Annotated in this window: 51 protein-coding genes and 4 pseudogenes (2 of these 55 only partly in view); 31 read left to right on the top strand and 24 right to left on the bottom strand. The window is 70.9% G+C overall.

Features of this window, described 5'->3' with window-relative positions; all coding sequences use genetic code 11:
* Together ABZ939_RS13340 and ABZ939_RS13335 are read left to right on the top strand one after the other, a co-directional pair.
* On the top strand, positions 1-329 hold the 3' end of the coding sequence (locus ABZ939_RS13340) for a DUF2264 domain-containing protein (RefSeq protein ID WP_361852905.1). The gene continues 1,600 nt to the left of window position 1, outside the view; only the last 329 of its 1,929 coding nucleotides appear in the window; its start codon lies beyond the left edge, outside the window; its stop codon occupies positions 327-329.
* A gap of 4 nt (positions 330-333) precedes the next feature.
* Complete coding sequence (locus ABZ939_RS13335) at positions 334-1,113, top strand: sugar phosphate isomerase/epimerase (RefSeq protein ID WP_361852902.1); 780 nt, start codon at positions 334-336, stop codon at positions 1,111-1,113.
* 29 nt (positions 1,114-1,142) lie between these two features.
* On the opposite strand, the gene ABZ939_RS13330 is transcribed toward ABZ939_RS13335, so the two are convergent.
* The 3 genes from ABZ939_RS13330 to ABZ939_RS13320 form a co-directional block, all read right to left on the bottom strand.
* Entirely contained in the window at positions 1,143-2,204 is a 1,062-nt protein-coding gene (locus ABZ939_RS13330; protein ID WP_361852899.1) for a substrate-binding domain-containing protein, read from the bottom strand.
* A 201-nt stretch (positions 2,205-2,405) separates the two neighbouring features.
* Positions 2,406-5,372: a polysaccharide lyase family 8 super-sandwich domain-containing protein gene (locus ABZ939_RS13325; protein ID WP_361852896.1), complete on the bottom strand. Its 2,967-nt coding sequence runs from the start codon at positions 5,370-5,372 to the stop codon at positions 2,406-2,408.
* A 220-nt stretch (positions 5,373-5,592) separates the two neighbouring features.
* Positions 5,593-5,772: a hypothetical protein gene (locus tag ABZ939_RS13320; RefSeq protein ID WP_361852893.1), complete on the bottom strand. Its 180-nt coding sequence runs from the start codon at positions 5,770-5,772 to the stop codon at positions 5,593-5,595.
* 506 nt (positions 5,773-6,278) lie between these two features.
* Between ABZ939_RS13320 and ABZ939_RS13315 the strand changes: the two genes are divergently transcribed.
* Complete coding sequence (locus ABZ939_RS13315) at positions 6,279-6,758, top strand: ATP-binding protein (RefSeq protein WP_361852890.1); 480 nt, start codon at positions 6,279-6,281, stop codon at positions 6,756-6,758.
* 77 nt (positions 6,759-6,835) lie between these two features.
* On the opposite strand, the gene ABZ939_RS13310 is transcribed toward ABZ939_RS13315, so the two are convergent.
* Complete coding sequence (locus tag ABZ939_RS13310) at positions 6,836-7,912, bottom strand: substrate-binding domain-containing protein (RefSeq protein WP_361852887.1); 1,077 nt, start codon at positions 7,910-7,912, stop codon at positions 6,836-6,838.
* 555 nt (positions 7,913-8,467) lie between these two features.
* On the opposite strand from ABZ939_RS13310, the gene ABZ939_RS13305 reads away from it, so the two are divergent.
* The gene (locus tag ABZ939_RS13305) at positions 8,468-10,363 is read left to right on the top strand and encodes a cellulase family glycosylhydrolase (RefSeq protein ID WP_361852884.1); all 1,896 of its coding nucleotides are present in this window, start codon (positions 8,468-8,470) and stop codon (positions 10,361-10,363) included.
* Between the two features lie 725 nt (positions 10,364-11,088).
* On the opposite strand, the gene ABZ939_RS13300 is transcribed toward ABZ939_RS13305, so the two are convergent.
* The 5 genes from ABZ939_RS13300 to ABZ939_RS13280 all read right to left on the bottom strand — a co-directional run bounded on the left by ABZ939_RS13300 (position 11,089) and on the right by ABZ939_RS13280 (position 15,975).
* A complete protein-coding gene (locus ABZ939_RS13300; protein ID WP_361852881.1) occupies positions 11,089-11,898 on the bottom strand; it encodes a strictosidine synthase in 810 nt (269 codons plus the stop codon).
* A 57-nt stretch (positions 11,899-11,955) separates the two neighbouring features.
* On the bottom strand, positions 11,956-12,822 hold the full coding sequence (locus tag ABZ939_RS13295) for an alpha/beta hydrolase (RefSeq protein ID WP_361852878.1): 867 nt from the start codon (positions 12,820-12,822) through the stop codon (positions 11,956-11,958).
* Positions 12,823-12,993: 171 nt separating this feature from the next.
* A complete protein-coding gene (locus tag ABZ939_RS13290) occupies positions 12,994-13,998 on the bottom strand; it encodes an NADP-dependent oxidoreductase (protein WP_361853224.1) in 1,005 nt (334 codons plus the stop codon).
* 172 nt (positions 13,999-14,170) lie between these two features.
* The gene (locus ABZ939_RS13285; protein WP_361852875.1) at positions 14,171-15,226 is read right to left on the bottom strand and encodes an aldo/keto reductase; all 1,056 of its coding nucleotides are present in this window, start codon (positions 15,224-15,226) and stop codon (positions 14,171-14,173) included.
* Between the two features lie 56 nt (positions 15,227-15,282).
* Entirely contained in the window at positions 15,283-15,975 is a 693-nt protein-coding gene (locus ABZ939_RS13280) for an SDR family oxidoreductase (protein WP_361852872.1), read from the bottom strand.
* Between the two features lie 117 nt (positions 15,976-16,092).
* On the opposite strand from ABZ939_RS13280, the gene ABZ939_RS13275 reads away from it, so the two are divergent.
* From ABZ939_RS13275 to ABZ939_RS13265, 3 genes and pseudogenes are all read left to right on the top strand, one after another.
* Positions 16,093-16,668, top strand: a complete 576-nt coding sequence (locus ABZ939_RS13275; protein ID WP_361853221.1) for a TetR/AcrR family transcriptional regulator — start codon at positions 16,093-16,095, stop codon at positions 16,666-16,668.
* A 179-nt stretch (positions 16,669-16,847) separates the two neighbouring features.
* Positions 16,848-17,024, top strand: a pseudogene (locus ABZ939_RS13270) (CBS domain-containing protein); the annotation flags it as partial.
* A gap of 441 nt (positions 17,025-17,465) precedes the next feature.
* Complete coding sequence (locus ABZ939_RS13265) at positions 17,466-18,818, top strand: PQQ-binding-like beta-propeller repeat protein (RefSeq protein WP_361852869.1); 1,353 nt, start codon at positions 17,466-17,468, stop codon at positions 18,816-18,818.
* Between the two features lie 913 nt (positions 18,819-19,731).
* Here ABZ939_RS13265 and ABZ939_RS13260 read toward each other — a convergent pair.
* A pseudogene (locus ABZ939_RS13260) lies at positions 19,732-20,025 on the bottom strand (hypothetical protein); the annotation flags it as partial.
* Between the two features lie 315 nt (positions 20,026-20,340).
* On the opposite strand from ABZ939_RS13260, the gene ABZ939_RS13255 reads away from it, so the two are divergent.
* A complete protein-coding gene (locus ABZ939_RS13255) occupies positions 20,341-21,189 on the top strand; it encodes a histone protein (RefSeq protein ID WP_361853218.1) in 849 nt (282 codons plus the stop codon).
* 236 nt (positions 21,190-21,425) lie between these two features.
* Here the strand turns inward: ABZ939_RS13255 and ABZ939_RS13250 are convergent.
* Positions 21,426-21,722 (bottom strand): annotated as a pseudogene (locus tag ABZ939_RS13250) (hypothetical protein); the annotation flags it as partial.
* 54 nt (positions 21,723-21,776) lie between these two features.
* Between ABZ939_RS13250 and ABZ939_RS13245 the strand changes: the two are divergent.
* The 3 genes and pseudogenes from ABZ939_RS13245 to amaP all read left to right on the top strand — a co-directional run bounded on the left by ABZ939_RS13245 (position 21,777) and on the right by amaP (position 23,234).
* Positions 21,777-21,977, top strand: a complete 201-nt coding sequence (locus tag ABZ939_RS13245) for a hypothetical protein (protein ID WP_361853254.1) — start codon at positions 21,777-21,779, stop codon at positions 21,975-21,977.
* Between the two features lie 151 nt (positions 21,978-22,128).
* A complete protein-coding gene (locus ABZ939_RS13240; RefSeq protein ID WP_361852866.1) occupies positions 22,129-22,638 on the top strand; it encodes a DUF6286 domain-containing protein in 510 nt (169 codons plus the stop codon).
* A 10-nt stretch (positions 22,639-22,648) separates the two neighbouring features.
* Positions 22,649-23,234 (top strand): annotated as a pseudogene (gene amaP / locus ABZ939_RS13235) (alkaline shock response membrane anchor protein AmaP).
* A gap of 237 nt (positions 23,235-23,471) precedes the next feature.
* Here amaP and ABZ939_RS13230 read toward each other — a convergent pair.
* The gene (locus ABZ939_RS13230) at positions 23,472-24,515 is read right to left on the bottom strand and encodes an acyl-CoA desaturase (protein WP_361852863.1); all 1,044 of its coding nucleotides are present in this window, start codon (positions 24,513-24,515) and stop codon (positions 23,472-23,474) included.
* An 845-nt stretch (positions 24,516-25,360) separates the two neighbouring features.
* Between ABZ939_RS13230 and panD the strand changes: the two genes are divergently transcribed.
* From panD to ABZ939_RS13215, 3 genes are all read left to right on the top strand, one after another.
* Entirely contained in the window at positions 25,361-25,786 is a 426-nt protein-coding gene (gene panD, locus ABZ939_RS13225) for an aspartate 1-decarboxylase (protein ID WP_361852861.1), read from the top strand.
* A 25-nt stretch (positions 25,787-25,811) separates the two neighbouring features.
* A complete protein-coding gene (locus ABZ939_RS13220; RefSeq protein ID WP_361852858.1) occupies positions 25,812-26,156 on the top strand; it encodes a GNAT family N-acetyltransferase in 345 nt (114 codons plus the stop codon).
* A 440-nt stretch (positions 26,157-26,596) separates the two neighbouring features.
* Positions 26,597-27,925 carry a transglycosylase family protein gene (locus ABZ939_RS13215; RefSeq protein ID WP_361852856.1) on the top strand — a complete coding sequence of 443 codons (1,329 nt, stop codon included), beginning with the start codon at positions 26,597-26,599 and terminating at the stop codon, positions 27,923-27,925.
* On the opposite strand, the gene ABZ939_RS13210 is transcribed toward ABZ939_RS13215, so the two are convergent.
* Positions 27,806-28,789, bottom strand: coding sequence for a DMT family transporter (locus ABZ939_RS13210; protein ID WP_361852854.1), 984 nt, complete (start codon positions 28,787-28,789; stop codon positions 27,806-27,808). The genes ABZ939_RS13215 and ABZ939_RS13210 overlap by 120 nt on opposite strands.
* A 117-nt stretch (positions 28,790-28,906) precedes the next feature.
* Positions 28,907-29,623 carry a carbonic anhydrase gene (locus ABZ939_RS13205; RefSeq protein WP_361852852.1) on the bottom strand — a complete coding sequence of 239 codons (717 nt, stop codon included), beginning with the start codon at positions 29,621-29,623 and terminating at the stop codon, positions 28,907-28,909.
* Positions 29,624-29,877: 254 nt separating this feature from the next.
* Here ABZ939_RS13205 and ABZ939_RS13200 point away from each other — a divergent pair, with 254 nt between their 5' ends.
* From ABZ939_RS13200 to ABZ939_RS13190, 3 genes are all read left to right on the top strand, one after another.
* Positions 29,878-30,591, top strand: coding sequence for a (2Fe-2S)-binding protein (locus ABZ939_RS13200; protein WP_361852849.1), 714 nt, complete (start codon positions 29,878-29,880; stop codon positions 30,589-30,591).
* Between the two features lie 62 nt (positions 30,592-30,653).
* Positions 30,654-32,129, top strand: coding sequence for an SDR family NAD(P)-dependent oxidoreductase (locus tag ABZ939_RS13195; RefSeq protein ID WP_361852846.1), 1,476 nt, complete (start codon positions 30,654-30,656; stop codon positions 32,127-32,129).
* A 257-nt stretch (positions 32,130-32,386) separates the two neighbouring features.
* A complete protein-coding gene (locus ABZ939_RS13190; protein ID WP_361852843.1) occupies positions 32,387-32,557 on the top strand; it encodes a hypothetical protein in 171 nt (56 codons plus the stop codon).
* A gap of 79 nt (positions 32,558-32,636) precedes the next feature.
* Here the strand turns inward: ABZ939_RS13190 and ABZ939_RS13185 are convergent, their stop codons facing one another.
* Genes ABZ939_RS13185 through ABZ939_RS13175 form a run of 3 tightly spaced genes read right to left on the bottom strand, consistent with a single transcriptional unit; the run spans position 32,637 to position 34,864 of the window.
* The gene (locus ABZ939_RS13185; protein ID WP_361852840.1) at positions 32,637-34,058 is read right to left on the bottom strand and encodes a lipase maturation factor family protein; all 1,422 of its coding nucleotides are present in this window, start codon (positions 34,056-34,058) and stop codon (positions 32,637-32,639) included.
* A 33-nt stretch (positions 34,059-34,091) separates the two neighbouring features.
* Complete coding sequence (locus ABZ939_RS13180) at positions 34,092-34,262, bottom strand: hypothetical protein (RefSeq protein ID WP_361852837.1); 171 nt, start codon at positions 34,260-34,262, stop codon at positions 34,092-34,094.
* 53 nt (positions 34,263-34,315) lie between these two features.
* Positions 34,316-34,864: a DUF1990 domain-containing protein gene (locus ABZ939_RS13175; RefSeq protein ID WP_361852835.1), complete on the bottom strand. Its 549-nt coding sequence runs from the start codon at positions 34,862-34,864 to the stop codon at positions 34,316-34,318.
* Positions 34,865-35,128: 264 nt separating this feature from the next.
* On the opposite strand from ABZ939_RS13175, the gene ABZ939_RS13170 reads away from it, so the two are divergent.
* From ABZ939_RS13170 to ABZ939_RS13135, 8 genes are all read left to right on the top strand, one after another.
* The gene (locus tag ABZ939_RS13170; protein ID WP_361852833.1) at positions 35,129-36,391 is read left to right on the top strand and encodes a DUF6777 domain-containing protein; all 1,263 of its coding nucleotides are present in this window, start codon (positions 35,129-35,131) and stop codon (positions 36,389-36,391) included.
* A 62-nt stretch (positions 36,392-36,453) separates the two neighbouring features.
* Complete coding sequence (locus ABZ939_RS13165) at positions 36,454-38,559, top strand: SpoIIE family protein phosphatase (protein WP_361852830.1); 2,106 nt, start codon at positions 36,454-36,456, stop codon at positions 38,557-38,559.
* Between the two features lie 62 nt (positions 38,560-38,621).
* The gene (locus ABZ939_RS13160) at positions 38,622-39,986 is read left to right on the top strand and encodes a wax ester/triacylglycerol synthase family O-acyltransferase (RefSeq protein WP_361852827.1); all 1,365 of its coding nucleotides are present in this window, start codon (positions 38,622-38,624) and stop codon (positions 39,984-39,986) included.
* Positions 39,987-40,023: 37 nt separating this feature from the next.
* Entirely contained in the window at positions 40,024-40,896 is an 873-nt protein-coding gene (locus tag ABZ939_RS13155; RefSeq protein WP_361852824.1) for a DNA-formamidopyrimidine glycosylase family protein, read from the top strand.
* Between the two features lie 22 nt (positions 40,897-40,918).
* Positions 40,919-41,674 (top strand): LytTR family DNA-binding domain-containing protein, encoded by a 756-nt coding sequence (locus ABZ939_RS13150; protein ID WP_361852821.1) that lies wholly within the window; start codon positions 40,919-40,921, stop codon positions 41,672-41,674.
* A gap of 103 nt (positions 41,675-41,777) precedes the next feature.
* Positions 41,778-42,197 carry a hypothetical protein gene (locus ABZ939_RS13145; RefSeq protein WP_361852818.1) on the top strand — a complete coding sequence of 140 codons (420 nt, stop codon included), beginning with the start codon at positions 41,778-41,780 and terminating at the stop codon, positions 42,195-42,197.
* 15 nt (positions 42,198-42,212) lie between these two features.
* Positions 42,213-43,952 (top strand): cation acetate symporter, encoded by a 1,740-nt coding sequence (locus tag ABZ939_RS13140; protein ID WP_361852816.1) that lies wholly within the window; start codon positions 42,213-42,215, stop codon positions 43,950-43,952.
* Complete coding sequence (locus tag ABZ939_RS13135) at positions 43,949-45,166, top strand: histidine kinase (RefSeq protein WP_361852813.1); 1,218 nt, start codon at positions 43,949-43,951, stop codon at positions 45,164-45,166. Before ABZ939_RS13140 ends, ABZ939_RS13135 begins: the two co-directional genes overlap by 4 nt.
* Here the strand turns inward: ABZ939_RS13135 and ABZ939_RS13130 are convergent.
* The 3 genes from ABZ939_RS13130 to ABZ939_RS13120 form a co-directional block, all read right to left on the bottom strand.
* A complete protein-coding gene (locus ABZ939_RS13130) occupies positions 45,148-45,654 on the bottom strand; it encodes a hypothetical protein (RefSeq protein WP_361852810.1) in 507 nt (168 codons plus the stop codon). The two genes, ABZ939_RS13135 and ABZ939_RS13130, sit on opposite strands and share 19 nt — an antisense overlap.
* Positions 45,655-45,860: 206 nt before the next feature.
* Positions 45,861-46,274 (bottom strand): PaaI family thioesterase, encoded by a 414-nt coding sequence (locus ABZ939_RS13125; protein ID WP_361852807.1) that lies wholly within the window; start codon positions 46,272-46,274, stop codon positions 45,861-45,863.
* 4 nt (positions 46,275-46,278) lie between these two features.
* Positions 46,279-46,848: a sigma-70 family RNA polymerase sigma factor gene (locus ABZ939_RS13120; RefSeq protein ID WP_361852805.1), complete on the bottom strand. Its 570-nt coding sequence runs from the start codon at positions 46,846-46,848 to the stop codon at positions 46,279-46,281.
* 261 nt (positions 46,849-47,109) lie between these two features.
* Between ABZ939_RS13120 and ABZ939_RS13115 the strand changes: the two genes are divergently transcribed.
* Positions 47,110-48,297, top strand: a complete 1,188-nt coding sequence (locus ABZ939_RS13115; protein ID WP_361852802.1) for a CapA family protein — start codon at positions 47,110-47,112, stop codon at positions 48,295-48,297.
* 85 nt (positions 48,298-48,382) lie between these two features.
* Positions 48,383-49,279 (top strand): polysaccharide deacetylase family protein, encoded by an 897-nt coding sequence (locus ABZ939_RS13110; protein ID WP_361852799.1) that lies wholly within the window; start codon positions 48,383-48,385, stop codon positions 49,277-49,279.
* Positions 49,280-49,339: 60 nt separating this feature from the next.
* Here the strand turns inward: ABZ939_RS13110 and ABZ939_RS13105 are convergent, their stop codons facing one another.
* The gene (locus ABZ939_RS13105) at positions 49,340-49,999 is read right to left on the bottom strand and encodes a class F sortase (protein WP_361852796.1); all 660 of its coding nucleotides are present in this window, start codon (positions 49,997-49,999) and stop codon (positions 49,340-49,342) included.
* 380 nt (positions 50,000-50,379) lie between these two features.
* On the opposite strand from ABZ939_RS13105, the gene ABZ939_RS13100 reads away from it, so the two are divergent.
* Positions 50,380-50,958 (top strand): hypothetical protein, encoded by a 579-nt coding sequence (locus ABZ939_RS13100; RefSeq protein WP_361852793.1) that lies wholly within the window; start codon positions 50,380-50,382, stop codon positions 50,956-50,958.
* Between the two features lie 131 nt (positions 50,959-51,089).
* Here the strand turns inward: ABZ939_RS13100 and ABZ939_RS13095 are convergent, their stop codons facing one another.
* From ABZ939_RS13095 to ABZ939_RS13085, 3 genes are all read right to left on the bottom strand, one after another.
* Complete coding sequence (locus ABZ939_RS13095; protein WP_361852791.1) at positions 51,090-51,647, bottom strand: hypothetical protein; 558 nt, start codon at positions 51,645-51,647, stop codon at positions 51,090-51,092.
* 196 nt (positions 51,648-51,843) lie between these two features.
* On the bottom strand, positions 51,844-52,608 hold the full coding sequence (locus tag ABZ939_RS13090; protein WP_361852788.1) for a hypothetical protein: 765 nt from the start codon (positions 52,606-52,608) through the stop codon (positions 51,844-51,846).
* A gap of 254 nt (positions 52,609-52,862) precedes the next feature.
* On the bottom strand, positions 52,863-53,039 hold the full coding sequence (locus ABZ939_RS13085) for a hypothetical protein (protein WP_361852785.1): 177 nt from the start codon (positions 53,037-53,039) through the stop codon (positions 52,863-52,865).
* A 363-nt stretch (positions 53,040-53,402) separates the two neighbouring features.
* Here ABZ939_RS13085 and ABZ939_RS13080 point away from each other — a divergent pair, with 363 nt between their 5' ends.
* The 3 genes from ABZ939_RS13080 to ABZ939_RS13070 form a co-directional block, all read left to right on the top strand.
* The gene (locus tag ABZ939_RS13080; RefSeq protein WP_361852783.1) at positions 53,403-54,392 is read left to right on the top strand and encodes an SCO0930 family lipoprotein; all 990 of its coding nucleotides are present in this window, start codon (positions 53,403-53,405) and stop codon (positions 54,390-54,392) included.
* 291 nt (positions 54,393-54,683) lie between these two features.
* Positions 54,684-55,496 (top strand): SAM-dependent methyltransferase, encoded by an 813-nt coding sequence (locus ABZ939_RS13075; RefSeq protein WP_361852780.1) that lies wholly within the window; start codon positions 54,684-54,686, stop codon positions 55,494-55,496.
* Positions 55,493-56,783 carry the 5' portion of an EAL domain-containing protein gene (locus tag ABZ939_RS13070; protein WP_361852777.1) on the top strand. The gene runs 875 nt beyond the window's last position, so the window shows 1,291 of its 2,166 coding nt (coding positions 1-1,291); its start codon is at positions 55,493-55,495; its stop codon lies off the right edge, out of view. The genes ABZ939_RS13075 and ABZ939_RS13070 overlap by 4 nt, the downstream gene beginning before the upstream one ends.

Raw genomic sequence — 56,783 nt, 5'->3', positions numbered from 1 at the left:
GCGCCGGCGCGACCGCCGATGCGGGTGGCGTGCGGCTGACTTCGGCCCTCCGGTGCGTCGAAGGCCTGACCGACACGGCGGCGATCCGCCGCCTCCCGTCCGGCACTGCCTTCGGCGCCGTGGGCGCGCTGCCCGTGCTGACCGGTCGTACCGGCAGCGGAACCTCACGGTTCATCGCCGACGTCCGCCTCAGCCGTTCGGCCTCCCGCCGCTTCGACGGCCCGCACGTGCGCACCGAGGGGTCGACGATCCACGTGCTCTGGCCGGACGGCAGCGAGCACGAGGCGCTGCTCGACCCCGACCGCCCGACCGCCCACCGGAAAGACTGACACTGTGCGACTCGCCTTCTCCACCCTCGGCCTGCCGGGCATGCCACTCACCGAGGTGATCCCCCTCGCAGCCGACCACGGCTGGTCCGGCCTGGAACTCCGCTGCGCGCCCGGCGAGCCGGTTCACACGGCCATGACGGCCACAGCACGGCGCCGCGCCCGGCGAGCGCTCGACACCGCCGGCCTCACGCCACTCGCCGTCGCGAGCTACGTCGGTGTCGCCGAGCCGGGTGAGGACGGCCCCCTGGTGGCCGCGCTGCTCGAGCACCTCCGGCTGGCCGCCGACCTGGGCGCCCCGCATGTGCGGGTGTTCCCCCGGGGCAACGAAGGCGCGACCGGCGAGGCCGACCGGCGCGCCGCCCGACGCCTGGCCGCGGTGGCCGACGAGGCTCAGGCCCTGGGCGTACGCGTCCTGCTGGAGACGCACGACTCACACCGTGCCGGGCGCGACGCGGCTCGGGTGCTCGACCTCGTCGGCCACCCGGCCATCGGTGCGCTGTGGGACCTGCTCCACACCCAGCTGGCCGGCGAGCCCCCGCCGACCAGCTGGGAAGCGCTGCGGCCCCACCTGGGCTATGTCCAGGTCAAGGACGTGAGCGGCCTGACCGACCTCACCCCCCTGGCACTCGGCGCGGGTGTGCTGCCCATCGGCGAGTGCGTGCGCCTGCTGCCGCCGGACTGCTGGGTGTCCTGGGAGTACGAGGCGCCCTGGTACCCGGACGCCGCCCCGCTGGCCCCCCTGCTCGGCCCCGGAGCGGACCACCTCGCCCGGCTGCGCGGCTGACCCCTCCCGGCCATCGCGCGCCGGTGCGATCACTGGCCCGCGCCACCGCAGGAGGTGCGGATCTTCAGGTCGGGCAGGAGTTCCACATGGCTGACCGGCAGGTCATGCCCGCTACCCAGGCGGCTCAGCAGCAACTCCAGCGCTGCCGCGCCCACCGCCCGCTTGGGCGGCGCAACGGCAGTCAACGCAGGGGCGGCCAACGCCGCGAAAACGTCGTCGTACGAGATCAGCGCCAGGTCGTCCGGGACCCGCAGACCACGGGCACGGAGCAGCGGAACCAGCTGGATGGCGGCCTGGTCGTTGTGGACCAGCACGGCCCGCACACCGCCTTCGACGGCCTCGGCGATCTGCGTGGCGACGTCTTCCATGTCGCCGCCCGGCCGGTCGATGTCGATGACGGGCTGCGGCTCGAGCCCCAGCAGCCGCGTGGCCTCCTCGTAACCGGACCGGACCTGATATGCCGTCCAGCTGTCGTCGCGGGCGGCGAGCAGCACGGAGCGGTGGCCGAACGAGGACAGCTGTCTCAAGGCCCTCAGCACACCGTGGTGGTGGTCGGAGCTGACCGAGTCCAGTTCGGCGAAGGGACTGTCGGGCGCCGCACGCCGCTCGACCAGGACGGCGGGCACCCGCAGGTCACCGATCCACATGCTGTTCTCGGGGCGGCCGCCCGGTTTCCAGTTGGGGGTGAGCAGCAGGCCGTCGACGCCCGATTCGAGCAGCTGGTCCGCCTGGTCACGATCGTGGGAGGACTCGTAGGCGGAGATGCCAAGTACGAGGCGGGCGCCGGCCGCGGTGGCGGCGGAACGGGCGCCGTCGATGATCTCGTCGAAGTACGAGCCGACCGTGGGGACGAGCATGCCGATCGCCCTGTGCTGATGGGTCAGCCCTGGAGCAACGTTCTCCGGGAGGGGGGATGACACCGCGCCGTGTGAGCGGTGAAGCAACCCGGCGTCGGCGAGAGCAGCGACGTCCCGGCGGACGGTGACGGCCGCGAGGCCGATGCGCTCCGCGAGCTCCACCACGCGAACGGTTCCGAGCTCGCGCACGACGTCCAGGATTCGAGCGCGGCGCTGCTCGGCCGTGATGGTCATGGAGACACTCCCGAGAGTCGTCGGCATTCGATGCTTGTCAGATCAATTTGTATCATTCGATCTACTCGAAGCTCAAAATGGGCTCTGAGCACGGTGCGACGGCGGATGTCTCCCATGGCACACCCGCTGCCCGGCCGGCAGCCCCGACCTGCGCGGTGCGGTCGGGGCTGCCGGACCGGCTTGCCTCGGGCATGCCGGGTATCAGCTGGTGATCACCTGCAGCTTCGGGGGGTTCACGGCGTTCAGCCGGGTGTTGAGGACGGTCGCCATGCCGGCCGCGCCCAGTGGCTCGAAGACGGCGAGGGAGACGATGCCATCGCCGCCGGCAGACGCCTGCGCCGCCGCGACCGCGCTGGTTACGTCGAGGCCGACCCAGTCGGAGCCCTTGGACACCATCCCGGTGCCGAGCGCGGTGGGCGTGGCGGGAGCGGAGTTCCAGGTGACGCCGGTCTCGGTCCAGTTGCCGGAGGAGGTCGTGAACGCCTGGAGGGTGGTGTGGTCGCCGGCGGAGTCCTGCACGCTGCCGTACACCCACAGTACGGCCCGGGAGACCCGGCCGGTAAGGCCGGAGACGTCGAACTTGAGCAGCGACCTGCGGTTGTAGCCGTCGTTCGCGGTGTTGGTGTTCTTCACCACCATGGTGGTGGCGTTGCCGTAGTTGGTATTGGCGTACGAGCCGTCCCGGACGTACGCGGTCGCGGTGGCATCCAGGTGCGAGGCGGTCGCGCTCGCCGGTGCCGTGCCGGAGGTGCTGAGGGTGACGGTCCGGCCCGCGCCGTGCCGGCCGCCCGTCTCGGCGAGCAGCACGACCGGCCCGGAGGTGGTGAGAACCTGGACGCCGGACGAGGCCGAGACGGACTTGTAGGTGCTGCGGGCGATCGTGACCCGGACGGTGATGGCTGCCCGGGTGGGGTCCGAGACCACGACGGTCATGTTGCCGCTCTGTTCCTTCATCAGCACCGAGCACGGGCGGTCGACGGTGATCGGCCCGGCACTGCCCGCGGCGAAGAAGTTGGCCATGGTGAGGCCGGGCGAGGGGCAGCTGATCGCCTGCACCCTGGTGGTGTTGGAGACGACCGTGACGTTCGGGGCGGCCGCGCGGGCGGCGGCGGCGGCCGCCGTGGCACCGGGCATGAGCTGGTAGCTGTAGTGCGCGTTGGCGGGATTGACGCCGTGGTCGAACCACATGGAGAGGTAGTTGCGGGTGATGGGAGCCGTGGAGGACGTGGTGTTGATGTCGGACCAGGCGCCGGTGCGGGCCACGCGCTTGGCCCTGACGGTCGCGCCGCCGGGGAAGACCCAGGCGCCCATGCCGCCCACAGCCATGTACCGACAGTCGGTGAAGGTCTGGCTCCAGCCGAGGGCGGAGGGCTGGACGGTGCCGTCGACGGTGAAGACCTGGCTGTTGTTGGCGCCGAGGTTGCGGTTGTCCACGGTGGTCTGGACGCCGGCCCCGTCGGTGCAGGTGATGCCGGCGCCCAGGCAGAAGATCGAGTCGTCCAGGCAGAACCAGGACTTCTTGCCGGTCAGGGTGGACTGCAGCCCCCGGACGTCCTGGCCGACGGCGGAGTAGGTGCCGTCGGTGGTGCCGCCGGCCCAGGTCGCGTTGGGGTGGGGGGCGCCCCAGGCGCCGCCTGCCGCGTCCGCGAGCGGGAGGGTGGAGACGGTTGTACCGGGGAGCATGTAGGGGTCGACCGTAGGCCAGAAGGCGTCCGAGTAGTGGCCGTTGCCGTAGGTGTCGCCGTACCAGGAGAGCATGCCGCTGTTGGTGTGCCAGCCGCGCAGGTTCTCACCGTTGCCGGTCTCGTAGAAACTGGTGCGGGCGGAGCACAGGCTGAGCTGGGCGGACCAGCCGCTGCGGCGGTGGACGGCCCGGTCCATGCCGAACACCCGGCTGCCGACGGGTTCGGCGGCGGCCGCGACGGTGGAGTCGTCGAGCAGCGCCCGGGCCCGGGCGAGTTCGGGGATCTCAACGCCCTTGCTGCTCAGCAGCGGCCCGTAGTAGTCCCGTTGCAGCCAGCCCTTGACCATCGACTTCCAGGCCGCGGACTGCGCGGGGGAGGCGAGTCCCGAGGTCGCGAGCCGCAGGATGTCGGAGACGACGCTGTGGCCGCGGGTGTGGTCGTCCTGCTGGATCTTCAACGGGTCGCTGTTCAGGATTCCGCGGCTGGTCCCTCGGCCACAGACGCCGTCCATGATGAGGCCGTTGTAGACGAAGGGCGCCCAGGCCGTGGTCACCGCCGTGAAGATGTTCTGCACCTTGGGGTCGGTGACGGCCCAAGTGGTGCCGGCGAGCAGGGTGAACATCTTGCTCAGGCCATTGAGCAGCACCTGGCCGTAGGTTCCGGCGTAGGGGATGTACGTGTGCTGGAGGTAGCTGCCGTCGGCGTAGATGCCGTCGCCGTACAGCACGTTCGGGAAGACCGGGGAGAGCGCCTGCTGGGCGGTGCTGATCGGGGAGGAGCTCTTGCCGACGACTCCGCGCAGAGCGAGCACCCGGCACAGGTCGACCCGGTTGGCACCCGTGCTGAGGCCGCTGTACGTGGCCACGACGGAGGCGGGGACGAAGTGGTCGATCGCTGCGCAGTACTTGGCGATCTGCGCCGGGGTGAGATGCGCGTACATCACCGCGCAGGTGTCCAGCATGCGCTGCGGAGCGCCGATCTGCCAGTCCCACCAGTTGTTGTAGGTGGTCGTGGCGGGCGTGTACGCGTTGGCGTGCATCCAGTCCAGGCCGGTGGCGATGGCGGAGGCGAGCGAGGAACTGCCGGTCAGCCCCGTGTTCGGCTGGACGTGGGCCAGCGCCATCGTCCTCAGCCGTAGGTAACTGCTCGTCACGTTGGCCGAGACGCTGCCGATCGGAAGGTCGGGCCACAGCGAGCCGGTGCGCGGGGCCATCGTGCTCTGGAACGAGCCGGCCTGGGACCCGAGCGATGACAGAGCGCCGGAGAACGGCACGGCGGTGGGGTCGAATCCCGTTCCCGTGAGCAGCTGCACCCACGTGGTCCGCATCGAGTCGTACGTGTCGGCGGCCTGGGCGACGGGCGGGCGGAGAAGGTGAGAGGCCGCTGCCGCGACAGCAGTGGCGCCTGCGACCTGGAGCAGTCGGCGCCTGCTCAGTGCGGTGGGGGTGTTCAGGGGATCAGGGGCATGCTGACTTGCGTTCACAGGGCGTCCTCCTAGACGTCCCCCGAGCAGCAATAGCCGGGGGTGAGCGCTTTCTCCAGTGGGGGGCACCGCACAGGACGGCGGTGCTCGGAGTGGATGTCGGGCCGGTCCGACAGGATCGGGTGTGCCATCGGCCGCTGCCGGTGTCCCACCCAGGCGGGGCCCGAACCCGCCCAAGGGCCTCACGAAGTGCGGACGGAACCGTTCGACGTGGGAGCCTTCATCGCCGTGGCCGGGCGCGATGCGCAGAAGGATGGCGTAAGGCGTCGTCGGGCAGGCTGCGCGGGAGGCTTCCGGAGAGGACGACGGCAGCGGCCTCGCCGAGCAGCGCGTCGAAGCGGTCGACCGACCGGCGCCGGCACAGCGGCTGGCTCGCGATCTCTTCGGCGGCGTGGCTCACCGAGGCCTCCAGTTGATCAAATGACCTGAGACGGTCTACGTATATCGCTTCAGATTAGATATGCGCAATATTGATCGCTACCTGTTGACCTAGGCGCCCTCGCCTACCTCGTTTCACCTCGTGAAACTGCACGGTTGGTCTTGCTGTCGACGCTCTCCACGGAGCTCGACTCGTATCATTTGACCAAATAATGCAAGCAGGGTCATTTGGGCTTGATTCGATCATTCGATCGCGTCTAGGTTGACTTCAGTCGCAGCCGGCACCGATTCTCGCCGGTGACGGCTAGGCCATCCAACAGAGGGCCTGTCGCATTCCGTGCGCCCCTGGCGCCCAGGTCGCGAGATCGCGATCCTCCGCGATCCTCGTTTCCGCACCCGACGTTCACATCGCTGCGAGCCGCCCCAGTACAAGCAGACAGCGTGCTCCCACCCCAGAACGTCGCAAGTCCCCGCAATCACCTTCGGCAGCCCGATGGACCACATGGCCCGGGCGTGAAGGAGCTCCCGATGAGCACCATCCAGCAGGCGCCCTCTCCCGTCCGTCCCACCCATCAGTGCGCATGTGAGAACCGCATCAAAGCGGTCGGCTGCGTGATGTCGGCTGAATCGTCCTCGGTTCCCGTGCTGCGACGCTTCGCATGCCGGGTGATTCAGCAGTGGCACCTGCCCGAATCGGTTGAGGAGGCCGTCGGGCTCATCGTGAGCGAACTGACCTCGAACGTGGTGCGGCACAGCGGCAGCACCGACATCTCCCTGCGTATCGCCGCCGTTGACGGTCGACTGTCGCTCCACGTCCAGGACTTCGGCCGCTGGCAAGCACCCGCGCCCTCCGGGCCAGAGGAGGAGGCATGCTCGGGTCGCGGTCTGGACCTGGTGAGCGCCTTCGCGGCCCACCATGAGATCCATACGACCGCCGAGGGAACCCGGGTCACTGCTGAGATTCTGCTCCCCGACCCCATGGAGCCGCGCTGTGAGATCGACGGCTGATGTCGCGGACGCCGTACTACGCCCCGCGCCACCCATGTGTCCGGACCCAAGACAGTCGGCGGGACCGGACAAGGCGCTCAGGCGGCCTTGTCGGTGCCACGGCCGCCGCAGGAGGAGCGAACTTTCAGCTCCGGCAGCAGCCGTACGTGGTGGACAGGCAGGTCGGGTCCGGCCTCGAGGCGGCGGAGCATCAGCTGCAGCGCGGCGGCGCCCACCGCGCGCTTGGGGGGAGCGACAGCAGTCAGCGGCGGCGCGGCCAGAGCCGCGAACACATCGTCGTACGAGATCAGTGCCAGGTCGTCCGGCAGGCGCAGGCCGCGGGCGCGCAGCAGCGGTGACAGCTGGATCGCCTCTCGGTCGTTGTGCACCAGCACGGCGCGCACGCCGTCGTGTGCCACCGCCTCGGCAATGCGCGAGGCCACCGACTCCGACTCCAGCCCCGGGCGGCCGACGTCGATCACCGGCCAAGGCTCGATCCCCAGCAGCCGGACGGCCTCGGCGTAGCCGGCCCGTACCTGGCGTGCCGTCCAGGAGTCCTTGCGGGCGGCGAGCAGCACCGACTCATGGCCAAGCGCGAGCAGGTGCCGCAACGCGAGGAGGACGCCGTGGGCGTGGTCGGAGCCGACCGAGTCCAGCTGTGCCGCGGCGCTGTCGGGCGGGGCGATGCGCTCGACAAGTACGGCGGGCACCGGGAGCTCGCGGACCCATGTCGAGTCGCCGACTTCGCCGTCCGGACGCCAGTTCGGAGTCAGCAGGAGTCCGTCGAGCCCGGCGTCCAGTAGCTGAGCAACCTGGGCTCGGTCGTGCGCGGCCTCGTACGACGTGATGCCGAGCACCAGCCTGGCTCCTGAGGCAGTGGCCGCGGTGCGGGCTCCGTCGATCACCTCGTCGAAGTAGGGGCCGACGGTTGGGACGAGCATTCCGATCACCCGGTTGCGGTCCGTGGCGGCTGACGACGGGCTGTCATCGAGAGGTAGGGACACCGTGCCGTGCGAGCGACGCAGCAGACCGCCGTCGGCGAGTGCCGCGATGTCCCGTCGCACGGTGACCGGAGCGCTGCCGACGCGCTCCGCAAGATCCACTACGCGGACCGATCCCAGCTCCCGGACCACTTCGAGGATCCGAGCGCGCCGCTGCTCCGCGGTGATGGTCATGGCTTCTCCCCTCCGGGACGGCGAGGCGGGCGATGCACAGTTCTGCGCAACTAGTATCACTCGCTCTTGCTCTGATCGATTCGCCGCTCGGACGCCCGGTGTCGGAGATCGGAGTGGCCACGCGTCCGCCCGCGGCGCTGGGCTCGCTTCCTGCCTTGCGCCCGGCCACAAGCCACGCGCGACGTGCCGCGTGATCAAGGACGACGGCACCCTCGATGAGCGCATTCGGCTTCCCGAGCCGTCCTCGCCGACGCCACAGCGGGTACAACAGCTGCCCGACATCGGCATACGTTGAACATGAACGACCTTTCCCTCATGGTGCGTTGGGACCAGATGCCGTGGCCTGCGGTCCCCAAGTGCAGCTGTCAACCAGCATCTGGAACATCGTGGGACTTGCGTCACTCACATGGTGTATATCTGCGGCAGGCTCCTCTCGGCCCGCCCGATTCTCCGTGAACTCTGCGCCGCCCCTCGGCGGGTACGCCTCGCCCGCGCACCCGTCGGCTGGACCGGCCCATCGGCCGGCTGACACCCCTCACACACCTGTAGGCCATCATGAAGAGAACGCTGCTCAGAGCTGCGCTAGCCGCGGCACTCCTGGTCGCCGGGGCCCCCGCCGCCCCGGCCATGCCCGCCCCCTTACCCGCCGCGGCGTCCGTCGACTCCGCACTCGCCGACGACTGGCGGCCACCCCTGAGCACCCGGGGCCGCTACGTGGTGGACGCCGACGGCGACCGATTCAAGCTCAAGTCGGTCAACTGGCACGGCGCGCAGGGTTCCTGGAACGGCTCGGGCGACATCGCCGATCCCGCCTCTCACCACGACGGTGAGAAGTCCGACCAGACCCCGCTCGGCCTCGACCGGAAGCCGATCACCGCCGTCCTCGCCGACTTCCACGCCCTCGGCGCCAACAGCATCCGGCTGCCCTTCTCCAACGAGATGCTGCACGACCAGCGACCCGTCCCGGACACCGCCGTCGCCGCGAACCCGTCGCTCAAGGGCAGGACCCCGCTGGAGGTCTTCGACGCGGTGATCGGGGCGGCCACCGCCGAGGGCTTCGCCGTCATCCTCAACAACCACACCAACACCTCCCGCTTCTGCTGCGGTCTGGACGGCAACGAACGCTGGAACACCAGCCAGGCCACGGCCCAGTGGGAGGGCGATTGGCTCCTCCTCGCCAAGCGCTACAGGGACAACAAGCGGGTCGTCGGCGCCGACCTCTACAACGAGGTCCGCCGCACGGTCACGGACGACGCCAACTGGGGCTGGGGCAACGACCACGACTGGTGGACCGCCACCCAGCGGCTCGGCGACCGGCTCCTGACCGAGGCCAACCCAGACCTCCTCGTCATCGTCGAGGGCATCAACTGGCAGGGCATTCCCACCGATCTCACCCCGCACTGGCGGCCCACCCTCGAACCCGCCCGCACTCTCTCCCACACCCTCGTCGCCTCGAACAAGCTCGTCTACTCGGCTCACTTCTACGGCTACACCGGACCGAACCACACCGGCGCGACCGGCCTCGGTGAGACCCACGACTGGCGCTACCAGGAGCTCTCCCGCGACGAGCTGTTCGAGACCCTGCGCCGCCAGGCGGTCTTCGTCGCCGCGGACACCGGACGCCACTACAGCGCACCGGTGTGGATCAGCGAGTTCGGTATCGGTGCCGACGAGACCAACCCCCAGGGACGCGCCTGGTTCGCCAACTTCGTCGATTTCCTCATCGCCAACGACACCGACTTCGCCTACTGGCCGGCCGTCGGCTTCACCGGCCACGGACGGTGGAAACTGCTCGACTACGACTCCGCGGGACACCGCTCGGGCATCCTCGACGGCGACGACTGGCGCACCCCGCACTGGAACCGGCTCGTCACCGCCCCCGCCAAGACCGGACCTGTGCAGGCCGCCGACACCTGGGACATGCTGAACCTGGACCACGCCGATGCCGTCCAGTCCCTCCGTACCCGCGCCCGCGGCGACTGGGACCCCGGCGCCCGCAAGGGCGTCTGCCCTGACGGACAACGGCTCGTCGGCCTCTCCCACCACGACGGGCGAGGCCTGTGCACCGACGCCCAAGCACCCGGGCTCGCCGGCCCTACCGGCACGCTCAGCGTCGTGACCGATGAGCGGTATGTCACCGACGGCGACTGGGCCGGCGGCTACACCAAACTCCAGTGCCCCCGCGACCAGTTCATGACCGGCTACAGCGTCCGCGGCCAGGCCGTCTCCGCCGTGCTCTGCTCCACAGCGGTCCGGGCCCTGCCGAGGACCGGCCGTACCGTCTGGTTCGACCGCGGTGACAACCGGCCGGCCGGCGAACCCGGCGGCGAGTTCGCCCATGGCAACTACAAGGGCCAGTGCGGGGCCGGCGAATACGCCGCTGGCGTAGCCTTCACCGGCGCCTGGGCCAAGGGCAAGACACCCGACGCCCTCCTCTGCCGCACCCTCTAGCCGTCACCGGGCACGGGGAATCCCCGGGGGGCCGGCCGGATCGGCCGGCCCTCGCGCCCGACCGCCGGCGTCGGAAGCGAGGAACGCGTTGCCGCGACAGAGCCTCCACGGAGCAAGACGGCGCATCTGAAAGGTCAGCAACCGGTCAGCGTGAGTTCTGCAACACCTGGGGACAGCTGACCGGACATGCCAGGCGTTGTACGTCCGAAGAACGCCCTTGACCTGCAGGAAGCAGGCAGGGAGCAGATAAATCGGGAGCTACTTCGTGTTCCGAACAATGTTCAAGTCCAAGATCTGACTATTTGGCGTCGCCGCAGGTCAGGGGCATCATGTGCCCCCCCTCAGGTCAGCAAACGGTCAGCATGCGTCCGCACGGTGTCCCCGCTTGCTGACCTTCGACCTAGGCATTCGGGAGGGACGGGCCTTCTGCCGCAGGACGATCCGGCCCTGGCCGTCGTGTTCGTAGCGGACGGCACCGGCGGTGGCGACTCGAGTGCCCTGGTAGGTGCGTGCGCCCGTCGCGGAATGGGACGGGTGCGTCGCCGGCCAGGACTGTCACCGTCGGTTCGCCTCCGTAAGCCGCGCGCGAGAGGGCCAGTGGCTTGGGTCCGGCCTTCAGCCACTGAGCTTCGCGCGCAAGCGTTCGTTCTCCTTCTCCAGTCTCTTGGCGGTGGAGTGATTGCTCAGCCGGTCCGTCGGATCTGCTCCATGCTCTGGCTGGCCGTTCACTCCTGGTAGCGCGGGAGGATGTCGCCGTTCTTGACGAAGGTCAAGGTGGCGGCGACGTCGTATGCATGGATCGCGGAGGCGAGCGGTGCCAGCTGGTTGGTCAGGCCCTCGATCGCGTTGCCGGTGAAGAATGCGTCCCGTGCTGCGCTGTCGCTGAACCCGAGGACGAGGGAGGCATGGTATCGCTGGTCATGGGGGTTGTCGTGGGCAACGTTCGGGGTGTCCCAGAGCTTTTCGCTCCAGGGCAGGAACGTCTGCGTGCGCAGTTCCTTCAACGCTGCGGCGTCGGCGAGCGCGGGAACGAGCTGCTGGTTGACGAACTTCCGGAACTCGCCTGCGCCGACCCCGTCTCTGCGGCGCAGGTAGATCAGGGTGCGAGCACCGACCGTCTCGTCGGGGCCGGCGACGTCGTACCAGCGGGAGGAGTTCGGCGGGCCGGCGTAGAGCAGGGTGCGGCGGAACACGTTGATCTCGTCGGCGTGGGCCAGCTTCGTCTGCTTACGCCCTTTCAGGGGCGCAAGCGCCGATTGGAAGGTGACCTCGGCAACGCCGTCGATCTTCCGGTCCGCGGGGATCGAGGTCTGCACCGCGTCGGTCGCCGGCCACCGGCCCGGGTTGTGCTCGGCGAGGTGGATCTGTCGGTACTCCTCCAGGCCCGGGGTGGCGGAGATGATCCCTGAGTGCGGTCCCTTCCAGTAGTCCATGCCGGTCTGGCGGGGCTGGTCGGTGCGTACCCAGAGCAGGATCGAGGAAGTGAGGTGCTTCTTCTCCACGCCCAGCTGAGCGGCGGACGGTGAGGTGCTCATGGTGCTGCTCATCTCTTTCTGGTCGCCGAACATGCAGTGGTGGAGGTTCGCCAGAGGTCAACGGGCGAGGAATTCGACCGCGAGGGGGGCGAACTGCTGGTGGTGCTGGAAGATGCCGCCGTGGCCGGAGTCGGGGTAGATGATCAGCTCGCTGTCCTTGATGCGCCGGTGCAGGTCCTCGGAGAGGACCGAGGGCACCATGCGGTCGTTGTCGCCATTGGCGATCAGGGTGGGCTGGGTGAGCTGCGACAGGTCGTCGGGGGTGGAGCGCCCCCATTTCTTGATCGCCTTCAGCTGCGTCTGGAACGCTTTGATCTTGATCTTCGCATCGCGGTCGACAGTGCGCTCTTTGAGCCGGTTGACGAACGCGCGCGCGGCGAGCTTGCCGGGGGTGTTGCGGTTGAAGAACAGGAATTCCTTGGGGTCCGACCGGGTCAGGGTGGCGCGCAGCATGTCCCAGTACGTGATGGCGGCGACCTTGTCGATGTCCTTGCCGCCCTTGGGGCCTGTGCCGGTGAGGACGAGTTTGCGGACGAGCTCGGGGTGCTTCACCACCAGGGCCTGGGCGATCATGCCACCGAGGGAGAAGGAGAAGATGTCGATCTTGTCGAAGCCGAGCGCCGTGATGAAGGTGGAGGCGTCATCAGCCATCGCCTCGATGCTGTCCGGCACCTGGCCCGTGGAGGCCCCGACACCGCGCTGGTCGAAGGCGATGACGTGACGGCCCTTCGCGATGGGGTCGATGATGCGCGGGTCCCAGTTGTCCAGGGTCGCGGCGAGGTGCACGAAGAACACGACGGGGACGCCGCCCTTGGGTCCCAGCTCGCGGAAAGCGTAGGTGACGCCGCCGGCGGTGATGGTGCGGGTCGGGGCGTGGGCGTACGAGGTGATGACGGGTTCGTTCGGGGTGCCGGTGCTGCTCATGGTGGTTTCTCCCGGTGTGTTTCCGGTCGGGCGCCGCGGGGTGGTGGCGGGTCCGCTGGGGCTGATGACGGCCCTGCCGAAGCCGGGCGCCAGGCCCGTGAGCGGGCGCATCACGCCTTGCTCGGCGTGGACGGTGAGCTGGTGGAGCTGGTCGGTGTCGGCGGGTCTGTCCTATGTCATGGAGACGACGACCTTGCCGGCCTTCGCCCGGCCCTTTTCGACGTACTCCATGGCGTGGAGGGTGTCGTCGAACGGGAAGACGGTGTCGACGACGGGGCGGATCTTCCCGGTGTCGATGAGGGGGGTGAGTTCCCGCAACTGGTCTCCACTGGCCTTCATGAACAGGAAGGAGTACGTCACGCCGAGGCGCTTGGCCTGGCGCCGGGTCTTGGCGCTGAGGGCGGTGATGGCCAGGCGCAGGACCGGGTTCGCGCCGAGCTCGCGGGCGGTGGCCGGGTCGGGCGGGCCCGCGACGGAGATGGCCTGGCCGCCGGGCTTGAGGACGCGCAGGGACTTGGCGAGGTTCTCGCCGCCGAGGGAGTCCAGGACGACGTCGTAGCCGTGGAGGATTTCGGTGAAGTCCTGTGTGCGGTAGTCGATGACTTCGTCTGCGCCGAGTTCCTTGACCAGGTCGACCTTGGCGGTGCTCGCGGTGGTGGCCACGTACGCGCCCAGTGCCTTGGCCAGCTGGACGGCGATGGAGCCGAGGCCGCCGGCGCCCGCATGGATGAAGACCTTCTGGCCCGGCTGTACGTGGGCCCGCTCAACCAGGGCCTGCCAGGCGGTCAGCGCGACCAGGGGGAGGGAGGCGGCCTCGGTCATGGTGAGCGTGGCGGGCTTGGGGGCGAGGTCGTCGTGGTGGACGGCGAGGAGTTCGGCGAAGGTGCCGATGCGGTCCTTGTCAGGCCGCGCGTAGACCTCGTCGCCCACGGCGAAGCGGTCGACGGACGATCCGACCCGGACGACGGTCCCGGCGAGGTCGTTGCCCAGGACGAGCGGGAGACGGTAGGGCAGGATCGCCTTGAGGTCACCGTTGCGGATCTTCATGTCCAGTGGGTTGACGCCCGCCGCGTGGATCTTGACCAGGACGTCGTCGGCGCCCACCTGAGGGTCAGGTATCTCGGCGGCGCGCATCCCGGCCGCATCACCGTACTTCTCGACCATGAAGGCCTTCATCGTCATCTCCGTTCGTGTGGTCTCCCGTCCAAGCGGGAGGGGTGTTCTGTCTGTGAGGGGTTTGTCTCGGTACGAGATGGTTTGTGGTGTTCTTCTAGTCCGCGCGCTCCGCGTCGGCACGGCAGTGGCCAGTGCCTGCGCGGAGAGCTCTGCGTCGGCCGTGTTTCCGGGCTCAGGCCACCGGCACGACCGGGGTGATGACGCTGCTCGCGTCGCCGCCCTGGAGGTGTCCCAGCGAGCCCGCGATGCCCTCGTGCGGTACGCCGAGCGGCACGGCGCTGACCTTGTCGAGGCGCGCGTACTGCTCGTCGGTCAGCTGGACGTCGAGGGCTGCGAGGTAGCTGTCGAGCTGGGAGAGGTTGCGCGGGCCGATGATCGGGACGAGTGTGGCCACGGAGCGGGCGGCGCGCTCGCGGACCCAGGCCACCGCCACCTGGGCGGGTGTCACGCCGGTCTCCTGGGCGATGGCCAGGACGGTGTCGACGGCGGCGGTCTTCTGGTCGGTGCTCTCGGTGTGGATGACCATGCCCAGGTCGCTGAGGCGCCCTTCTGCGGACGTGCGGTACTTGCCGGTGAGCAGTCCGCCGCCGAGCGGGGACCACAGCGCGGCGCCGAGTCCGAGGCTCTCGGCCATCGGCAGGAGTTCACGGTCGGCGGTGCGCTCGACGAGGCTGTACTCGTGCTGGATGCCGATGATGGGGGACTGGTTGCGCAGGTCGGCGAGGGTTACCGCGCGCGAGACGCGCCAGGCGGGGAAGTTGGACAGCGCGGCGTGGTGGATCTTGCCCGCGCTGACCAGGTCGTCGAGACCGCGCAGGAGTTCCTCCATCGGAGTGAGCTCGTCGGGGAAGTGCACCCACAGCAGGTCGATGTAGTCGGTGCCCAGGCGCTTCAGGCTGGCCTCCACCGAGGCGACCATGTTCTTGCGGCTGTTGCCCGTCTTGGAGATGTCCGGCTGCGGAGCGGAGCCCAGGGCGAACTTGGTGGCCAGGACGAAATGGTCACGGTCGGCGGAGATCAGCTTTCCGGTCAGTTCCTCCGACTCGCCGAACTGGTAGCCGTCCGCGCTGTCGAGGAAGGTGCCGCCGGCCTCGGCGAACCGGTCGAAGATCCGGCGTGCCTCGTCCGGCTCGGCGCCCGCGCCCCAGCCGGTGCCGAAGTTCGCGGTGCCGAGCGCGTACTCGGACACGCGCAGTCCGGTCAGGCGCCCGAAGGTCTTATAACGCATGAAAGGTCCTTGCACGAGGGGTGGGAAGGGGGCGCGCCGCGGTGGCGGGGTGAGCGTCAGCCTGCGTTCGGCTGGGGCGCCGCGGACAGGCTCTGCTTGACGTACCGGCTGGTCTCGTCGGCGAGGATCTCGGGCAGGCCGGCCTCGATGCCGTACAGGGCCTGGGCCGCTACGTCGGCGGCGGCGACCTTCTGGTCGGCGGGCACGCCGGCGGCCATGTCGGTGTCCATGTAGCCGACGTGCAGCGCCGAGACGGCGATGCCCCGGGGCGCCAGCTCGTCGCGGGTCGCGTCACTCAGTGCCCAGGCGGCGGCCTTGGATGCGGCGTAGGAGCCGAGGGCGGCCGGGTGGAACCAGGACAGGGCGGACAGGACGTTGAGTACGGCGCCGCCGCCGTTGCCCTCGATGACGGGGGCGAAGGCGCGGGTCGCGGCGAGCGGGCCGTAGAAGTTGGTCTCCATCTCCCGGCGCACCTCATCGGTGTCGCCTCCGATCAGCGTCGCGCCGGTGGAGATGCCCGCGTTGTTGATCAGCAGGGTCGCATCCGACGCGATGCGGGCGGCCTCCCGTATCGACGCCTCGTCCGTCACGTCGAGGCGCAGCGGGACGGCGCCCGGCACATCGACCGTCTCGGGGCGGCGAGCCGCCGCGTACACCTTCGCACCGCGCTCCACGAGCTGGGCGGCCAGGTGCCGCCCGAGGCCCCGGTTGGCGCCGGTGACGACCGCGACCGCGTTCTTCAGTTCCATGCCTGCTCCTGGTCTTCAGCGGGCGCCGTCGAGTCGTGCGCCCCGTTTTTGGATTACGACCACAATCTAAACACGGGGATATGATAGATGCCAGTCGACATCCAAGTGGAGGTGGTCATGGGCCGCGTATCGCAGGCGCAGGCGCAGGAGAACCGCAGGCGGGTGGTGGACACCGCCTCCCGGCTGTTCCGGGAGCAGGGCACCCAGGTGAGCGTCGCCGACCTCATGAAGGCGGCCGGCCTGACCCACGGCGGCTTCTACAAGCAGTTCGCCTCCAAGGAGGCGCTCGTCGACGAGGCGACCGCCCACGCCTTCGCGGAGCTCGCCCGGCGTCATACGGCCGGGCTCGAGCAGTACGACGGGCAGCGGGATACCGCTCAGCGGGCCCTGATCGACGCCTACCTCTCCGTCGAGCACCGTGACGACCCGGCGGGCGGCTGCCCGGTCGCGGCCCTCGCCGTCGACGTCGCCCGCGGGGGTGAGGACTGCGAGGCCCGTCGCACCTACACGGAGGGCGTGGCCGACTTCGCCGCGTTCCTCACCCCGGCCGGGGCCGCCGGGGAGGGCGAGGACGGCATCGCCCGGCTGTGCACCTTGTTCGGTGCGCTGGTGCTGTCCCGGGCCACCGCGGGTTCCCCACTCTCCGAGGAGATCCTCACCGCCGCGCACGCGGCCCTGACGGAAGCCGGCTGACCGGGGCCAAAGCCCCTGGCACCGCGCGGCGTGTGCGCGCCGGTCGCACCCACCGTCGAACATCGCGGGCACCCGCGAGGGGCTGTGATCGCCCCCAGTCGGCGGTAGTGCTGCCGTCCGGAGCGTCACCGGCGTCAGCGCGGCAGTACGACCGCCAGCTGGTCTCGGATGTCACGCAGGACCTCGCCCGTCCCGTCCCGGAACTGGCCGCCGAGGACACCATCTCCCACGCCGTCGAGCAGCTACGTCAGCGCCGCTCCTCGCTCGCCCTCGTCCCCGACGAGCACGGCGAACTGGCAGGGCTGGTCAGCCTCGACAACCTGCTCGTCCGCCTCATGGGGCCGCAGACGGCCTGACATACGCACCGAAGAGCGTTGCCGACGAGCGGTGCCTTCGGCGTACACGGCACGGGCTCCGCAAGCGGTGCCCGTGCCGCGACATGTCGCCTCGATGCACGCCTTGACCGTCTGGGCCAGCGTCTCCGATGCCGGCCCGCCTCCCCAGGGCAGCCGGAGGCCGCCGTGGCAGCGGTCGCTGTGGCAGTCGGCTCGGGAAGGCCCGGCGCCGACAGACCTTCGCGGTTCTCCCGATGTCGGCGTACTCGCCAGAGTGCCCACGTGAGTACGGGTGAACGTGCTCACTCGAATGGCTGGCTTCGTTGGGGAGTTTCGGTTCTGGCCCCAGTCCTGTGGAGCGGTGACGATCCGTCACGGCTACGGACGAGAGCTGTGCGGGTGATCACGTCTCCCCTAGTCTGATGGGGCCTTGATCGTTTTGAGCCAGGGGTGGGGATCCGTATGGCAGCACGCACGACCGGCGACACGAGACCGGGACGGGAGCGGTGGCTGTCGTCCCGCGAGGGAACGCGGCGGCTCCGCCCCCTGCTCGCGGCTGTTGCCGCGCTGCTCGTCGTCCTCGCCGCGGGCTGCTCCGCCGCAGGCGGCTCGATGCGCGTCGTCTGGGAGGCCCCGGTCGACGACAATGCCCGGGACTACGGCAACGGTGCCTGGCTCGTGGGCGACACGCTCGTCCGCAGTCGGTACGACGCCGTCACCGCCTTCGAAGCAGGGGCGGGCGAGCGGCGCTGGGAGTACGCACCGCCCGGTCAGGACCATGTGTGCGCGGTCGGTCGCCGTGTGGCCGGTTCCGTCGTCCTGCTCGCGCGGGGGGATCGCGGGCCGGGCGGTCAGGGCTGTGCGACCGTCGCCGCGCTGGACCTCACGACCGGCCGGGAGCTGTGGCACGTCCGGCGCGCCCCGGCCGACCTCACGGAGTCGCTCACCGACATGGTCGCCGCCGGGGGCGGGCTCGCCGTACTGCGGGACGGCGACGACCGGTGGGTCCTCGAGACGATCCGGCCTGCTGTTCAAGGCTCGGAGGCTCTGCGCGCTTTCGACCTGCGGACCGGCGCCCCGCGCTGGAAGGCAGCAGTCCCGGCGGGTTGTGTGCCCGAGCGGGTCGCCGCCGGCGAACGACAGGTCCTCGCGGTGCTCACTTGCGGCCGCACTGAACTGCGGCTGGCCGCGTTCGACAAGGCCGACGGGAAGGCACAGTGGTCCGCGCCGCTCGGTGGCCGCCCGACTCCGGGCACGGACGCGGAGGTGACGCTGTTGTCGACCGATCCCGTGGTCGTGCAGGTCGGCGGGACCGTGCAAGGCGGCCTGCCGGGCGCCTACCTCGCCTTCGGCGAGGACGGGACGCCCTTGGGCCGGATCGAGTCCACCGGTGGGCATGGCACGATCCAGTCGCACAGGTCCGGGATTGTGGCGGTCGCGGACGGGCGGCTCTACATCGCCGCCGAGGCCAAGCGCGGTAAGGAGTACGTGAACCGGGTGGTCGCCTTCGACCTTCTGAAGGGCACCGAAGTGTGGCGGAGCGACCTGGCCTCCGGCCGCGGCTTCCTCGCACTCGAAGCGGCCGGCGGCCGAGTGACTGCCCTCGTCCGCATCGTCGCCCGCAGGCATGACGACACGGACGAACTGCTGGTCCTCGACGCAGCCACCGGCGACGAACAGGACGCCAGCGACACCGGGGCCGACATCGACCACAAGGCGGGCGAACTCGCGGACCTGCTCATCCACGAGGACCTGGTGGTCGTCGTGCGCTGGGGCTGGGGCGTGCGGCCCTTCTCGGTGTATGAGCGCGGATGACGTCTGGGACATCAGGCCGTGAGGAGGCGCGTGCAGAGCAGTTTGCATCCGGAGCACGGCAGCGTGGCCTACCACCCTGCACAGGAACCGGGAACGGCCTGCCGCACCCCACGAACTGAGCACGTTCATCCGTACCTGTCTGAGCACATTCGGGTGTACGCCGACACCCGATGCCTCAGCGCGTCCGCCGACTGCGGCGCTTGAGGAGAAAGACGAGGAGGGCGATCCCCGCTGAAAGCAACGGGGTCCACTTGGATCCTGCCGCGTGCGCCGCGCGAGTAGCCTTCTCACGGAATACGTCGGGGGTTTTGTCGGCTGCGAGACGTCCGGCCCGGGACGCGGCGTCACGGACGTGATCTGCGGTTTGGGTTGCCGTGTGCAGGAGCGGCTCAGGTGTCCTGTTCTTCGCCAGCTCAGTCGTATGGCCGACCTTCTCACGGACCTGGGCGGTGGCCTGTTTGGTCTTGGCGACGGTCTGTTCCTTGACCGCGGCAGCCTTCTCCTTGGCCCCTTCTCCTTGGCCCTGGTCCTGCTTTCGGCGGCCGATGGCTCGTCCCCCTGGCCGGGTTCGCCCTGTGCGCGCTCGGCACCTCTCCCGAGAGGGAAGAGGACTCGTTACCGTCGTGCCGGCTCGTCATCGGTGTGCTTCTCCATCCCGGCCCTCACGGCCGCGCGGCTTCGTTACTGGGGCCCTCAGGTACGTCAGCGAGCTGGCTGGCCCCGATCACCGGAGTGAGCTCTCCTCGCCATGGCCGGTGCTGCGGGATCCAAACCAGCGTGCCAGGTGGCTCCCGGTGAAGCCGGCCGGGACACCGTCAGCGTGTGCAGTACCAACTCTGGACGTCTTGGACGTGGGGTACGTGGGGCGCAAGCGCTGCGACATGCCGCGGAGCGCTGTGATGTGGGCCGTTGCTTTGCCGTGGAGGGCATTGAGGACCAGCAGGCTGCCCGTGAGAGCGGGGACCGCCCACTGAGCGTGGGAAAGCTGACGTTCGGCTTCTTCTGCGTCTCGGGGAAGGCCGACGGAGGCCAGCTCGATCTTCTTGCCCAGCGGGCCGGCGCGGTGACGGCAAGAGCGGCCCCGTTGAGGACGGTCTTGGCCAGGTGGAGGCGGCGCCACCTTGCTGGGTGGTGACACGGGCAGCGTTGCGCCGAGCAGTCCGCCGGCGCAGACCAGGTGCGTGCCGATCGCGGCAGCGCTGACGGGTGCCTGGCTGGGGAGCGCAGCGCCGAAGCCGCGCCGGGAACTCCAGCCTTCCGCTGGCGGAGGCGCGGCGTGCTGGAGTCCTGTCCTGCGTCTCGACGTCTACTTCGGATGGGCCGGGACGGGCTCTGCGCGGTCGTGCCGGTTTTGCGGCCATCGTCGATCACTCCGCTGGGGGCACCGCTCGCGGAAACTACAATTGTCGGGATAAAGGGAAGAATCATCCGTATCGGGGGTGGGCGGCATGCCGCCCGAGCGGGACGTCCTCCGGTCGGCGGCGTCGAGGACAGCAGGCCGGCACATTCGCAGACCCAGACGGTGTTCCTGGGCATCGTCGTACAGCTCGCAAGCGCCCTGGTGAAGGGACAGCAGCTCATGCAGAACACGACCAAAATCGCGCTCGCGGCCGCCGTGGCCGGGGGCTATGTCCTAGGACGGATAAAGAAGGGCCGCCTCGCGTTCGCAGTGGCGACCTACCTCGCCGGACGACGTTCCGGTCTCGATCCCGGCCAGCTCATGGCGCAGGGCCTCACCAAGCTCAAGGAGACGCCTCAGTTCGCCGAGATTACCGACCAGCTCCGCGGCGAAGCCCTGGACGCAGGCAAGAAGGCTCTGGGAGCAGCCGCCAACCGCAAGCTCGCCGACCTCGCCGGCTCGCTGCACCAGCGGACCTCCCAACTGGGCAGCGCCGAGACAACCGAAGACGAAGAGGACCAGGAGGGGTACGAGGACGAGGCGGGCTACGAAGAGCCGGAAGCCGAGGAGGAAGAGGAAGAACAGCCCGAGGAGGAAGAGGAAGAAACGCAGGACGCCTACGAGCCCGAGGAAGAGGAACCTGAGGAAGAACCCCCGCCTCGCAGGCGCGGCCGGCCCCCGACCCGAGCCAAGGCCGGCTCGGACACACCCGCTCGAAGGGCTCGCCGCTCAACTTCCTCAGAGCCACCGCCTCCGGCCAGGAAGGCCGCATCGAAGAAGGCGCCGACGGCGAAGTCTCCGTCAAAGTCGGCGGTCGCGAAGAAGAGCGCGCCGTCCAAGCCCGTTGCCAAGAAGACATCGAAGCAGGCACCGGCAAAGAAGACCGCAACCCGCCGTCCGGCACGCAAAACGGCAGCCAAGAAGACCGCGGAGAAGAAGACGCCAGGCCGCAAGCCGTCCACGCGGAGGTAGGTCACGGCACAGTCAGACCGCACCAGCGCGCAAGAGCCCCAGTCAGGGTTTGACCAGCTACTCGAAGAGCTGACCACGTTCCTGGGAGCGCAAGCTGGGCGGCTCGCGGACAAGGCCTCGGACAAGCTAGGAGAAGTGACCGACCAGCTCCAGGACGTCGCGCACGCGCCGACCCCGGGCGGGCCGCCACATGTTGCCTTCTCAAGCCCAGCGCGTCGAGCTGCCGTGATGTCTGGCTAGGTTGCGGTTTCTGTGATGAGGACGGCGGCGGTGACCGGGCCGGGGGTGTCAGTGGTGGCTGCGTCGGCCAGGGCGTCCCGGACGGCGCGGGCGACTTCCAGTGGATGGTGTCCGGGGGCGACCGCGAGGTGGACCTCGATGTGTCGGCCGGGTGGATCGTCATGGTCCTCCACCCTGACCGGGCTGCTTCCCAGCACGGCCGTGAGGCGGGCGACGCCCGGAACACCTGTAGCGACGTCTGCCAGCTCCCCGGCGGGCCCCCACATGGATCCTGTTCCGGTCACCGGGGGTGAGCGGAACGGAACCCCGCAGAACCGGACGGGGAGTCTGCCGCCGGGCCTCCCGGGGTGCTCGGCGCGGCGCGGGTGCACATCACCGTCGAGCTCGGCTATCCGTCCGACATCGGGACGCAGTGCGCCGCGGTGCGCCGCGAGGTCACCCAATGGCTCAGGACATGGGCCGGCATGGAGATGTCCGGCCTCACCGTGTCGGTCGAGAGGCTGCACTCGGTGTATACGCGCCACATGGACCAGGAGAGGGTGCAATGAGCGCGAACACCTGGCGGCAGCCGACCGGTGACAGCGACCTTCCCCCCGACTCCGGACCCCGGGAGCGGGCGCGGACGCCACGACGGCGATCGATGAATCGGGCGGGTCGACACGCCGTTTCTGGTCGGCGCGGCGGATTCCCGCGGCCGTGGTGGCCCTGCTGTCAGCCGCGGCCGTCGGACTGCTTCTCTATGACGTGGTCTCGGTGCGGGCAGGCCAGGCTGTGATGCGCTGGCGGTGGCGGCTCGCCGAGGAGCTGGCCACACGGCCGCTGGATGACATCTGGATGATCGTCGGGGCCGCAGTGGCGATGGCCCTCGGCCTGGGGCTCTTCCTGCTGGCGGTGACGCCGGGACTGCGCAGGCTGCTGCCCATGCGCCGGCCCACCGGTATCCCTGAGGCGGAGGAGGTCCGCGCCGGACTCGACCGCCGCGCGGCCGCCCTGGTTCTGCGCGACCGGGGGACGCAGGTGCCCGGTGTCCAGTTGGTACGGGTCGCTGTCGGCCGCCGGAAGGTCAAGGCCCGGGCACGGGCCCATTTCCGCGACCTCGAGGAGATCCGCGCGGACCTGGACGCCACGCTGGGCGAAGCCGTGACGTCCTTGGGCCTTGCCCGACAGCCCATGCTGACCGTGACCGCCCGGCGCCCGAAGAAGGGCTGAGGTGATCCTCATGCTCAAGACGGTGAACCGGGTGCTGCTGGGGCTTGTGGGCCTTGGACTGTTCGCCCTGGGTGGCGGCGTGCTGCTGGGCGGGCTGGACCTGCAGCGCCACTGGGATTTCGGCATGCCGGGCTGGGGGCCCTTCCGCGGGCCGGATGATGTGGTGCTGGGTACCGAGGGACGCACCCGGTGGCGGGAAGAGGGCTGGTGGTGGCCGACCGTCATCGCGGTGCTCGCCGTGCTGCTGGCCCTGCTGCTGTGGTGGCTCCTTGCGCAACTCAGGCGCCGCCTGGACCAGGTCCTCGTCAACAGCGAAGACGGCACGGCAGACCGACTCAACGGCCGCACGCTGCCGGACGTCATCGAGGCAGAGGCGCAAGCCCTGGACGGGGTCTCTCGCGCTCACGTCCGGCTCACCGGCCGACCCACCGCACACGTGCGGCTGTCGCTGGAGCCGCACACGGATCCGGCACGGACACTGGAGCAACTGTGCCGGGAAACACTCGCACACGCGCGGGAGTCGGCCGGCCTGGAACCGCCTTCCGTCGAAGATCCGACTCCGGGAAGCCCGCCACCGCGCCGACCGCGTCGCCTAAAGGCCGCGTTCTCGGGTTCTTCTTCTTGCTCAGCCTGCACATCGGTATGGCGCCGCAGGCGACACGCTTCAGGCGGGCCAACGGCTGTTCATGGCCGCCAGGTCGGCCATCCTGGTGAGCAGGCCCGCCGGGACGGCTCATGCTCCGCGCACCTCATGGTCACCAGTGGCCTGCTGGTCGTATCCGGTGCATGCCTCCGTGGTTACCACCTCACTGCCGCCAATGGCTGGCCCGTCCCTAAGCGGGGACGCGGGCGTTCCGGAGCGGCGCTCCAGCCTGATGAAGACTAGCGAGGGCCAGCCGGTAGGAGGTGATCAGCCCGGTCTCCACGTAGTCCACGCCCAGTTCCTGGCAGTAGCGCCGGACGATGGGCCGGGCCTTGCGCAGGTTGGGGCTGGGCATGCTGGGGAACAGGTGATGCTCGATCTGGTGGTTCAGCCCACCCAGTGCGATGTCCGTGAACCAGCCGCCGCGCACGTTGCGTGAGGTGAGCACTTGGCGGCGCAGGAAGTCCGGGCGGTCTTCGCCCTTCAGGATCGGCATGCCCTTGTGGTTGGGCGCGAAGACGGAACCGAGATAGACGCCGAACAAGCCCTGGTGGACGGCGAGGAAAGCGATCGCCATACCAGGCGGCAGCAGCCACAGCAGCACGGTCAGATAGAGCACGAAGTGCGCGAACAACAGGACGCCGTCGAGCATTCGGTGCTTGAGCGCGCGATTGGCCAACGCCTTCACACTCGACACGTGCAGGTTGAAGCCCTCCAGCGTGAGCAGCGGGAAGAACAGGAACGCCTGCCAGCGGCCGATCAGGCGGGCGAGCCCCTTGGCGGCCCGGGCCTGATCCTGGGACCAGACCAGCAGGTCGGGGTCGAGGTCAGGGTCGAGTTCCTCATGGTTGGGGTTGGCATGGTGGCGGGTGTGCTTGTCCTGCCACCACCCGTAGCCCATCCCGATACCCGCACCGGCGATCCGTCCGGACACCTCACTGGCCCGGCGTCGGCGGAACACCTGTCGATGGGCTGCGTCATGGGCGAGCAGAGCGACCTGGCCGAAGACAACAGCCAGGAAAGCGGCGACCGCCAGGGTCCACCAGCTGTCGCCGATGAGCGCGACGGCGGCCCACCCGCCCACGTACAGCCCGGCCACGAGCGTGATCCGCAGCGCGTAGTAGCCGGGACGGCGCCCCAGCAGGCCGGCATCGGCGATCTTTCTCGACAGTCGGGCGAAGTCACTGCCGGACGTCTCCGAGGGCGGGGGTCGGACCGCGGTACTTATGGTCATGATCGTGAAACTCTCTCCGAAGGAGGCAGGTAGCTCGGCGCCGCCCCGGGAGCCGCTGAGACCGGGCCGCAAGCAGGGATGCGCTTCCTCCACTGCGGGAAGCGCATCGCGCGACCGCGGAGCAAGGACACGTCTGCTTCATCAGCCAGCGGCCGCGCAGGCCCTCTCTTTGGGTACGTGTTCCCTGCCAGACATGCCTCACACCGCGACAGCACAGGGCTTCTCGAGCGGTCCGGTGAAAGCGGGTTCGCGATCGAAGCCACCCCCGAGGACACCGACCGGCGCACCTTGATCCGAGCAGAATGTCCTCCCCGAAGTGCGTGCTCAGCTCGCCAGATCAAGTGCTGACTCGCCAATTCGTCTGCTCAGGCACAACACCGCCGTGCGAAGGGAACCCACGAGATGATTCAGATCGCCGGTTTGGCCAACCGGCGATCCGCGGCTATGTTGCCGCCGCTTCGACCCCTTCCTGTTGAACCATGGGTGCCTCCTGCTCTGAGGCGGAATGGAGGGGCCTGGGCCGACTTACCCACGGCGGTGCCCAGCTCGGATCCCTGGCGACCGCCCTCGCACCTGGCCGCCCAGACCGCCAGAGTGACGGTGATCACGGACACCTTTCGGAGGGTGCTGCGTAGGCTTGTGCAGTCGTCGCGGTGGGGTCCAGGAGGGTGGGCGAAGCTCCCCTGCAAGCACCTGACGATGCGTCAGGAAAGTCAGCAAGTGGTCAGCATGAGTCCTGAAGAACCTGGGGATTGCTGCCCGAACATGCGACTCGTTGTAGGGTAGGAAAACCGCCCTTGACCTGCAAAAACGCAGGCAGGGAGCCTATGTCCAGGAGTGCCTCGATGATGCGTACGATGTTCAAGTCCAAGATCCACCGCGCCACCGTGACCCAGGCCGATCTGCACTACGTCGGCTCCGTCACCGTCGACGCCGAGCTCATGGAGGCGGCCGATCTGCTGCCCGGGGAGCTCGTGCACATCGTCGACATCGACAACGGCGCCCGGCTGGAGACCTACGTCATCGAGGGCGAGCGGGGCTCCGGGGTGATCGGGATCAATGGAGCGGCCGCCCATCTCGTGCACCCCGGTGACCTGGTGATCCTCATCAGCTACGCCCAGGTCGAGGACGCCGAGGCCCGCACACTCGTGCCGCGTGTGGTGCACGTGGACGCGGACAACCGGATCGTCGAGCTCGGGGCCGACGCCTCCGCGCCCGTACCCGGGAGCGACACGCAGCGCAGCCCGCACGCCGTGCCGGCCCACGCCTGAACCCGACCCGAGGGAGACGCTACGCATGGCCGAGCTGGAGATCAGGGACGACCGGGAGAAGGGGCGCCTCGAGGCGTTCGAGGACGGCACCTACGTCGGTGTGATCGTCTACTTCGTCCTCGACGTCGAGCCGCACGCCCTCGTCGCCGTTCACACGGTCGTCGAGGAGGGCAACGAGGGCAAGGGCATCGCCGGTTCGCTCGTGCGAGAGTTCTACCGGACGGCGGCGCGTGAGGGCGTCCCCGTCGTACCGCTCTGCCCGTACGCCGCCAAGTGGGCCGAGAAGCACCCGGACGAGGCCCCCGTGCCCTCGGAGGACCTCGTCCGCGCCGCCAAGCGCCAGCTCAAGGCCCCGCCCGAGCTCTACTGACCCAGCCGATCCGGGCCGTGCTCCGCAAGCGCGGCCACGGCGGTGCGCCGACACGGATGAATGGCCCCGGCGGGCGCGGGCACACGCTCCGGGAGAGCCTGGAGCCGTACGGCCCGTCGATTCGAGAGGCCCGTCATGACCCATCCGTACCCCGATCCGGTGCCGCCGTCGCCGATCCCGCCTCCGGGGCCGGTTCCGTCCCCGCCGACTCCGGTGCCGGAACCGCCTCCCGTACCGCCCCCGAACCCGGTTCCGGAACCCCCGGGGCCCGCCCCCGTACCGGAACCCGAGCCTCAGCCCGAGCCGGGGCCCGCGGGGCTCTGATTCGTAGGTGACACAAGGGACTTGGGGTTTGCCCCAAGCCCTTGTCACGGCCTGTGACCCTCCCTTACCTTGGGCGACTGCCGATGCGCTTCTGCTGACGCGTTCGAGGGGGACCCATGGCCGTACGGGGACGACACCGCCGGTACCAGCCGAGCCGGATCAACCGAGCCTCGCTCACCGTCACGGCGGGCGGCGCCGGAATGGCGCTGCCGCTGGTCGGTGCCGGGACGGCGCAGGCCGCCTCCCTCGACGTCTGGGAGAAGGTCGCCGCCTGCGAGTCCTCCTCCAACTGGCGCATCAACACGGGCAACGGCTACTTCGGCGGGCTGCAGTTCAGCCAGTCCACCTGGGAGCGGTACGGCGGCACGCACTACGCACCGCGCGCCGACCTCGCCTCCAAGGACCAGCAGATCGCCATCGCCGAGAAAGTGCTCAAGGGCCAGGGTCCGGAAGCCTGGCCGACCTGCGCGCCTCGCGCGGGCCTCGGGCAGGAGAAGTCCGGGGTCAGGCCCGCCTCCTTACCGGCACAGCGCACCGCGCCCGAACGGCGGACCTCGGCGGCCCCGCCTCCCGCCGCCACCCCGACCACCGTGCCCACGGTCCGCGAGATGTACACCGTCGCCCCCGGCGACTCGCTTTCCCGGATCGCGCGTGAGGAGCGGGTCAAGGGCGGCTGGCAGCGGTTGTACGAGGCGAATCGCGCCGTCGTCGGCGGTGATCCCGACCTGATCCATCCGGGCCAGAAGCTGACCCTCCGGATCACCGCACCCGTCAAGCCGCCCACCGAGCAACCCCCGGTCGCCAAGCCCGCGCCCACGGCAAACCCGACGACGAAGCCGATGGCAAAGCCGACGACGAAGCCCACGGCGAAGCCGACGACACAACCGGCCGCGAAAGCGCCGGCCTCGAAGGCTCCCCAGGCCACCAAGCCTCCGGCCGCGCCGCAGGCCAAGCCGGCCACCAGACCAGCCGCCCAGCCCGCCGCCAAGCCGGTCACGAAGCCCGCTGCCAAGCCGGCCGCCAAGCCCGCTCCCCAGGCCGACAGCTTCAGCGCCCCCGTCTCCGCCTCCATCGGCACCCGTTACCGCGTGTCCGGGTCCTCCTGGTCCAGCGGGTACCACACCGGTGTCGACTTCCCCGTTCCCACCGGCACGTCCGTGAAGGCCGTGGCCACCGGCAAGGTCGTCTCCGCCGGCTGGGCCGGCGCGTACGGGTACGAGGTCGTCATCCGCCACGACGACGGTCGCTACAGCCAGTACGCGCACCTCTCCGCGCTCACCGTCCGCGAGGGGCAGCGGGTCAACACCGGTCAGCGCATCGCCCGTTCAGGATCGACCGGCAACAGCTCGGGACCGCATCTCCACTTCGAGGTGCGGACGGGTCCCGGGTACGGCTCCGACATCGACCCCCTGGCGTACCTCAGGGCGCGGGGTGTCTCGATCTGAGACGGGCAGGTCATCTGACACCGACAGCGAGTCCTCGGAGGCCGTCAGTCGGTCCGTCGTGAGCTGTATCAGGCCGCCCGCCGCCACCGCACCGCAGATCAGCGCGGCCACGGTGCCGGCGGTCCCGTACCGGAAGGTCTCGCCGAACATGGTGAGACCCACCGCGGCGGCGACCACCGGGTTGACGACCGTGACCGTGGCCAGCGGAGCCGCCAGGCCCGCGCCCCGGTAGGAGGCCTGGGAGAGCAGCAGCCCGGTCACCGCGCAGGCCGACAGGACCAGCAGGCTCGTCCACTGCGCGAGCGGCGCGTCCGGCGACCACTCCACGGCCACGGTCTTGGTGAAGACCGAGGCGATGCCGAACGACACACCCGCCGCGGCCGCCAGGACGATGCTGCGCAGGACCGAGCGGCCCACCAGGTGTGCCAGGGCGAACAGCAGGCCCACCACCCCGAAGGTCCCCGCGGCGAGCAGCCAGCGTTCGGTGCCGCCCAGCGACTGGGACTCGGCGCTGCCCGTCAGGCTGAGCAGCCCGGCGAGGCCGACCGTCGCCATGATCGCGCCGCGCCAGGCCGTGTGCCCGGCCCGGCGGCCCACGAAGAGGGCGGCCATGGGCAGGGCGAAGACGATCGTGAGGGCGCCCAGCGGCTGGACCAGACTGAGCGGACCGTAGGCGAGCGCCGCGACGTGCAGCGCCGCGCCGAGACCGTTGAGCAGCACGGACCCCCACCAGGCCGGGCTGCGGAGCGGCGCGTAGGTGGGACCGCCGGCGGCGGCCGCGACCCGCTCCTGCACGATCGCCGCGGCCGCGTAGGCGACTGCGGAGACCAGTGACAGGAGCACGGACAGCAGGAGGGGGCTCATACATACAACGATCTCTCTTCCGAGCGTTCACGTCGTCGTACCTGGGAACGCATTCGGACGTACTGCCGTCGTAGTACGGGGTCGTCATGTACGCCTTGGGATGTACACCCGCGCAGGTCAGGAGGGGTGGAAAGCAACCTTTCCGGTATCCAGGTCGAAGCGGGCACCGACGATCCGGGCCTTGTCGAAAGCCTCATCCTGAGCCAGTCGCCGCCGTATTCGGGCCACATTGGCCCGTACCGTGTTCTCCACCCAGTCACCGGGCAGGTCGCGGGCGGCGCGGGCGGCGGGCGCGATCTCCTCGATGATCCGGGCGAGGTGTCCCTCGACGGGCTTTCCCGTCCGTACGTACTCCACGGCAGCGGTCGCGGCCCCGCACCGCTCGTGCCCCAGCACGAGGACCAGTGGTACGCCGAGCTCCTCGACGCCGAACTGGATGGAGCCGAGCACCGCCTCGTCGAGGGCCTGTCCGGCCGACCGTATCGCCAGCAGGTCGCCGAGCCCCTGGTCGAAGACGAGCTCCGGCGGCACCCGCGAGTCGACGCAGCCGAGGACGAGGGCGAAGGGGTGCTGGGAGACGGCCACGGCGGCGCGCCGGGCGGCGTCCTCGTGCGGGTGGATCTGCCGGAGGGCCGCGAACCGGGCGTTCCCGGCCCGGAGTTCGGCCAGGGCCCGGGCTGCGGTGAGCGGCCCGTCCGGGCGGGACCGGGGAGCCTGAGGCGTGGCGGCCCGGGCGGCGGGGATGCTCGCGGTCACGGCCGCGGCGGCGGACAGGGCGAGCACCGCCCGCCGGCCCGGTGTCGTGGAGGAGAGGGGGTTCGTGAGAGGTGTCATGAGGATGATCGTTACGGTGGTCTGCGGTCGCGGAGCCTCTCTTGGGGCGAGCATGACCCGAAGATGACCAGGCATGACCCAAAGATGACCATGCATGACCCGAACACGACCGGTGTTTTGCCCGGAGACCGTGCCCGGCGATCGTGCCAGGCGCCCAGGAGCAGGAATTCATGAGCAGGCGGCCGGGCGGTCAGGCGCACGACAGGCCAGGCGCCCGGCAGGCCAGGCGCCCGAAAGGCCAGGAGGTAGTGATCGTGGATCTTGTCGAGAGCGGCGCGGTGGGCGGGTTCTTCGCGCTGCGGACGACCGCGCCGGAGACCGGCGGCGCGCATGTGCCGCTCGCGCGCCTGTACGCGGGGGAGACCGGCCCCCTCTCCGCACGGGTCGACCGCGTCGGCGCCCGCCTCCGCGCCCCCGAGCGACGGGTCGCCGCCTCGGTCGCCCACCTCGGGCTCGCCGCCCGGCTGTGGTCGACCGCCCTCGGCCCGGCCGCCCTCCACGGCCGGTTCCCGGCTCTCGATCCGGCGGACCTGTTCTGGGACGGAGCCCTGACCTCGCCCGACGACCTGTGGTGGGCGGGCACGGACACCCGCCCCGCGACCGTGGCCGACCTCCGGGAGGCCGTCCAGTTCGCTCATCTCGTCCCGCTCCACGAGGCCTTCCGCCGCGACGGGCGGATCTCGCCCCGGCTGCTGTGGGGGAACGCCGGCTCCGCGCTCGCCGGGGCCCTGCGCGAGCTGACCCGCTGGGCCGGGGCCCAGGGCCGGCCCGCGGTCGCCCGACGCGCCGCCGAGCTCGTGACCGGGCTCCTCGACCACCCGGACCTGGCCCGCACCGTCCAGGGGCCCGCCCTGCGGCGTACCAGTTGCTGCCTCTACTACCGCTGCCCCGGAGGCGGACTCTGCGGCGACTGTGTGTTCGACCACGCTCCCGCTACGGGTTTGGAGACACGGCCCCCCGCTCCGTAAAGTTCCTCTTTTGAGACATGGGCGCGCGCGAGCGTATGAGCGATCGAGGAACGGCAGAGGCCATGACGGTGACCGAAGAAACCCAGGAGTACGGGCCGGGCATCGACCCCGAGCGCCTGGCCGTCTGCCTGGCCGTGCTCGACGAGCTCGACAAGCTGGACGTCGACCACCCGGACGCGATCGCCGTCCGGCGCGCCACGGCCGGGATCTACCGGACGGTGAAGCAGCGCCGCCGGCAGGAGCGCCGGGCCGCGAAGACGGCCCACGACAAGGCGGTCACCGAGGCCACCGCCACCGGCTCCGCGCAGCGGATCGACGACGAGACCGAGGGCATCCTGCCGTCCTCCGTCACCGAGGCCGGACAGATCGCCGGGATACTCCAGCGCCCGCGGTCCTGCTACACGTGCAAGACGCGGTACGTCGAGGTCGACTACTTCTACCACCAGCTCTGCCAGGAGTGCGCCGCTCTCAACCGGGGCAAGCGCGACGCCCGCGCCGACCTCGCCGGCAAGCGCGCGCTGCTCACCGGTGGCCGGGCCAAGATCGGCATGTACATCGCGCTGCGGCTGCTGCGCGACGGCGCCCACACCACGATCACGACCCGCTTCCCCAAGGACGCCATCCGCCGCTTCAAGGCGATGGAGGACTCGGCGGACTGGATGCACCGCCTCGAGGTCGTCGGCATAGACCTGCGCGACCCCGCGCAGGCGGTCGCCCTGGCCGACCAGGTCGCCGAGGACGGTCCGCTGGACATCCTCATCAACAACGCGACGCAGACGGTGCGCCGTCTGCCCTCCGCCTACGCCGCCCTGGTCGAGGGCGAGACCGCTCCGCTGCCCGCCGGGGAGCTCCCGGCGCACCACGTGATCGGCGCCTTCAACTCCGGCGCGGTCGACGGCCTGGCAGCGCTGCCGGTCGGCGTGAGCGGCCTGGACGCGCAGAAGGTCGCGGATCTCGCGCTGGTCGCCGGCAACGCCAGCGTCGAGCGGCACCGCGACGGCAGCGCCATCGACGCGGGCGGCCTGGTGCCGGACGTCGTCGACACCAACACCTGGGTGCAGACCATCGAGCAGATCTCCCCGGTGGAGCTGCTCGAGACCCAGCTGTGCAACTACACGGCGCCGTTCATCCTGATCAGCAAGTTGCGGCCGCTGATGGCCGAGGCGGCCAGGAAGGCGGCCAGCGGGCGCGCCTACGTCGTCAACGTCTCGGCCATGGAGGGCGTCTTCGGGCGCGGCTACAAGGGCGCGGGGCACCCGAACACCAATGCGGCGAAGGCCGCGATGAACATGGTGACGCGGACCAGTGCCCAGGAGATGTTCCAGACCGACGGCATCCTCATGACCTCGGTCGACACCGGCTGGATCACCGACGAGCGCCCGCACTTCGACAAGCTGCGGCTGGCCGAGGAGGGCTTCCACGCCCCGCTCGACCTGGTCGACGGCGCCGCCCGTGTCTACGACCCCGTCGTGCGCGGCGAGGCGGGCGAGGACCTGTACGGCTGCTTCCTGAAGGACTACGCGCCGGGCAACTGGTAGAGCAATCGGCTTATGGGCTTCTTAAACCGCCCAGATGTCCGAAAGTCACTCGATCGCGTCACACTTCTGAGCCCCATAGAGCGCTGGGCCGCTCATTTGGTTACTCTGATGTCCACGGTCGGCCACCGGGGTTTCACAAAACCCCCACGGCCTTCCTGGGGACTGGCCTGCCACCAAGGCCGCGGTCCCGCCCGAAGAACGGCGCCACCGCGACCGAACGGCCATGTCCTCATTGGTACGCGACAAGGGAGTGCGCGGTGACACCAGAACTGACGAAGCAGGAACAGCGACCGGCCGAACATACGGAGCGGCCTCGCCGCTCCGGTGAGCTGGGCAGCCTGGAGGTGTGGGCACACGCGGCCCCCATCCGCCTGGCGGGCTACGAGGACGACCTCGCCGAGCCGCACATCCTGCCAGGTATCGACTGAGTCGCAACTGTCGCTTCGCCCTGTGCCCCCGGCCGCCCCGCGGCCGGGGGCACAGGGTTTTCCACGGGCGGCAGGACGGTCAGCGCCGCGCCTGGGCCCGCAGCTCGACCGGCGGCAGATACTCCCGTACGAGCGTGCGGTGCCACCACGCCCCGGTCTCCCGCAGCTCCCGCCAGGTCGTGTAGCGGTAGCGGTACAGCCGGGCTCTGACAAGGGTCGGCGGCGCGTCGGGGAAGGGGTTGTGGCGCAGCAGCCGCAGGGTGTCCTTGTCTCCGTCGAGGAGCCGCTCGACGAACGGCCCGAACCAGTCGCGGGCGTACGCGGGGGAGAGCGCGGCGAACCACATCAGCCAGTCGAGCCGCAGATGGTACGGGGCGAACTGGCGCGGCAGCCGGCGCGGATCGCCGGGCTTCCCCTTGAAGCCGTACTCCTTCCACACGGTGTCCGCGAGCGGCACCGGGTCGTCGGTGCCCTCGATGACGATCTCGTCCCGGATCTGACCGACGGTGCCGAACGCGCCGTACGTGTTGACCAGGTGGAACGGGTCGTACGAGCGGTTCATCGCCTGCCGCCTGGAGAGCAGGTTGCGGACCGGGCGGTAGCTGCGGAAGAGGACGAAAGCGGTGACGGCGACGACCACGACCACGTACCAGATTGGCGGGGCGGGCTGCGGGTGCTCGCCCACCAGCAGCGAGCCGTCCATGGCGGAGAGCGCGAGGACGATCGTCAGCCAGTTCAGCCACGCGAAGTTCCCCGAGAGCACCAGCCAGAGCTGGGTCGCCACCATCAGACCGGCCGCCACCGTCGCCACCGGCTGCGGGGTGAAGAGCAGCACTGGGACCAGCAGCTGGACGACATGGTTGGCCGCCACCTCGACCCGGTGCAGAGGGCGGGGCAGATGGTGGAAGAACCAGCTGAGCGGGCCCGGCATCGGCTGGGTCTCGTGGTGGTAGTACAGGCAGGTCAGATTCCGCCAGCAGCGGTCACCGCGGATCTTGATGAGCCCCGCGCCGAACTCGACGCGGAAGAGCAGCCAGCGCAGCAGCCACAGGACGAGGACGGGCGGCGCCGTGTCGTCGTTGCCGAGGAAGACCGCGAGGAAGCCGGTCTCCAGGAGCAGCGACTCCCAGCCGAAGCTGTACCAGGTCTGACCGACGTTGACGATGGAGAGGTACAGCGCCCAGAGCACCGCCCACAGCAGCATCGAGACGGGGAGCGGTACCGCGTCGCCCGCGCCGGCCACCAGGGCGAGCGCCAGGGCCGCGCCGCTCCACGAGACCGCCGCGAACAGCCGGTCCGAGTAACGCCAGTGGAAGAGGCTGGGGGTCTGGCGCGGCCGCACCCGGCGCAGATACTCCGGCACGGGGAGCATGCCGCGCTCGCCGATCAGGGCCCGGAACTGGAGAGCGGCCGACAGAAAGGCCACGAGATAGAGCCCGGCGAGCCCCCGTTGGAAGACGATCCGGCTCAGCCAGTAGTCCGGTGCCGTGAACCACTCCATCCCTTCCAGTATCGGCGCCGTCCGGCCCGGGCGTCAGGCCTTCTCCTCCTCGTCGACGGTGCGCTGGCCCTCGGCCTGGGACGGGGTGGTGCGCACGGTCGCCGGGTGGCGGTGGTCCCGCTGGAGCGCGTCCATGTCCTCTTCGAGGCGCTCTCCCTCGGCCTGCGAGGGGGTGCTGTATTCGTCGTACTGGTACTGGCTCACGGCCGCCTCCTGGGTCGGGACGTATGCCTATAGAGGGAGCGTAACCCCGCACGTCATCCCGCGACGACGCGCTGAAGGGTGTGTCCGAGCCGGCGTGCGTACGTGTGCTGGAGGACGGGGACGAGCGAGCCCGCGAGGCGGGTGTACCAGACGGCGGGGCGGCTGAACGCGGTGACCGTGAACCAGACCGAGCCGTCGGGGTGCAGGTCGACGACGAAGGACTCCTCGCCGCTCTCGGGGTGCCCGGTGCGGGTGCCGTAGGCGAATCCGGTCCGGTCATCCTCGTACGCCGTCCAGATCACCTCGCACGGCGCGGCGAACCGGACCGGACCGAGGCCCAACGAGACCTCGACGAAGACGCCGGGCTCGGCGCGGACCGCCTCGCTGCGGACCCGGGCGCCCGCGTCGCGGTGCATCCGCCAGGTGGTGACGGCGGCTCCGGCGCTCTCGAAGGCGTCCCTGCCCCGCCCGAGGCGGACCGTGTGGTGGAGATGGTGGTAGCCGGCCGGGAGACGGTCCCGGCCGGTGGCGCCGACGTCCCGGTAGTTGAGGGGCGCGGGTGCAGGCGCGGGAGTGGCGAGGTCGCGGATCAGACGGGCCATGATGCGGTCTCCTTGCAAGGGGCGGCCACCAGGGCGGCGCGGCGTCGGGGGAGCCACAGGGCGAGGCCGCGGGGTGCTGCGAGCAGGGACATGCCGTCCACCCCCCCCGATTGAACGTGTTCAAACCTGCCTGAGTCGAGCCTAGGGCTTTCCTTGAACGTGTTCAAGCGTGTCGTCCGGTCGGCCGTATTCCGCTTGCGGGGGACCGCGCGGTGCGACAGACATGAAGGAATGTCCCGGGGTGGAAAGAGGCGGGAGATACACGTGCGCTCACCCATACGCCGGCCGCGACGGCCCCACGTCACCGCACTCACCGCGCTGGTCTCGGCGCTGCTGCTCGCGGGCTGCTCGTCCGGCGGCGACACCGCCGGCGCCGGAACGGCCCCCGCCGCGCAGGAGGTCTTCCTCCAGCCGGTCGCCGCCCAGGGTCCCGACCCCTTCACCGCCTCCACGGCGAAGGCCGCCACCGCACCCGCCCCGCGCACCACCCCACCGGACACCCCGCCGTCCACAGCGACCGCGCAGACGATCCGCGAGATCACCGGCTCCACCCCCGGCCTCTACGGCGGCACCCGCTCCGTCGCCAGCTGCGACGTCGAGCAGCAGGTCTCCCTCCTCACAGGCGACCGGGCCAAGGCACGTGCGTTCGCCGACGCCGCGGGCATCCCCGAGTCCAACCTCGCCGGCTGGCTGCGCGGCCTCACCCCCGTCGTCCTGCGCGCCGACACCCGCGTCACCAACCACGGCTTCCGCGACGGAGACGCCACCACGTTCCAGTCCGTGCTGCAGGCCGGTACGGCGGTGCTCGTCGACCAGTACGGCGCGCCCCGCGTCCGCTGTGCCTGCGGAAACCCGCTGCGTTCGCCGGTCGCCGTCCAGGGCGCCGGGCACCGCGGAAAGCCCTGGAGCGGCTTCCACCCCGACCGGGTCGTCGTCATCAGACCGACCACGACGATCGTCAACAGCCTGGTCATCGTGAACGTCGTCAACAACACCTGGATCGAGCGGAAGACGGGCACCCACGGCGAGCGGGACAAGCATCCGGTCGTCGTCCCGCCCTGCCACCCCGCCGCCTGCGACCTCACCGGCTCGCCGACCCCGGTGCCGTCCCCGTCGGTCACCGGCACCTCGCCCGAGCCCGGCCGGTCCGTGAGCCCCGACGGCTCGACCACCCCCGGCGGCTCCACCTCGCCGCAGAGCAGCTCCCCGCCCCCGTCCACGACCGACTGCCCGTCACTGCCGCCGTCCGAGAGCCCCACCGGTACGCCGGAGACGACGTCTCCCGACACCACGTCTCCCGACACCACGTCTCCGGGCACGACGGGCCCGACGTCTCCCGGCCCGACGTCCCCGAGCCCGTCGATCCCGCCCGGCTGTCCGACCCCGATCTGGTCCGAGCCGGCCTCCCCGCCCACCACGGCGCCGCCGGTCGAGCCCGAGCCGGAACCCGAGTCGGAGCTGCCCTCCTTCGAGGACCTGTTCCCCAGCGACACCGGCGCCCGGCAGCCGGAGACCTTCGAGGGATGAGCCGTGGTCCCGGCCGCGATCTCCGCCGTGCGCGCCGCCGGGGCTGCGCCTAGCGTGGCCCCATGGACGCGGGCACAGGGGGAGCCGAGGCTGCGGAGCCATGCCGCTGCGGATCAGGGGCAGGCGGTGTGACGTGCTGCTTCCTCCGTGACTACGGTCGTGCGTTCCGGATGGGCAGCTTCGACTGGGACCTGGTCACCGGTCTCATGACCATGGACGAGGGCGCCCTCCGGGTCTTCGACCTCACCCCCGGGGAGTACGACGGGAACCCGCTCACCCTCTCCTCACGCGTCATGCCCGACGAGGGGCGCCGGCTCGACATGATGGTCACCCACGCGCTCAAGGACGGCAGCGATCACTACGGCGCGTACTTCCGCGTCCGGCTGCGGAGCGGCGGCCCGCGCTGGACGCACACCGAGGGCCACATCCAGCGCGACGAGACCGGCCGCCCCCGCCGGATCATCGGCATCGTCCGGGACGCCTCGGAGGAGGTGTCCGAGCACGCCGCCCGGCTGGGCCTGGACGAGGGGCGGCGCAGGCGCACCAGCGTCGTCGAGGGCACCACGGCGGCCCTGGCCCACGCCCGGACGGTGCAGGACGTCATCGACGTGCTCAACGACTCGCACGGCCTGCAGCATTTCGGCGCCACCAGCCTCGTCATGGGTCTCCTGGAGGCCGGCCGCATCCATCTGGTCGCCGAGGGCCCGCAAGGTGCCTTCGTGCCCGGCACGCGGTTCACCCGGCTGGACGAGCCGTACCCCATGAGCGAGGTCATCCGGACCCTGCGCCCCCGGTTCATCGAGTCGCCGCAGGAATTCGCCGACTCGTACCCGATCCTGTGGCCGCACATCAGCGGGCTCGGCATCACCTCGGCGGCCTATCTGCCGCTGATCGCCCAGGCCCGGCCGATCGGCGCGCTCGGACTGCTCTACAGCGACAGGACCGGCTTCAGCGCCGACGAACGCAATCTGCTGGTGGCGCTCGGCAGCAGCATCGCTCAGAGCCTCAAGCGGGCCATGCTCTACGAGCAGGAGCACGACCTGGCCGAAGGGCTTCAGCAGGCGATGCTGCCCCGTCGCATCCCCGACGTACCCGGCGCCCAGATAGCCGTCCGCTATCGCTCGGCCCGCCTCGGCCGGGACATCGGCGGCGACTGGTACGACATCATTCCGCTGCCCGGTGGCCGGGTCGGCGCCGTCATCGGAGACGTACAGGGACACGACACCCACGCGGCGGCCGTCATGGGACAGCTGCGGATCGTGCTGCGCGCCTACGCCGCCGAGGGCCACTCCCCGCCGACCGTGATGGCGCGGGCCTCCGTCTTCCTCCACGAACTGGACACCGACCGCTTCGCCACCTGCACCTACGTCGAGGCCGACCTCGCCACCGGCGTCGTCCAGGTGGTACGGGCCGGGCATGTCGACCCGCTGCTCCAGGACACCGACGGCAGCTGCCGACGGCTGCCGGTGGAGGGTGGGTTGCCCCTGGGCCTCTCGGCCGAGTTCGGCCGCCTCGACCATCCCGTCACGACCCTGGAGCTCTCCCCGGGACAGACCCTGCTGCTGTACACCGACGGTCTGGTGGAGAAGCCGGGCGCGGATCTCGACGAGGGGCTGACGTGGCTCTCCTCGCTGGTCCGGCGCGGGCCGCGGGATCTCCAACAGCTCGCCGACCACCTCTGCGAGATCGTGGACGAGCGGGGCGGCGACGACGACGCGGCGATGCTGCTGCTGCGTCGCCAGGGGGCGTACTACCCGCAGACCGGCGGCCGGCTCCAGCAGCACGTGGCGCAGAGCGACCCGGAGGCGCTGAGCTCCGCCCGGCACATGATCCGGGCGGCGGTACGGGCCTGGGGCGCCGGAGAGCGCTCGGACGAGATCGAGCTGGTCGCCGACGAGCTGATCACGAACGCGCTGATGCACACCGACGGCGGGGCGATCGTGACCCTGCGGATGCTCGCGGTGCCCGAGCGGCGGCTGCGGGTGGAGGTCGAGGACCGCTCCAGCGCGCTGCCGCGCCGGCGAGAGGCGGGGGAGGCGGGCGTCTCGGGTCGCGGTCTGCTGCTCGTGGACCGCATCACGGATGTGTGGGGTGTCGAATCGCGCGGCAGCGGCAAGTGCGTCTGGTGCGAATTTACTGTTAACCCTGTGTACATCGATCGTACTTGACCGTAACCGACCGTGCGCGATTGACTGCGATCCCCTGCCGCCCTCTAGGACCCGAGGAACCGTTGAGCAGCGAGCTACTGGCACCTCTTGATCTGGCCTTCTGGCATCTCGAATCCGCCGACCACCCCATGCACCTGGGCGCCCTCGCCCATTTCGGCCCGCTCCCCGCCGACGGCGATCCGTCCACCGTCCTCGATCTGCTCGCGAGCCGGGCCGCCGCGATCCCCCGGCTGCGCATGAAGGTCCGCGACGTCCTGCTGCCCGTCGGCGGGGCCGCCTGGACCGCGGACAAGCGGTTCGACGTACGACGGCATGTGCGGCAGATCGCGCTGCCCGGCTCCGACTTCGCCGCCGAAGCCGCCCGGCTCGCGGGCGAGCTGATGGAACGGCCGGTCGAACGGGGTCTGCCGCCCTGGGAGATGTACCTGCTCACCGGCGCCCCCGACGGCTCGTTCGCCGTCCTCGTCAAACTCCACCACGCCCTCGCCGACGGCATGCGGGCCGTCGCCATCGGCGCCGGCATCTTCGACGAGATCGCCGCCGCCCGCAGGCCGGGTCGCAGCCGCGCCCGCACCGTACCCCCGCGCTCCTGGCTCCCCGGCCCCGGCCGGATCATGGGCGCCGCCCGGGACCGCATCGAGGACCTCGGCCGGGCCGTCGAGGTGGGTGCCTCCGTGGTCGGCGCCTCCGTCGTCCGCGCCGGCCTGCTCGACGGGCGTGCCGCCCCCTCCGCCCTCGCCGCCCACTCCAGCGGGACGCGCCGCGTCGCCACCGCCGTCCTGGACCTGGAGCGCGTCCACCAGGTGCGCCGCACCACGGGCGGCACCGCCAACGACGTCCTCCTCGCCGTCGTCGCCGGAGCCCTGCGCCGCTGGCTCGACGGACGCGGCGAACCGCTCCCCGGTATCGATCCGCGCGCTCTCGTGCCCGTCTCCCGGCGGCGGCCGGGCGCCCCCGCCGGCACCGGCAACAGCTTCTCCGCCTACCTCCTCACCCTCCCCGTCACCGAGCCCGACCCCGCGACCCGGCTGGCCGCCGTACGGCGGGCCATGGACCGCAACAAGGCCGACGGGCCGCTTCGGGGCGCCGGAGCCGTCGCCGTACTCGCCGACCAACTGCCCTCGCTCGCCCACCGCTTCGGCGCGCCCCTGGCCTCCGGAGCCGCTCGGCTCCTCTTCGACGTCCTGGTCACCAACGTTCCGCTGCCCCGCTCGGCCCTCTCCCTCGGCGGCGCCCCTTTGCGCGAACTCTTCCCGATGGCCCCGCTCGCCCGCGGCCAGGCGCTCGCCGTCGCCATGTCCCCGTACGGCGGCAGGGTCCACGTCGGCCTGGTCGCCGACGGCAAGGCCGTCCCCGACCTCGACGCGCTGGCCGCCGCGCTCGCCGAGGAACTGGAGCTGCTCGAGCACCTGGACGGAGGCCGCTGAGCGCGCGTCCGGACGACCCGTGCGGCAGGGTGGAGCCATGCCCGAACTGCCCGAGGTGGAAGCGCTGCGAGAGTTCCTCGACGAGCATCTGGTGGGCAAGGAGATCGCCCGCGTCCTGCCCGTCGCGATCAGCGTGCTCAAGACGTACGACCCGCCCCTGAGCGCCGTCGAGGGCGCCGCCGTCACCGCGGTCGCCCGGCACGGCAAGTTCCTGGACATCACCACCGAAGGCGAGGCAGGCGAACTCCATCTCCTCGTCCATCTGGCGCGCGCGGGCTGGCTCCAGTGGAAGGACCCCCTGCCCTCCGGGCCGCCGAGCCCCGGCAAGGGGCCGCTCGCCCTGCGGACCGCGCTCACCGAAGGCGACGGCTTCGACCTCACCGAGGCGGGCACCACCAAACGCCTCGCCGTCCACCTCGTCCGCGACCCGCAGGACGTGCCGGGTGTCGCCCGCCTCGGCCCCGATCCGCTCGCCGACGACTTCGACCTCGCCGCGTTCACCGCCCTGCTCACCGCGGAACGGCGCCAGATCAAGGGCGCCCTGCGGGACCAGAGCCTCATCGCCGGCATCGGCAACGCGTACAGCGACGAGATCCTGCACGTGGCGAAGATGTCCCCGTTCAAACCCACCCAGAACCTCACCGAGGAGGAGACCGCCGGACTCTACGAAGCCATGCGCAGCACCCTGCGCGAGGCCGTCGAACGCTCCCACGGCGTGGCAGCAGGCAAGCTCAAGGCCGAGAAGAAAAGCGGCCTGCGCGTCCACGGCCGGACCGGCGAGCCCTGCCCGGTCTGCGGGGACACCATCCGCGAGGTGTCCTTCAGCGACTCCTCCCTCCAGTACTGCCCCACCTGCCAGACCGGCGGCAAGCCGCTCGCCGACCGCCGCCTCTCGAAGCTCCTGAAGTAGCCCCTCTCGTAGACTCCGCCGCATGGTGCGCGTACTGGCCGTCGACGACGAAGAGCCGGCCCTCGGCGAACTGCTCTACCTCCTGCGAGCCGATCCGCGGGTCCGCAGCGCCGAGGGCGCCACCGACGCGACCGAGGCGCTGCGCAGGATCGGCCGGGCCCTCGACGCCGGGCCGGACGGCGACGCCGCCATCGACGTCGTCTTCCTCGACATCCACATGGCCGGCCTCACCGGCCTCGACCTCGCCCGGCTGCTCGCCGGCTTCGCCCGGCCACCGCTGATCGTCTTCGTCACCGCGCACGAGGGCTTCGCCGTCCAGGCGTTCGACCTCAAGGCCGTGGACTACGTCCTGAAACCGGTACGCCGCGAGCGGCTCGCCGAGGCCGTCCGCCGCGTCCGCGAGCTGGTCCACGCCTCCGCCGCGCCCGCCGCCCCGCTCACCGCGCCCGAGCAGATACCCGTCGAACTCGGCGGGGTGACCCGCTTCGTGGCCGTCGACGACATCGCCTATGTCGAGGCCCAGGGCGACTACGCCCGCCTGCACACCGACGAGGGCAGCCACCTCGTCCGCATCCCGCTGTCCACGCTGGAGGAGCGGTGGGCCGACCGCGGCTTCGTCCGCATCCACCGCAGCCACCTCGTCGCACTCGGCCGCATCGACGAACTGCGGCTCGACGGCGGCGCCACCTCCGTCCGGGTCGGCAGCACCGAGCTCGCGGTCAGCCGCCGCCACGCCCGCCAGCTGAGGGACCTGCTCATGCGGCGTGCCGGCGGCTGACCGGCCGGTTGTCCTCCCGTACGAGCGTGGCCCGGCGCCTCTACCCCACGTCAGCGCCGCTGCGTAGACTCCGTGGCCTGCCCAGCCCCTGCGAGGTCGACAGATGACGGAGCGGACACCGACGTCCGAGCAGCCACCGGCGCGCCGGCCCCGGCGCGAGACCGTCACGCACGCCTCCGCCCTCCGCGCCGGCGCCACGGGCGTCCCCCCGCAGCCCTCGCGCGGCCGTCCGCCCGGCCATCCGCCCGCCCGCTCCGAGATCAGCGAACAGACCACCCTCGGCCACACCTATGTACGCTCCCTGATGCGGAGCCAGCTGAAGGCCGCCCTCACCGCACTCGGCGCACTCGCCCTCCTCGTCGGCCCGCTGCCTCTGGTCCTCGCCCTTCCCGCACCCGAGGCCGTCGTCTGGGCCGCCCTCGGCATCGGCGTGTACCCCGTCATCTGGGCCGTCGCCCGCTGGTACGTCCGCCGCGCCGAACGCAACGAACGCGACTTCACCGGCCTCGTCGAGGGCCGCTGACCGCGGGGGCCGGACGTGAACCACACCTACGCGGTGGCCGCCGTCACCGCCGTCGTCCTGGCGACCGTGCTCATCGGCGCCCTCGGCCTGCGCGTATCCCGCACGACCTCCGACTTCTACGTCGCCTCCCGCACCGTCCGCCCGGGCCTCAACGCCGCGGCCATCAGCGGCGAGTACCTCTCCGCCGCCTCCTTCCTCGGCATCGCCGGGCTCGTCCTCGTCCAGGGCCCGGACATGCTCTGGTACCCCGTCGGCTACACCGCCGGCTATCTGGTCCTGCTCGTCCTGGTCGCCGCCCCGCTGCGCCGCTCGGGGGCGTACACCCTCTCCGACTTCGCCGAGGCCCGGCTCGAGTCCCCGCCGGCCCGCCGGCTCGCCAGCCTCTTCGTGGTCGGCATCGGCTGGCTCTACCTCCTCCCGCAGCTCCAGGGCGCGGGGCTCACCCTGGAGATCCTCACCGGAGCGCCCGACTGGGTCGGCGGCCTGCTCGTCGCCCTCGTCGTCACGGGGATCGTCGCCGCGGGCGGCATGCGCAGCATCACCTTCGTCCAGGCCTTCCAGTACTGGCTCAAGCTCACGGCCCTGCTGGTGCCCGCCCTCTTCCTCGCCGCGGCCTGGTTCGGCGACGACACGCCCCGTGCCCGCTTCGACGCACCGGCGGTCTTCCGCGAGCACACCGTCGTGCGCGTCGCCGACACCGTACGGATCGAGGTCGACGCCCCGCTCACGCTCACCGTCACCGGCCGCGTCGACGCCACCGCGTACGAGCGGCGGACCGTCACCCTCGACGAGGGCGCCCACCGCGTCGAGGGCGGCACCGAACTCGCCTTTCCCGCGGGCGCTCCCGTCCCCGCCCGGGCGTCCACCGGCGCCGATCCCCTCGGCTGGTCCCAGCCGCTGGCCGGCGGGCGCGACGGACACCAGCTGTACGCCACGTACGGGCTGATCCTCGCCACCTTCCTCGGCACCATGGGCCTGCCTCATGTGGCCGTCCGCTTCTACACGAGCCCCCACGGCCGCGCCGCGCGCCGGACCACCCTGGTCGTCCTCGGCCTGGTCGGCGTGTTCTATCTGCTGCCGCCGGTGTACGGAGCCCTCGGCCGGATCTACGCCCCCGAACTGGCGCTCACCGGGGCCGCCGACGCCGCCGTGCTCGTCCTGCCGGACCGGATGCTCGGCGGAGTGCTGGGCGACCTGCTGGGCGCGCTCCTCGCCGGCGGCGCCTTCGCCGCCTTCCTCTCCACCGCCTCGGGGCTCACGATGTCGGTCGCCGGCGTCCTCACCCAGGACGTCCTCCCGTCCCGTGGCGTACGGCACTTCCGGCTCGCGACCCTGCTCGCCACCGCCGTCCCGCTGACCGCGGGGATCGTCGCCTCGAAGGTCCCGGTCGCCGACGCCGTCGGCCTCGCCTTCGCCGTCTCCGCCTCCTCCTTCTGTCCGCTGCTCGTCCTCGGCATCTGGTGGCGGCGGCTCACCCCGCCCGGCGCCATGGCCGGACTGCTCCTCGGCGGCGGCTCCGCGCTCGCCGCGGTGATGGCGACCCGGGCCGGACTGCCGGGCGAGGGCTGGCCGCACACCCTGATGGCCTGGCCGGCGGTCTGGTCGGTGCCGCTGGGCTTCGTCACGATGATCCTGGTGTCGCTGGCCACCCCGCGCCACATCCCGGCCGGCACACCGGCCCTGCTCGCCCGGCTCCATCTGCCGGAGGAGATCGGCGGCCGGACGGTGTCCCCGCGGGAAGGAGCGGAACGATGACCGGGATCGCCCTCGCGGCGGCGGCCGCGGTGGGGGCCGTGCTGCTGGCGGCCGGCTTCGTCCTCGGCCGGCTCGCCGCCCGCCGCGGTGCCGCCGACCTCGACCTCGGCACCCCCGTCGAACGGGCCACCTTCCACACCCTGCACGCCGCCTCGCTCGCCGCCCCGCCCCTGCGCGGCGGGCTCACCGAGGACAGCGCGCGCAAGGCCGTCCGACGGCTGCGCTCGCTCCTCGGCACCGAGGCGCTCTGTCTGACCGACCGGTCCGCCGTCCTGGCGTGGGACGGACCGGGCGAGGGGCACCACCGCGAGCACGTCATGGACCAGGTCGCCGGAATCCTCGATTCGGGACGCAGCAGGTCGGAACACACCGGCTGCGCCGACGTCGCCTGCCCGCTCCGCTGGGCGGTGATCGCCCCGCTCACCGGCGAGGACGGGGTGCTGGGCGCACTCGTCGCCTACGGCTCGCGGGAGTCGGCCGTGCTGGTGCGGGCCACGACCGAGGTCGCCCGCTGGGTCTCCGTACAGCTGGAACTGGCCGAGCTGGACCGCTCGCGGACCAAGGTCGTGGAGGCGGAGATCCGGGCCCTGCGCGCCCAGATCTCGCCGCACTTCATCTTCAACTCCCTCGCCGCCATAGCCTCGTTCGTCCGCACCGACCCCGAACGCGCGCGGGAGCTGCTGCTCGAGTTCGCGGACTTCACCCGCTACTCCTTCCGCCGGCACGGGGAGTTCGCCCAGCTCGCCGACGAACTGCGCTCCATCGAGCAGTACCTGGCGCTCGCCGGGGCCCGCTTCGGGGACCGGCTCAAGGTCACGCTCCAGATCGCGCCCGAGGTGCTGCCCGTCACCCTGCCGTTCCTCTGCCTCCAGCCGCTGGTGGAGAACGCCGTCAAGCACGGCCTCGAGGACAGCGTCCACGTCTGCCGGGTCACGATCTCCGCCCGTGACGCGGGCGCGGAGGCCGTGGTCGTGATCGAGGACGACGGTGTGGGCATGGACCCGGCCGTCCTGCGCGCGATCCTGATCGGGGAGCGGCCCACCGGCTCCGGGATCGGCCTGTCCAACGTCGACGAGCGGCTGCGCCAGGTCTACGGGGCGGAGCACGGCCTCGTCATCGAGACCGGGGTCGGTGCGGGGATGAAGGTGACGGTACGGATCCCCAAGTACCGCTCAGGGGTGCACCGTACGGCTCCTCAGCCGCCCGCACCGTAGAGATGCAGGGCCAGATGGCCGAGCGGGAGCCCCAACTTCCATGCGGGGAGCCACACTTGATCCGACTCGTCGACGGGGGGAGCGAATCCGGCCGACGGCAGCCCGCCCAGATCGGCCGCGCGCAGCTGCGTCGCCTCGAGGAGGCGCCAGGTCTCGCGGGCCATGGCGAGGTCGGGGCTCTCCTCACCCGCGCGGCCCCCCGCGGCGAGCCGCTCCCGGACCCACTGCGGCCAGGGGTGGTCGTAGGCGGTCCGGGACAGCCACTCGTCGATGAGGCCCGCGGACCAGGCCCCGGAGGGGGCGTCCGGATCGGCGCAGAGATGGATGGTGAGGGCCAGCGTCTGCCGGCCGGCCCGATACTCCAGGGTGCCGGGCGCGACCAGACACCCCGTGCGGAGCAGATCGTCCGCGGTGAACTCGGCACACAGCCAGGCCATCGGGACGGCGAGCCCGCCGCCGCTGGTGCCGTTCGTACTCTCGGGCAGCAACGCTCCCACCTTCTCCCGGACGTGTCGGTCGGCGACCCCCCGAAGACGAGCCTCCACCGAGGAAGACGCGCGTGGGTCGCTCTTTGCTCAACTCGCCCGTGTGGTTTGGGATACGTTCCTCCGCCGGATCGGTGCCGGTGGGAGAGGTGGGGACACGGGGGACGTCCGGGGAGGGTGGGGCGGGCGTGGTGGCGGGATCGGCGGTCTCAGCCGAGGAGCGCGTACACCGCCGTCGCGTGGGCGGCGGTCTCGTCCGAGCCCTCCGCCGTCATGGTGATGTCGGCGAACGCCATCCGCTTGCCCGCCTTGGTGAGCCGGGCGCGGACGAGGACGTCCGCGCCGAGCACCGCCCGCTGGAAGCTGATGGACTGCTGCACCGTCGTCATCGGCACGAAGCCGCCACGGGCCGCGGCGACCGCGATCACGGTCGCCGTGTCGGCGGCGGCCATCAGTGCCTGACCGGAGAGGCCACCGCCCTCTCGGGCGAGCCGATCGGACCAGGGGAGGCGCAGGACCGCCTCCTGTCCGTCGAGAGAGACCACCGAGAGCCCCAGATCGAGCACCCAGGGGGCGAAGTTGTCGGCGAGTACCTTTTCGGCAGCGGCGAGAGTCAGCGTCACGCGGTCATTGTGCGGCCGTGGCCCTCGGGCGGGCAACGGTACGGCGCCCGGGCCGGTAGCCGGGCAGACAGTGCCCGAGCTGCCGCAGCGCGTAGTGGGAGCGGGACTTGACGGTGCCGGCCGGGATACCGAGATCGGCGGCTGCCTCGTTGACGGTCAGGCCGTGGAAGTAGAGCCGGACCAGAACCGCGCGGTGCTCCGGGCTCAGGCCCCGCACGGCAGCCCGCACATCCACGGCGGCGACCGCGGACTCGGTGGCGTCGGCCGGGTCGGGGGTCGTGGCCAGCATCCCGTCACCGATCTCGGTGGGCCGCGCGAGCCGGGAGCGCCGGGCGTCGATGGCCAGGCGCCGGGCCACCGTGAACAGCCAGGGGCGCATCGACTCGTAGGGACCGTCGAACGCCTCCGGGTGCAGCCAGGCGCGGACCAGCGTCTCCTGCACGAGGTCCTCGGCACGCTGCCGGTCGCCGTAGGTGAGGCCGAGCAGGAAGCCGAGCAGGGCGGGGCCGTGCTCTCGCTGCAGCTCCGCGAGGGCCCGCTCGTCCGTCGTCGCCGTCGTCGTCGCCGTTGTCATGCTCCACACCTCTCCTGCCGGCTCCTCGTCCCGGGGCGTATACGAACGCATGTGGGCGGCAAGGGACAGGGACCGCGCAACTGTCTGCGACGAGCGGTCGCACCGAGCGGCGAATGGTGCGGCGAACGGTCGGCCGGAGGCTCTTCGTCCGTTTCGGCAGGTTTTGGCGGTTTCTGCGGCTTTGACTCTTGACTGCGGCTTATATGCCCTGTGAATTCATCTGGACAGATGTTCATCGGACTAATTGGGCGGAGTCGGCAGATGACCCAGCGTACGAGACAGGGAACGGTGGCCCTCGCCGTCGTCCTGCTGACGGCGGCGGCCGGCTGTGCCGGCGGCGCCCGCACTCCCGGAGCCCCGTCCGCGCCACGCGATGGGGGCGGCCCCTCGGCGGTCGGCGGCGCGGCCTCGGCCCGGACCGGCTTCACCGTCGTCGCCTCCGGCGACGTCCTGCCGCACGCCTCGATCATCCGCCAGGCCGCCGCCGACGCGAACGGCCGGGGGTACGACTTCCGCCCGATGCTGTCCGGCGTGAAGAGCGTGGTCTCCGGGGCCGACCTGGCGATCTGCCACATGGAGACCGTGTACGGGCAGGAGGGCGGGCCCTACACCGGCTACCCCGCCTTCAAGTCCCCGCCCGAGGTCGCCACCGCCCTCAAGGAGACGGGCTACGACTCCTGCTCCACCGCCTCCAACCACAGTCTGGACGACGGCGCCGCCGGTCTCCGCCGTACCCTCGACGCCCTCGACAAGGCGGGCGTCCGGCACGCCGGTTCGGCCCGCACGGCCGAGGAGGCGGCCCGCCCCACCCTGCTGAAGGCGGGGGACGCGACCGTCGCGCAGCTCGCGTACACCTACGACACCAACGGTTACCCGCTGCCCGAGGGGCAGCCGTGGGCGGTCAACCTGATCGACGAGCAGAAGATCATCGCCGACGCACGCGCCGCCCGGAACGCCGGCGCCGATGTGGTCGTGGTCAGCATCCACTGGGGAACCGAGTGGCAGACGGCCCCCGACAACCGCCAGCTCACCCTCGGCAGGTCTCTCACGGCCTCGCGGACCGGCGACCGGCCCGACATCGATCTGATCCTCGGCACCCACGCCCATGTCCCGCAGGCGTACGAGAAGGTCAACGGCACCTGGGTCGTCTACGGCATGGGCGACCAGATCGCCGGTGACATGATCAACCACGGGGGGGCGTTCGACCCACGGGGCAACCAGGGCACCCTCGGGCGGTTCACCTTCACCCCGCCCACCGCCCCCGGCGCGCGCTGGGAGGTCACCAGGGCCGAGTTCCTCCCGCAGTGGTTCGACACCGGCCGGGGACGGGTGGTCGACCTCAACGCCGCCATCAAGCGGGGCGAACCCCTCACCGCCGTACGCGACACCATTCGCGATGTCGTCCTCGAACGCGGCGCCGCCCGGGACGGTCTGGTGATGGGGGAGTAGGCGCCCATCGGCTCAACGGGTGTATTCGGGCGGACGGCCGGTGTCGATGAGGGGCACCGGCCTTCGGCCATGCGAGCTATTAGTCATGAAAACGGATCAGATGCCCACCGGGCGGCGGGCCGTGCTGCGCTTCGCCGCCGCCCTCGGGGCCACAGTCACGGTCGGAGTCCTCACGGCGGACCGCTTCGGCGCGCCGCCGAGCGCACCGCCGAGCGTTCCGCCGGGCTCCCCGCCGAACGCGCCACCGGACCTCGCCGGAGGCTCCGCCCCCGGTACCGGATCCGCGGCGGGCTCGCAGGCGGGCGCCCGGCTCGGGCCCTCCTCGTACCGGCTCCAGCCGATGACGGCCTACGCACCCCCGGCCTTCCGCAAGGCGATGCCTCCGGTCCGGCAGCGGCCCTTCCTGAAGATGTCCGGTGTCGGCCGCTCGATGGTGCTCACCTTCGACGACGGGCCCGACCCCCGTTACACCCCGCAGATCCTCGCCACCCTGCGCCGCTACGGCTGCCGGGCGATGTTCTTCGTCTGCGGCGAGATGGTCGCCGAGAACAAGGACCTCGTACGGCAGATGGCCGCGGAAGGGCACGTGGTCGGGAACCACTCGTGGTCCCACCCGCTCATCCCCAAGCTGCGTCCCTCCCGGATCCGGGAGGAACTGGGCTCCACCAGCGATCTCGTCGAGCGGATCCTGGGCGCGCCGCCCCTCTGGTATCGCGCCCCGTTCGGGGCCTGGAACCGGCACTCCTTCGAGATCGGCGCCGAGCTGGGCATGGAACCCCTCGCCTGGACCGTCGACACCCTCGACTGGAAGGAACCGGGCACCAGCAGCATCGTGCGCCGCGTCCTGGACGGAGCGGCGCCCGGTGTCGTCGTGCTCTCGCACGACGCGGGCGGAAACCGCACGCAGAGCGTGGCGGCCCTCCAGCGCTATCTACCCGAACTGCTCGACGCGGGCTACAGCATCACCGTCCCGCGCCGCTGAGCGGCCCACCCACGGAGAAGGCCCCCGGACTCCGGGGGCCTTCTCCGTACGCCGTGCGGCTCAGCGCGAGCCGACCATCCGGGCGTACACGACGACATTGCCGTCGTAGCCGTGCGCGCGTGAGTAGCCGCCGCCGCAGGTGATGACCCGGAGCTCGGGTTCCCCGGTGTCGCCGTAGACCTGGACGCCGGGGAAGTTGTTCTTGGCGTACACCTCGACGCCGTAGATCTCGAAGACGGCGACCCGGCCGTCGTACCGCTCCACCTCGATGTGCTGGCCCTTGTCCAGCGAGCCGAGGTTGTAGAAGACCGCCGGACCCGCCGCGTTGTCGACGTGTCCGACGAGGACGGACGTGCCGCGCTGTCCGGGCGCGATGCCGTTCTGGTACCAGCCGGCCAGGTTGGGGTCCTCCGGCGGCGGCGCCGCGATCCAGCCGTTCCCGTCGAGGCCCACGTCCATGAGGGGGGCCTCGACCCTGATCGTGGGGATCCGCACCCGCGAGGCCTGGGCGAACGGCAGCGGTTCCAGACCGTGGGGTGCGGTGGGAGGAGCCCCGATCAGGCGGGTGTCGGGAGCCGCGGCGGCCGCCGGCTGCGGCGGGCCGAGCTCGACGTCGACTCCATTGCGCATCATCGCCAGGCCGGACAGCATGACGAGAGCGAGGACGCCCCACGGTTGGCGTCTCCTCCGCTCAAAGACGCTGAAGTCCTTGGGGCTCATGGTTCTCCCTTCGTGGCGTCGTCAGAACGGTAAGGGTGACGGGCCGGACCGGCGATCAGGGAAAGGCGAACGGGTGGCGGCCGCGGTCCGGGCCGTGTGGCGGCCGTCCGGTGCACGCCGGGAGCTCAGTCGTACCTCAGAGCGGGGCGGGTGACGAGAACGATGACCCGAACGAGTAATCATCGGATAAGCCTCCTGGTGGCCCGTGACCTGCGGCTCCGTCAGATCCACGGGTCCATTCCCCGGCGTGTCGCCTCACCGGGGTGGACCAGTGCCGAGATGCGGTGATTGTCGGCACTTGTGATGGTTCGTCATGGAAGGCGTACTCGTCGAATTTCCCGGGGCACCGCTTTGGGGCGTCTTCCACTGGAGGTTCAACCATGCGTGCTGCACGCACTCTGGCGGTGACCGCCACCGCGATCGCGGCGGTCGGGCTCGCGGCCCCCCTCGCCGCCGCCACCCACGGTCCCAGCAGTGTCACTGTCGACTCCTCTGCGGTCCAGCAGGGAGGTGACGGGCGAGGAGGTGACGGGCGAGGAGGTGACGGACGGGGAGGTGACGGCTCCCGCAACGTCACCGTCACCCCCTTCGCGGTCCACCAGGGGTCGACCCTCACGATCACCGTCAGGGGCTGCGCCGCGGGCACCGTCTCATCCGCCGCCTTCCCGACGGTCGCCCTTTCCGCGCCCTCCGGCGGCGTCTCCAGCGCCGTCGCCCGCATCCACAACAACGCCACGCTCGGTGAGCACACCCTGACCGTCAACTGCACCAGCCCCAACCAGACGTTCACCCAGCGCTTCCGTGTGCTGGCCGGTACGGGCGCGCAGGGCGGTATCGGCGGCTCGCTCGCCCCCAGCTCCACGGAGATGGCCATCGGCGGTTCGCTCGTGGCGGCGGCCGCGCTGGGTGGCGGTCTCTTCATCGCCCGTCGGCGCCGCCTGGGTGGCGCGAGGGTCTGACCGGTCGAACCTCCCGGTCGGCCGTCCTCGTACCCCCCCCGAAAAGCCCGTCGCCCCCGAATCCTGTGGATCAGGAATCGGGGGCGACGGGCGTGTGCGGGGGGTACGGGGGAGACACCGTCCCCTCCACGTCAGTGACGTCGGCCCCGGTCGAGTGACCGGCGGCGTACGACGAAGACGGTTCCGGCGGCCGCGGCGACGACGAGTCCGGCGCCGGTGACCAGCGTCGCCGTCTCGAACCCGTCGACGGAACCGCCGACACCGCCCTGCACGCCGCGCGGGGTGGTGAGGACGGTGGAGCTGATCGTCGGGGTCGCGGTGGTGCCGCTGATGGTCAGGTTGACGGTGTCCGTGATGCCGCCGGTGCAGTTGAACGTGACCGTGTAGACGGCACCCCGCTTGGCGTCCAGGTCCACCAGGGCGGTGGCCGAGGATCCGGGGGCGATCGTCACCGTGTCGAAGATGCCCGACGAGGCGATCGCCGTACTGCGGCAGCCGGGAGCGCTGAGCGTCACCCTGCCGCCCGGCGCGACCAGCGAGGGCGTGACGACGAAATCGCCCGGCGCCTTCGCCCGTGGCGCCTTCGGGTTCGGTGCGGGAGCGCCGTCCGCCGCCGAGGCGACGGGAACCGCCAGCGCGAGGGCGGCCGCCCCCAGCACGGCGGCGGACGCGATACGTTTCGCGCGCATGGTGAATCCTCCGGGTCCCCGAGGAGCAGCTGCGGAAGAGGTTTCCGCACATGGCCAGACATGCACCTCGATGCCCGAAACGCTAAGAGCCCTTTATCACAGCCGCGATCCCAGACGGGCGAATGGGGCACGCGTGTCCCCCGTCCGGCCCACATCGCGTGTCGCCCGGGTTCAACCCCTGGGGTAGGCGCGCGCCCTAGCTCGTGAGGTGTGGGAAGAGGTCGGTGAACGGTGTGGCCGTCGCCGAGATGCCGCGTCCGAAGGGCGCGTCGAAGTCCCAGATCAGGAAGAGCAGAAAGGCGATGAGCGCGCTGAACAGGCCGGCGAGGAGCAGTTCACGGCCGGTGCGCCGGATCTGCAGGGTGAAGATCAGGCCGACCGTCACCAGTGCTCCGATGATCAGGCCGAACCACACCACCCCGGGCATGGTCGCCCCCGCGTTCTGGCCCCGCGCGCCCCGGGTGTCGTCCACCACCGCCACCTGGTCCACGAGCGGCTGATACGCCTGCCCCTCGTGGTCGTCGGCCGGCCGGTAGTCGGTCACGCTCCGGCGCACCTGCTCCAGAAGCCGGGTGCCCTCCTCGCTGAGCTCGCCGTGCTCGGACATGTGGTGCCACTCCTCGTCGACCACGTACGAGACGTACGCGTCCACATCGGCGCGGATCCGGGTCCGGACGTCGGCCGGGTACACCTCGACCCGGGCCGAGATCTCGTGCAGTGCCTGGGCCTCCTGGCGCACGGTCTCCTGGGCCGAGCCGCGCGCCTCCCAGACACCCGCGATGGCGAGACCGAGCACGATCGCGTAGATCACGCCGATCATCATCGTCATGTACTCCATGACGTCCGGGGTCTCGGTGGGATCGTCGTCGTCGGGAACCCTGCGGTTGTTGATGACGACGATGGTGAGGACGACGGCGCAGGCGGCGGCCATCGCGATGGTCAGGACAAGCCATTCGGACATGGGTTTCCTCCGTCGGGGCTCAGCGGGAGCGGGGGCGCAGAATCGCGGTCGCGAGCACCGCGGGGGCGGTGACAAGCAGCATCATGGACACGAGCGAGGGGCCGCCCTTGGGCTCGGGCCGCGAGGCGCGGCGATAGGCGGGCAGGGCGACGGGGGTCGGGGTCGGCGAGCGCAGGCGCGGCGGTGGGGCCGGGACCGGGGGAGCGGGCGGCGAAGGGGCTTCGGACGCCGGTGCGGGCCGCGGCGGGACCGGCTCAGGCGGTGCCTGGCTGGGTGGTGGCGGCGGATCCGCGCGTACGGGAGGGGGCGTCGTCGGTGGCGGTGGCGGTGGCGGTGGCGGCGGCGATGACGGCGGTGGCGGCGAGGGCTCGGGCGTCGTAGGCGTGGGTACAGGAGGCGGCGGTGCGGGAGGCGTGGGGGTGGGCGAGCACGCGCCGGGCCCGGCGACCGCGACCGAGGTGTTCGAGCCGCCGGGCCCGGTCGTGGCATAGGCGCAGGCGTCGGCGGCGGCGGGCGCCGGTGCGGCGAACAGCCACAGGAGCGCGGCGGCCGCCAAGGGCCGTGCGAGAGACGATCCGTACAGAGACACGACGAAGATCATGATCACAAGCCCGGCCCAGCACGCCGGGAACGCCGTGGATTCCCCGGATGGAGGGGTTCTCGGAGGGCGAGGTTTGACGTTTCCCCAAAAAAATTCCTCCCCTCCTTGAGCACGATGCCGCCGCGCTCCGTATCCAATGCCGGGAACGGCGTCCGGCGCCGCGCCAACAATCCATTGAGCAAGGGGAGTTGACATGAAGACCTGGGGGAACGCGGCACTCGCGCTGACGGCGGCGGCCGTTCTCGCGCTGACGACGGCGTGCGGTCAGGAGAAGGGAGAGTCGACGCTGGGCGGGCAGCCCGCCGGAGCGGCGAACCCGGCCGGTGCGCCTGCGGACAACGGCTACAGTTCCGGCGGATACGCCTCCGGGGGCTACGGCTCCGACGCCGGCGGCGGGAGCGGCGCGGCCGAACCCGCCGGGCAGTTGGCGGTTGCGGACACCAAGCAGTTGGGCAAGGTGGTCACGGACAGCGAAGGCTTCACCCTCTACCGCTTCGACAAGGACTCCTCCTCCCCGCCCCGGGCCACCTGCGAGGGCGACTGCGCCAAGGCGTGGCCCGTGGTGAGCGCTGCGGGTGCCAAGCCCCCGGCGGGCGTGGACCCTTCGCTGCTGGGCGAGGTCACCCGGACCGACGGCAGCAAGCAACTCACCCTCGACGGCTGGCCGATGTACCGGTACGCCAAGGACACCAAGCCCGGCGACCTCAACGGCCAGGGTGTCGGCGGCACCTGGTTCGCCGCGGCCCCGGACGGAAAGAAGGCCGCGCCGGCCGCGGGCGGCGAATCGGACGAGGGTGACGCCGAGGATTCCGGTGCGGACGCCGCCGGGCTCTCGGTGCGCAAGGACCCCAAGCTCGGTGACATCGTGGTCGATTCGCGAGGAATGACGGTTTACCGCTTCAAGAAGGATTCCGCCTGGCCCATGAAGACGGCCTGCACGGGCGCCTGCCTGGAGAAGTGGCCGGTTGTCGCCCCCGTCGACAAGAACGGCATCGAGGGCATCACCAAGAAGGGCTTCGTGACCTTCAACCGCCCCGACGGCATCAAGCAGCAGACGATCGACTGCTGGCCGCTCTACACCTTCGCCGGCGACGAGGCGCCCGGAGACACCAACGGCCAAGGTGTGGGCGGCACCTGGTACGCCGTGTCCCCCGAGGGAAAGCTGGTCGGAGCGCCCAAGTAGGTCCCCCGCGCCGCGCTTCCGACCGGTCGGCCCGCCGTCACTCCTCGCGTGACGGCGGGCCGGCGCACGTCCATATGCACGTGAATTTGCACGACCTGAAGGCGTGAACTCTGCGTTCCGGATGTACGTGAACTCCGCGTTCCGGCTGCACGTGCCAATGGCGTGTGACCAAGAACGGACCGCGAATTTCCGTTTCTACTCGCCCTCCCGGCGGGCGATCAGTAGCCTCGGCTCGAACACCGGCCGCGAACACATGGCCGCATCCCCCGTGGCGACTTGTTGGAGACATTGATGGAGCGTCCCGCCTGGGCCCCGCCGGGTATCGATATCTCGGTGCCGAGCGTGTCCCGTATGTACGACTTCTATCTGGGCGGCTCGCACAATTTCGAGGTGGACCGGGAAGCCGCCCGTAAGGCCATGGCGTTCATGCCGGGACTCCCCAAGATCATGCAGGCGAACCGTGCCTTCATGCGTCGCGCGGTCCGCTACGCGGTCGACCACGGAATCACCCAGTTCCTCGACATCGGCTCCGGCATACCGACGTTCGGCAATGTCCACGAGGTCGCCCAGGCCGCCGCCCCCGGCGCGCGAGTGGTGTACGTCGACCACGACCCGGTCGCCGTGGCGCACAGCAGAGCCGTCCTCGAAGGCAACGACGACACGGCCGTCCTCTCCGCGGACCTGCGCAAGCCACAGGAGATCCTGCACAGCCCCGAGGTCGGCCAACTCCTCGACCTCGAACGGCCGGTGGCCCTGCTGCTCGTGGCCGTCCTGCACTTCCTCGAGGACGAGGACGAGCCGGAGCGGGCCGTCGCCGAACTCGTCGACGCGCTCGCCCCCGGCAGCCTCGTCGTCCTGACCCACGCCTCCTACGAAGGCATTCCGCTGACGGAGGAGGAAGCGGGCGGCACCGTCGGGGTCTACCGGAACATCCGCAATCCGCTCGTCATGCGCTCGCACGCCGAGATATCCCGGTTCTTCGAAGGCGTCGAACTGGTCGATCCGGGCCTCGTCTCCATGCCTCTCTGGCGGCCCGACGGCCCCACGGACGAGGAGGATCCATACGCCTTCTCGGGCTTCGCAGGGGTGGGGCGCAAGGCGTGAAGGTGCCGTCTCAGCCGTCCGATTCCGGCGCGGAGCCGGACGGCCCGGAGGACAGACTCAGGCGGTTCGCCACCATCTGGAGCCGGGCCATCTTCCCGGTCACCGCCACCTCGCTGACCCGCGCCGAGTTCGAGCAGCATCTGCTGCCGATCGCGCGCACGTTGAGCGCCGCGCTGCACGACCGTCCCTTCGACACGGCCCCGGCGCACCGCGCGGGCGCTGCCCTGGTCGCAGCCCACTGCACCGACCCGGACGCGCTCAGCCGTACCCTCGGGGTCATCGAGTCGTACCTGGTGCTCTACTGCGGCGACGAGCGGAACACACCCGCCGAGGAGCTACGGGCCCGCTGCGCGCGGCTCCAGCACGCCCTGGCCGCCGGCTTCGCCCAGGCCCTGCGCGAGCGGACCCTCGCCGAACAAGAGGCCATCGCCCGCTCCGCGTTCGCCGCCCGCAGCGCCGCCGAACTCGCCCTGCACTCCACCGAGACCCGCTTCCGCGCGGTCTTCGAGCGCGCCGCCATCGGCATCGGCATCGCCGACCTTCACGGCAACGTCCTTGAGGTCAATGAGACCCTGACGCGGATGTTCGGCGGCATGGAGAGCCAGGTCCGCAGTCGCAACGTCCAGGACTGGGTCCATCCCGAGGACGCCCCGCACGTCTGGAAGCTCTACGGCGAGCTGGTGCGCGGCGAGCGCGACCACTACCGCGTCGAGAAGCCGTACTACCGGGGCGACGGCACCGTCCTGTGGACCAACCTGACCGTGTCTCTCCTGCGTGACGCCGAGGGCTCCCCCCAGTACCAGCTGGCGCTGATGGAGGACACCACCGAGCGGCGGCTGCTCAACCTGCGGCTGCGGTACGAGGCGACCCATGACGCGCTCACCGGACTGCCGAACCGGACCCTGTTCTTCGAGCGTCTGGAGAAGGCGCTCGCCCCGGGTGACGGCGCCCGCTTCGGGCTCTGCTACCTGGACCTCGACGGTTTCAAGGCCATCAACGACAGCCTGGGCCACTCCACCGGCGACCGGCTGCTCGTCGAGGTCGCCGACCGGCTGCAGAGCTGCGCCACGGCCCCGGGCGAGATGGTGGCCCGGCTCGGCGGCGACGAGTTCGTCGCCCTGACGACGGGCCGAGGCACCGAGCGGGATGTCGTCGACCTGGCGAACCGCATCCTCGCCGCGCTCGCCGCGCCCGTCCGGATCGACGGGCGCGAACTGACCGTGCGCGGCAGCATCGGTGTCGTCGAGGGACCGGCGGGGGAGCGGACCCCGGCCGAGGTGCTGCGCA

This window comes from Streptomyces sp. NPDC046712, assembly GCF_040645695.1.
In the GTDB taxonomy this organism is placed as follows: Bacteria; Actinomycetota; Actinomycetes; order Streptomycetales; family Streptomycetaceae; genus Streptomyces.
The sequence above is the reverse complement of the archived record's forward strand: the minus strand, read 5'-3'. Positions and strand labels throughout refer to the sequence as shown.

Coding starts and splice junctions, on each gene's coding strand:
- ABZ939_RS13330 (WP_361852899.1), bottom strand. CDS start 2,204: ATGACCATCACGGCCGAGCAGCGCCGCGCTCGAATCCTGGACGTCGTG.
- ABZ939_RS13315 (WP_361852890.1), top strand. CDS start 6,279: ATGAGCACCATCCAGCAGGCGCCCTCTCCCGTCCGTCCCACCCATCAG.
- ABZ939_RS13310 (WP_361852887.1), bottom strand. CDS start 7,912: ATGACCATCACCGCGGAGCAGCGGCGCGCTCGGATCCTCGAAGTGGTC.
- ABZ939_RS13305 (WP_361852884.1), top strand. CDS start 8,468: ATGAAGAGAACGCTGCTCAGAGCTGCGCTAGCCGCGGCACTCCTGGTC.
- ABZ939_RS13300 (WP_361852881.1), bottom strand. CDS start 11,898: ATGAGCACCTCACCGTCCGCCGCTCAGCTGGGCGTGGAGAAGAAGCAC.
- ABZ939_RS13295 (WP_361852878.1), bottom strand. CDS start 12,822: ATGAGCAGCACCGGCACCCCGAACGAACCCGTCATCACCTCGTACGCC.
- ABZ939_RS13290 (WP_361853224.1), bottom strand. CDS start 13,998: ATGAAGGCCTTCATGGTCGAGAAGTACGGTGATGCGGCCGGGATGCGC.
- ABZ939_RS13285 (WP_361852875.1), bottom strand. CDS start 15,226: ATGCGTTATAAGACCTTCGGGCGCCTGACCGGACTGCGCGTGTCCGAG.
- ABZ939_RS13280 (WP_361852872.1), bottom strand. CDS start 15,975: ATGGAACTGAAGAACGCGGTCGCGGTCGTCACCGGCGCCAACCGGGGC.
- ABZ939_RS13275 (WP_361853221.1), top strand. CDS start 16,093: ATGGGCCGCGTATCGCAGGCGCAGGCGCAGGAGAACCGCAGGCGGGTG.
- ABZ939_RS13265 (WP_361852869.1), top strand. CDS start 17,466: ATGGCAGCACGCACGACCGGCGACACGAGACCGGGACGGGAGCGGTGG.
- ABZ939_RS13230 (WP_361852863.1), bottom strand. CDS start 24,515: ATGACCATAAGTACCGCGGTCCGACCCCCGCCCTCGGAGACGTCCGGC.
- panD (WP_361852861.1), top strand. CDS start 25,361: ATGATGCGTACGATGTTCAAGTCCAAGATCCACCGCGCCACCGTGACC.
- ABZ939_RS13220 (WP_361852858.1), top strand. CDS start 25,812: ATGGCCGAGCTGGAGATCAGGGACGACCGGGAGAAGGGGCGCCTCGAG.
- ABZ939_RS13215 (WP_361852856.1), top strand. CDS start 26,597: ATGGCCGTACGGGGACGACACCGCCGGTACCAGCCGAGCCGGATCAAC.
- ABZ939_RS13210 (WP_361852854.1), bottom strand. CDS start 28,789: ATGAGCCCCCTCCTGCTGTCCGTGCTCCTGTCACTGGTCTCCGCAGTC.
- ABZ939_RS13205 (WP_361852852.1), bottom strand. CDS start 29,623: ATGACACCTCTCACGAACCCCCTCTCCTCCACGACACCGGGCCGGCGG.
- ABZ939_RS13195 (WP_361852846.1), top strand. CDS start 30,654: ATGACGGTGACCGAAGAAACCCAGGAGTACGGGCCGGGCATCGACCCC.
- ABZ939_RS13185 (WP_361852840.1), bottom strand. CDS start 34,058: ATGGAGTGGTTCACGGCACCGGACTACTGGCTGAGCCGGATCGTCTTC.
- ABZ939_RS13175 (WP_361852835.1), bottom strand. CDS start 34,864: ATGGCCCGTCTGATCCGCGACCTCGCCACTCCCGCGCCTGCACCCGCG.
- ABZ939_RS13165 (WP_361852830.1), top strand. CDS start 36,454: ATGGACGCGGGCACAGGGGGAGCCGAGGCTGCGGAGCCATGCCGCTGC.
- ABZ939_RS13155 (WP_361852824.1), top strand. CDS start 40,024: ATGCCCGAACTGCCCGAGGTGGAAGCGCTGCGAGAGTTCCTCGACGAG.
- ABZ939_RS13150 (WP_361852821.1), top strand. CDS start 40,919: ATGGTGCGCGTACTGGCCGTCGACGACGAAGAGCCGGCCCTCGGCGAA.
- ABZ939_RS13145 (WP_361852818.1), top strand. CDS start 41,778: ATGACGGAGCGGACACCGACGTCCGAGCAGCCACCGGCGCGCCGGCCC.
- ABZ939_RS13135 (WP_361852813.1), top strand. CDS start 43,949: ATGACCGGGATCGCCCTCGCGGCGGCGGCCGCGGTGGGGGCCGTGCTG.
- ABZ939_RS13120 (WP_361852805.1), bottom strand. CDS start 46,848: ATGACAACGGCGACGACGACGGCGACGACGGACGAGCGGGCCCTCGCG.
- ABZ939_RS13115 (WP_361852802.1), top strand. CDS start 47,110: ATGACCCAGCGTACGAGACAGGGAACGGTGGCCCTCGCCGTCGTCCTG.
- ABZ939_RS13110 (WP_361852799.1), top strand. CDS start 48,383: ATGAAAACGGATCAGATGCCCACCGGGCGGCGGGCCGTGCTGCGCTTC.
- ABZ939_RS13105 (WP_361852796.1), bottom strand. CDS start 49,999: ATGAGCCCCAAGGACTTCAGCGTCTTTGAGCGGAGGAGACGCCAACCG.
- ABZ939_RS13100 (WP_361852793.1), top strand. CDS start 50,380: ATGCGTGCTGCACGCACTCTGGCGGTGACCGCCACCGCGATCGCGGCG.
- ABZ939_RS13095 (WP_361852791.1), bottom strand. CDS start 51,647: ATGCGCGCGAAACGTATCGCGTCCGCCGCCGTGCTGGGGGCGGCCGCC.
- ABZ939_RS13090 (WP_361852788.1), bottom strand. CDS start 52,608: ATGTCCGAATGGCTTGTCCTGACCATCGCGATGGCCGCCGCCTGCGCC.
- ABZ939_RS13080 (WP_361852783.1), top strand. CDS start 53,403: ATGAAGACCTGGGGGAACGCGGCACTCGCGCTGACGGCGGCGGCCGTT.
- ABZ939_RS13075 (WP_361852780.1), top strand. CDS start 54,684: ATGGAGCGTCCCGCCTGGGCCCCGCCGGGTATCGATATCTCGGTGCCG.